Origin of the sequence: Colwellia sp. TT2012 (assembly GCF_001440345.1) — a bacterium.
Taxonomy (GTDB): domain Bacteria; phylum Pseudomonadota; class Gammaproteobacteria; order Enterobacterales; family Alteromonadaceae; genus Colwellia.
Genome location: NZ_LJYX01000014.1, coordinates 1 through 57671 on the forward strand (window position 1 = coordinate 1; position 57671 = coordinate 57671).

At 38.2% G+C, this 57671-nt stretch carries 60 protein-coding genes and 3 pseudogenes (1 of these 63 running past the window's edge); 15 read left to right on the forward strand and 48 right to left on the reverse strand.

Going from position 1 to position 57671, the window contains the following annotated elements:
- Positions 1-206 precede the first annotated feature (206 nt).
- The 12 genes and pseudogenes from ASU03_RS07970 to ASU03_RS08020 all read right to left on the reverse strand — a co-directional run bounded on the left by ASU03_RS07970 (position 207) and on the right by ASU03_RS08020 (position 10102).
- A complete protein-coding gene (locus ASU03_RS07970) occupies positions 207-668 on the reverse strand; it encodes a lysozyme inhibitor LprI family protein (RefSeq protein WP_057831342.1) in 462 nt (153 codons plus the stop codon).
- Positions 669-1529: 861 nt separating this feature from the next.
- A complete protein-coding gene (locus ASU03_RS07975; protein WP_057831430.1) occupies positions 1530-1934 on the reverse strand; it encodes a GNAT family N-acetyltransferase in 405 nt (134 codons plus the stop codon).
- Between the two features lie 827 nt (positions 1935-2761).
- Entirely contained in the window at positions 2762-3793 is a 1032-nt protein-coding gene (locus ASU03_RS07980; protein ID WP_057831343.1) for a hypothetical protein, read from the reverse strand.
- 1182 nt (positions 3794-4975) lie between these two features.
- A complete protein-coding gene (locus ASU03_RS07985; protein ID WP_057831344.1) occupies positions 4976-5413 on the reverse strand; it encodes a lysozyme inhibitor LprI family protein in 438 nt (145 codons plus the stop codon).
- Between the two features lie 114 nt (positions 5414-5527).
- Positions 5528-6070 (reverse strand): hypothetical protein, encoded by a 543-nt coding sequence (locus tag ASU03_RS07990; protein WP_057831345.1) that lies wholly within the window; start codon positions 6068-6070, stop codon positions 5528-5530.
- Positions 6071-6186: 116 nt separating this feature from the next.
- Positions 6187-6504, reverse strand: coding sequence for a DUF2834 domain-containing protein (locus ASU03_RS07995; RefSeq protein WP_057831346.1), 318 nt, complete (start codon positions 6502-6504; stop codon positions 6187-6189).
- A gap of 512 nt (positions 6505-7016) precedes the next feature.
- A complete protein-coding gene (locus tag ASU03_RS08000; RefSeq protein ID WP_157465859.1) occupies positions 7017-7298 on the reverse strand; it encodes a hypothetical protein in 282 nt (93 codons plus the stop codon).
- 349 nt (positions 7299-7647) lie between these two features.
- Positions 7648-7980: pseudogene (locus ASU03_RS20675) on the reverse strand (IS66 family transposase); the annotation flags it as partial.
- A gap of 18 nt (positions 7981-7998) precedes the next feature.
- Positions 7999-8175 carry an IS66 family insertion sequence element accessory protein TnpB gene (gene tnpB, locus ASU03_RS08005; protein ID WP_082627211.1) on the reverse strand — a complete coding sequence of 59 codons (177 nt, stop codon included), beginning with the start codon at positions 8173-8175 and terminating at the stop codon, positions 7999-8001.
- The gene (locus ASU03_RS21430) at positions 8175-8333 is read right to left on the reverse strand and encodes a hypothetical protein (protein WP_231731533.1); all 159 of its coding nucleotides are present in this window, start codon (positions 8331-8333) and stop codon (positions 8175-8177) included. The genes tnpB and ASU03_RS21430 overlap by 1 nt, the downstream gene beginning before the upstream one ends.
- Positions 8334-9029: 696 nt before the next feature.
- On the reverse strand, positions 9030-9362 hold the full coding sequence (locus ASU03_RS08015; protein WP_057831348.1) for a YggL family protein: 333 nt from the start codon (positions 9360-9362) through the stop codon (positions 9030-9032).
- Between the two features lie 509 nt (positions 9363-9871).
- The gene (locus ASU03_RS08020) at positions 9872-10102 is read right to left on the reverse strand and encodes a glutaredoxin family protein (protein WP_019025898.1); all 231 of its coding nucleotides are present in this window, start codon (positions 10100-10102) and stop codon (positions 9872-9874) included.
- Positions 10103-10656: 554 nt separating this feature from the next.
- Between ASU03_RS08020 and ASU03_RS08025 the strand changes: the two genes are divergently transcribed.
- Positions 10657-11016: a hypothetical protein gene (locus ASU03_RS08025; RefSeq protein WP_157465860.1), complete on the forward strand. Its 360-nt coding sequence runs from the start codon at positions 10657-10659 to the stop codon at positions 11014-11016.
- Positions 11017-11276: 260 nt separating this feature from the next.
- On the opposite strand, the gene ASU03_RS21900 is transcribed toward ASU03_RS08025, so the two are convergent.
- Positions 11277-11570, reverse strand: coding sequence for a hypothetical protein (locus ASU03_RS21900; RefSeq protein WP_057831350.1), 294 nt, complete (start codon positions 11568-11570; stop codon positions 11277-11279).
- A 49-nt stretch (positions 11571-11619) separates the two neighbouring features.
- Between ASU03_RS21900 and ASU03_RS08035 the strand changes: the two genes are divergently transcribed.
- A complete protein-coding gene (locus ASU03_RS08035) occupies positions 11620-12366 on the forward strand; it encodes a tRNA (adenine(22)-N(1))-methyltransferase (RefSeq protein ID WP_082627212.1) in 747 nt (248 codons plus the stop codon).
- A gap of 113 nt (positions 12367-12479) precedes the next feature.
- Here the strand turns inward: ASU03_RS08035 and ASU03_RS08040 are convergent, their stop codons facing one another.
- The gene (locus tag ASU03_RS08040; RefSeq protein ID WP_197411222.1) at positions 12480-12920 is read right to left on the reverse strand and encodes a hypothetical protein; all 441 of its coding nucleotides are present in this window, start codon (positions 12918-12920) and stop codon (positions 12480-12482) included.
- A 215-nt stretch (positions 12921-13135) separates the two neighbouring features.
- Between ASU03_RS08040 and ASU03_RS08045 the strand changes: the two genes are divergently transcribed.
- Entirely contained in the window at positions 13136-13387 is a 252-nt protein-coding gene (locus ASU03_RS08045) for an ATP-binding protein (protein ID WP_057831352.1), read from the forward strand.
- 225 nt (positions 13388-13612) lie between these two features.
- On the opposite strand, the gene ASU03_RS08050 is transcribed toward ASU03_RS08045, so the two are convergent.
- The 3 genes from ASU03_RS08050 to ASU03_RS08060 form a co-directional block, all read right to left on the reverse strand.
- The gene (locus ASU03_RS08050) at positions 13613-15547 is read right to left on the reverse strand and encodes a putative bifunctional diguanylate cyclase/phosphodiesterase (RefSeq protein ID WP_057831353.1); all 1935 of its coding nucleotides are present in this window, start codon (positions 15545-15547) and stop codon (positions 13613-13615) included.
- A 145-nt stretch (positions 15548-15692) separates the two neighbouring features.
- A complete protein-coding gene (locus tag ASU03_RS08055) occupies positions 15693-17012 on the reverse strand; it encodes a type II toxin-antitoxin system HipA family toxin (protein ID WP_057831354.1) in 1320 nt (439 codons plus the stop codon).
- Positions 17006-17359 (reverse strand): helix-turn-helix domain-containing protein, encoded by a 354-nt coding sequence (locus ASU03_RS08060; RefSeq protein ID WP_057831355.1) that lies wholly within the window; start codon positions 17357-17359, stop codon positions 17006-17008. The genes ASU03_RS08055 and ASU03_RS08060 overlap by 7 nt, the downstream gene beginning before the upstream one ends.
- A gap of 361 nt (positions 17360-17720) precedes the next feature.
- Between ASU03_RS08060 and ASU03_RS08065 the strand changes: the two genes are divergently transcribed.
- Complete coding sequence (locus ASU03_RS08065; RefSeq protein ID WP_057831356.1) at positions 17721-18776, forward strand: GGDEF domain-containing protein; 1056 nt, start codon at positions 17721-17723, stop codon at positions 18774-18776.
- 82 nt (positions 18777-18858) lie between these two features.
- Here ASU03_RS08065 and ASU03_RS08070 read toward each other — a convergent pair whose 3' ends face one another.
- The 13 genes and pseudogenes from ASU03_RS08070 to ASU03_RS08125 all read right to left on the reverse strand — a co-directional run bounded on the left by ASU03_RS08070 (position 18859) and on the right by ASU03_RS08125 (position 29993).
- On the reverse strand, positions 18859-19263 hold the full coding sequence (locus ASU03_RS08070) for a hypothetical protein (RefSeq protein WP_057831357.1): 405 nt from the start codon (positions 19261-19263) through the stop codon (positions 18859-18861).
- 309 nt (positions 19264-19572) lie between these two features.
- Positions 19573-19863, reverse strand: a complete 291-nt coding sequence (locus tag ASU03_RS08075) for a DUF3817 domain-containing protein (protein ID WP_057831358.1) — start codon at positions 19861-19863, stop codon at positions 19573-19575.
- Positions 19864-20099: 236 nt separating this feature from the next.
- Positions 20100-20492, reverse strand: coding sequence for a 2-amino-4-hydroxy-6-hydroxymethyldihydropteridine diphosphokinase (folK, locus tag ASU03_RS08080; RefSeq protein ID WP_057831359.1), 393 nt, complete (start codon positions 20490-20492; stop codon positions 20100-20102).
- Entirely contained in the window at positions 20492-20842 is a 351-nt protein-coding gene (locus tag ASU03_RS08085; protein WP_057831360.1) for a dihydroneopterin aldolase, read from the reverse strand. Before ASU03_RS08085 ends, folK begins: the two co-directional genes overlap by 1 nt.
- Positions 20815-21612 (reverse strand): SDR family NAD(P)-dependent oxidoreductase, encoded by a 798-nt coding sequence (locus tag ASU03_RS08090; protein ID WP_057831361.1) that lies wholly within the window; start codon positions 21610-21612, stop codon positions 20815-20817. Before ASU03_RS08090 ends, ASU03_RS08085 begins: the two co-directional genes overlap by 28 nt.
- Positions 21612-22154, reverse strand: a complete 543-nt coding sequence (folE, locus tag ASU03_RS08095) for a GTP cyclohydrolase I FolE (protein ID WP_057831362.1) — start codon at positions 22152-22154, stop codon at positions 21612-21614. The genes ASU03_RS08090 and folE overlap by 1 nt, the downstream gene beginning before the upstream one ends.
- A 474-nt stretch (positions 22155-22628) precedes the next feature.
- Entirely contained in the window at positions 22629-22853 is a 225-nt protein-coding gene (locus ASU03_RS08100) for a hypothetical protein (RefSeq protein ID WP_057831363.1), read from the reverse strand.
- Positions 22854-23303: 450 nt separating this feature from the next.
- Positions 23304-24368, reverse strand: a complete 1065-nt coding sequence (locus ASU03_RS08105; protein ID WP_057831364.1) for a branched-chain amino acid aminotransferase — start codon at positions 24366-24368, stop codon at positions 23304-23306.
- A gap of 54 nt (positions 24369-24422) precedes the next feature.
- Positions 24423-24545: pseudogene (locus tag ASU03_RS19830) on the reverse strand (acyl-CoA dehydrogenase family protein); the annotation flags it as partial.
- Between the two features lie 482 nt (positions 24546-25027).
- Positions 25028-25387: an STAS/SEC14 domain-containing protein gene (locus ASU03_RS08110; protein WP_057831365.1), complete on the reverse strand. Its 360-nt coding sequence runs from the start codon at positions 25385-25387 to the stop codon at positions 25028-25030.
- A 141-nt stretch (positions 25388-25528) separates the two neighbouring features.
- Entirely contained in the window at positions 25529-26350 is an 822-nt protein-coding gene (locus tag ASU03_RS08115) for a zinc-dependent peptidase (RefSeq protein ID WP_057831366.1), read from the reverse strand.
- A 472-nt stretch (positions 26351-26822) separates the two neighbouring features.
- The gene (locus ASU03_RS21760) at positions 26823-28208 is read right to left on the reverse strand and encodes a methyl-accepting chemotaxis protein (RefSeq protein ID WP_269433002.1); all 1386 of its coding nucleotides are present in this window, start codon (positions 28206-28208) and stop codon (positions 26823-26825) included.
- Positions 28209-28535: 327 nt separating this feature from the next.
- A complete protein-coding gene (locus ASU03_RS08125) occupies positions 28536-29993 on the reverse strand; it encodes an NAD-dependent succinate-semialdehyde dehydrogenase (RefSeq protein ID WP_057831367.1) in 1458 nt (485 codons plus the stop codon).
- Between the two features lie 134 nt (positions 29994-30127).
- Between ASU03_RS08125 and ASU03_RS19835 the strand changes: the two are divergent.
- A pseudogene (locus ASU03_RS19835) lies at positions 30128-30354 on the forward strand (LysR family transcriptional regulator); the annotation flags it as partial.
- Positions 30355-30504: 150 nt separating this feature from the next.
- On the opposite strand, the gene ASU03_RS08130 reads toward ASU03_RS19835, so the two are convergent.
- Both ASU03_RS08130 and ASU03_RS08135 read right to left on the reverse strand, forming a co-directional pair.
- Positions 30505-30879: a hypothetical protein gene (locus ASU03_RS08130; protein WP_197411223.1), complete on the reverse strand. Its 375-nt coding sequence runs from the start codon at positions 30877-30879 to the stop codon at positions 30505-30507.
- A gap of 300 nt (positions 30880-31179) precedes the next feature.
- Positions 31180-31392, reverse strand: coding sequence for a hypothetical protein (locus tag ASU03_RS08135; RefSeq protein ID WP_057831368.1), 213 nt, complete (start codon positions 31390-31392; stop codon positions 31180-31182).
- A 483-nt stretch (positions 31393-31875) separates the two neighbouring features.
- Between ASU03_RS08135 and asnS the strand changes: the two genes are divergently transcribed.
- Positions 31876-33306 carry an asparagine--tRNA ligase gene (gene asnS / locus ASU03_RS08145; RefSeq protein ID WP_057831370.1) on the forward strand — a complete coding sequence of 477 codons (1431 nt, stop codon included), beginning with the start codon at positions 31876-31878 and terminating at the stop codon, positions 33304-33306.
- 224 nt (positions 33307-33530) lie between these two features.
- Here asnS and ASU03_RS08150 read toward each other — a convergent pair whose 3' ends face one another.
- Entirely contained in the window at positions 33531-34127 is a 597-nt protein-coding gene (locus tag ASU03_RS08150) for a nitroreductase family protein (RefSeq protein WP_057831371.1), read from the reverse strand.
- Between the two features lie 338 nt (positions 34128-34465).
- Between ASU03_RS08150 and ASU03_RS21765 the strand changes: the two genes are divergently transcribed.
- On the forward strand, positions 34466-34597 hold the full coding sequence (locus ASU03_RS21765) for a hypothetical protein (protein ID WP_269433003.1): 132 nt from the start codon (positions 34466-34468) through the stop codon (positions 34595-34597).
- 156 nt (positions 34598-34753) lie between these two features.
- Complete coding sequence (locus ASU03_RS08155) at positions 34754-35650, forward strand: DMT family transporter (protein WP_057831372.1); 897 nt, start codon at positions 34754-34756, stop codon at positions 35648-35650.
- A gap of 120 nt (positions 35651-35770) precedes the next feature.
- Here ASU03_RS08155 and ASU03_RS08160 read toward each other — a convergent pair whose 3' ends face one another.
- Positions 35771-36469 (reverse strand): HvfX family Cu-binding RiPP maturation protein, encoded by a 699-nt coding sequence (locus ASU03_RS08160; protein WP_057831373.1) that lies wholly within the window; start codon positions 36467-36469, stop codon positions 35771-35773.
- Between the two features lie 214 nt (positions 36470-36683).
- On the opposite strand from ASU03_RS08160, the gene sppA reads away from it, so the two are divergent.
- Both sppA and ansA read left to right on the forward strand, forming a co-directional pair.
- Positions 36684-38594, forward strand: coding sequence for a signal peptide peptidase SppA (gene sppA, locus ASU03_RS08165; RefSeq protein ID WP_057831374.1), 1911 nt, complete (start codon positions 36684-36686; stop codon positions 38592-38594).
- Between the two features lie 688 nt (positions 38595-39282).
- The gene (gene ansA / locus ASU03_RS08170) at positions 39283-40296 is read left to right on the forward strand and encodes an asparaginase (RefSeq protein WP_057831375.1); all 1014 of its coding nucleotides are present in this window, start codon (positions 39283-39285) and stop codon (positions 40294-40296) included.
- A gap of 185 nt (positions 40297-40481) precedes the next feature.
- Here the strand turns inward: ansA and minE are convergent, their stop codons facing one another.
- The 6 genes from minE to ASU03_RS08200 form a co-directional block, all read right to left on the reverse strand.
- Positions 40482-40760: a cell division topological specificity factor MinE gene (gene minE / locus ASU03_RS08175; protein WP_057831376.1), complete on the reverse strand. Its 279-nt coding sequence runs from the start codon at positions 40758-40760 to the stop codon at positions 40482-40484.
- Between the two features lies 1 nt (position 40761).
- Entirely contained in the window at positions 40762-41571 is an 810-nt protein-coding gene (minD, locus tag ASU03_RS08180; RefSeq protein WP_057831377.1) for a septum site-determining protein MinD, read from the reverse strand.
- A gap of 29 nt (positions 41572-41600) precedes the next feature.
- Positions 41601-42320 (reverse strand): septum site-determining protein MinC, encoded by a 720-nt coding sequence (minC, locus tag ASU03_RS08185; RefSeq protein ID WP_057831378.1) that lies wholly within the window; start codon positions 42318-42320, stop codon positions 41601-41603.
- Positions 42321-42430: 110 nt separating this feature from the next.
- The gene (locus tag ASU03_RS08190; RefSeq protein WP_057831379.1) at positions 42431-42712 is read right to left on the reverse strand and encodes a cell division protein ZapA; all 282 of its coding nucleotides are present in this window, start codon (positions 42710-42712) and stop codon (positions 42431-42433) included.
- Between the two features lie 11 nt (positions 42713-42723).
- Positions 42724-42942: a hypothetical protein gene (locus ASU03_RS08195; RefSeq protein ID WP_057831380.1), complete on the reverse strand. Its 219-nt coding sequence runs from the start codon at positions 42940-42942 to the stop codon at positions 42724-42726.
- A 454-nt stretch (positions 42943-43396) separates the two neighbouring features.
- Positions 43397-43729, reverse strand: a complete 333-nt coding sequence (locus tag ASU03_RS08200) for a PBPRA1643 family SWIM/SEC-C metal-binding motif protein (protein WP_057831381.1) — start codon at positions 43727-43729, stop codon at positions 43397-43399.
- Between the two features lie 378 nt (positions 43730-44107).
- Here ASU03_RS08200 and ASU03_RS08205 point away from each other — a divergent pair, with 378 nt between their 5' ends.
- Positions 44108-44509: a YkgJ family cysteine cluster protein gene (locus ASU03_RS08205; protein WP_057831382.1), complete on the forward strand. Its 402-nt coding sequence runs from the start codon at positions 44108-44110 to the stop codon at positions 44507-44509.
- 56 nt (positions 44510-44565) lie between these two features.
- On the opposite strand, the gene ASU03_RS08210 is transcribed toward ASU03_RS08205, so the two are convergent.
- The 3 genes from ASU03_RS08210 to ASU03_RS08220 form a co-directional block, all read right to left on the reverse strand.
- Positions 44566-44850 (reverse strand): hypothetical protein, encoded by a 285-nt coding sequence (locus ASU03_RS08210; protein WP_057831383.1) that lies wholly within the window; start codon positions 44848-44850, stop codon positions 44566-44568.
- Positions 44851-44994: 144 nt separating this feature from the next.
- On the reverse strand, positions 44995-45399 hold the full coding sequence (locus ASU03_RS08215; RefSeq protein ID WP_057831384.1) for a hypothetical protein: 405 nt from the start codon (positions 45397-45399) through the stop codon (positions 44995-44997).
- A 132-nt stretch (positions 45400-45531) separates the two neighbouring features.
- Positions 45532-45957, reverse strand: coding sequence for a PAS domain-containing protein (locus ASU03_RS08220; RefSeq protein WP_057831385.1), 426 nt, complete (start codon positions 45955-45957; stop codon positions 45532-45534).
- Between the two features lie 1059 nt (positions 45958-47016).
- Between ASU03_RS08220 and ASU03_RS08225 the strand changes: the two genes are divergently transcribed.
- From ASU03_RS08225 to ASU03_RS08240, 4 genes are all read left to right on the forward strand, one after another.
- Complete coding sequence (locus ASU03_RS08225; protein WP_057831386.1) at positions 47017-47997, forward strand: porin; 981 nt, start codon at positions 47017-47019, stop codon at positions 47995-47997.
- Between the two features lie 62 nt (positions 47998-48059).
- Positions 48060-49100 (forward strand): ethylbenzene dehydrogenase-related protein, encoded by a 1041-nt coding sequence (locus tag ASU03_RS08230; protein ID WP_057831387.1) that lies wholly within the window; start codon positions 48060-48062, stop codon positions 49098-49100.
- 53 nt (positions 49101-49153) lie between these two features.
- Positions 49154-50935 (forward strand): ferric reductase family protein, encoded by a 1782-nt coding sequence (locus ASU03_RS08235; RefSeq protein WP_082627215.1) that lies wholly within the window; start codon positions 49154-49156, stop codon positions 50933-50935.
- 120 nt (positions 50936-51055) lie between these two features.
- On the forward strand, positions 51056-51628 hold the full coding sequence (locus ASU03_RS08240; protein WP_057831389.1) for a hypothetical protein: 573 nt from the start codon (positions 51056-51058) through the stop codon (positions 51626-51628).
- 313 nt (positions 51629-51941) lie between these two features.
- Here the strand turns inward: ASU03_RS08240 and ASU03_RS08245 are convergent, their stop codons facing one another.
- The 5 genes from ASU03_RS08245 to ASU03_RS08265 form a co-directional block, all read right to left on the reverse strand.
- Positions 51942-53288 carry an MFS transporter gene (locus tag ASU03_RS08245; RefSeq protein WP_057831390.1) on the reverse strand — a complete coding sequence of 449 codons (1347 nt, stop codon included), beginning with the start codon at positions 53286-53288 and terminating at the stop codon, positions 51942-51944.
- A 63-nt stretch (positions 53289-53351) separates the two neighbouring features.
- Positions 53352-53777, reverse strand: coding sequence for a VOC family protein (locus tag ASU03_RS08250; protein WP_057831391.1), 426 nt, complete (start codon positions 53775-53777; stop codon positions 53352-53354).
- 589 nt (positions 53778-54366) lie between these two features.
- Entirely contained in the window at positions 54367-55311 is a 945-nt protein-coding gene (rho, locus tag ASU03_RS08255; protein ID WP_082627216.1) for a transcription termination factor Rho, read from the reverse strand.
- 938 nt (positions 55312-56249) lie between these two features.
- The gene (locus tag ASU03_RS08260) at positions 56250-57275 is read right to left on the reverse strand and encodes a D-alanine--D-alanine ligase (RefSeq protein WP_057831393.1); all 1026 of its coding nucleotides are present in this window, start codon (positions 57273-57275) and stop codon (positions 56250-56252) included.
- 175 nt (positions 57276-57450) lie between these two features.
- Positions 57451-57671 carry the 3' portion of an alkaline phosphatase family protein gene (locus ASU03_RS08265; RefSeq protein WP_057831394.1) on the reverse strand. It continues 637 nt past the right edge of the window, so only the last 221 of its 858 coding nucleotides appear in the window; the start codon falls outside the window, past its right edge — the gene reads right to left on this strand; it ends in the stop codon at positions 57451-57453.

Sequence of the window (57671 nt, forward strand, 5' to 3'; positions counted from 1 at the left end):
GCAGTTTGAGCCACTAAGATGAAGCTAGGTCCTGGGCTCATTACACCCAATAATAGAAAAAGGAGTATAGGTAAAATAAAAATATATTCGTGCATAATTATGGGGACCTCTGTATTACCCTAACGCCCAATTAACGGGCTAAAAATTGTGGGTTAAACTTGAGCGAAGCGAATAGCCCGCTGTTTTTAGTCCTGTTGAATTGCTTGTTATGTGCCTGTACCACCCAACTTAATCTCTTTACATCCCCATGTTTCATGATTTAATTTCTTCAATTCGATTACCAAACTTTGTAGCCCAACAGTTTCGCATTTCCCCTCTGCTTCAGAATGCATTTGTCCACAACTAGCAGGGGAAGTAACACCAACACAGAACACTTCCATATTACATTTTGCTGATTCGTAAGCTAAAAATGACTTTTGATAAGCAATAAATGTGTTCATATATTCCTTAGATGGACAGGTTTCGTCACGTCCCGCTATCTTTCTAGCGGATTCTTCATCTTCACGTTTTTCACGAACAGATTTATTGATTTGCTCAAGATCATATTCTGCATCCATATAAGCACAATTTCTTTGCTGATATGGTTTCAAGTTGGGTTGTGAGCAATCAGTATCCGCTGATGCAAAACAGCTAGCCAGAGTACCTATAATAAATATATACATTTTCATTTTTAATCACCTTGAATATAAATTGCACACCGAATTTTTAGGGCACATAACGCTTACATAAGCGGAAAATTAAAGTTGGCTAAAATGTTTGAGGAACGAAAAACAGCCAACTGTAATTTTTCCGTTTGATGTTCTTGTTAGTTGCTTGTTGTTAAAAGCACAAAGCTAACAACAAGTTACCATATTTATGGGATGGGAGGAAGACGCCAAAAACACTTAGCACCACGACTCACCAAACAATGATTTTTGAGCCAAACAATACTGCCTGAACTAGCTAATGGCTTTACCGAAAAGTATCTTAAAAAGCGTAAAGCCTATTAGCGAATATAACCAAACTTCTCTGGCGAAAACTGAGGCGTAACCCACCAAGTTAATTTAGAAAACACCGCTCTTACACATTAATATTGGGCTGATTTCGTGGTGCCAACTAACGCCCAAATAACGGGCTAAGTAATACTTGCTAAAATGTGAAACGAAGTGGAACCGAGCAAGTGTTACGTGTCCCTGTTGATTTGCTTGTTAGTTGCAACATACTTTCACCAAGTACAACAATAACTTAAACGCACCGTAATGAAAATACCAAACCGTGAATTTGAGCCATTACACTCACTATTTAGAGCGAATAGTTACGCTAATACACCTTTCAGAAACGTGATAAAAGTGACTAACTTATTCGCGGTAAAGCACCAAACAGTGAATTGGTGAAACTGAATTATTTAGCACTTATACGATCTTTTTTATTAGCCAACTAACGCCCACTTAAGCGGACAAAAATAGTTGGTTAAAATGTGAAGCGAAGCGGAACCTAACCAACTGTTTTTGTTCCGTTTGAAGTGCTTGTTATATGCCGATTTTAATTAACTATAAAACGACTTTCATTTTAAAATAGGAGACATCAGCTTTATAAAAGCGTTCCCCATATGACTGCATGCCAAAACGTTGATAGAAACTTAAAGCTGATTCTCTAGCATCGCACCAGAAAACTGTTACATCAGTTTTTTTGAGTGAATCAAGAATAGATTTCAACATGATTGAGCCTATTCCTTGGTTTTGATAATTAGCTTTAGTCGCAAATTTACGCAAGCGAGCTTTATCTGCTTTTATATATACGGAAGCAACACAAACAAGTTCCTTATTATCAAAAGCACCAAAGTGCAAAGCATCCTCATCACCTTCGACATGGCAATATTCAGGTGATTTTGTTGGCCATAGAACAGAATGACGAAGTGGGATTGTTTGCCCCCAGGAAATACTACGAATATCCATAAAAGTTTGCAGTGCCTCCATAGGCATATAACGCTTACATAAGCGGAAAATTATAGTTGGCTAAAATTTTGAGGAACGAAAAACAGCCAACTGTAATTTTTCCGTTTGATGTTCTTGTTAGTTGCTGGTTGTTAAAAGCACAAAGCTAACAACAAGTTACCATATTTATGGGATGGGAGGAAGACGCCAAAAACACCTAGCACCACGACTCACCAAACAATGATTTTTGAGCCAAACAATACTGCCTGAACTAGCTAATGGTTTTACCGCAAAGTATCTTAAAAAGCGTAAAGCCTATTAGCGGTCATAACCAAACTTCTCTGGCGAAAACTGAGGCGTAACCCACCAAGTTAATTTAGAAAACACCGCTCTTACACATTAATATTGGGCTGATTTAGTGGTGCCAACTAACGCCCAATTAACGGGCTAAGTAATAGTTGGCCATAATTGTGAACGTAGTGAGCGCGGCCAACTGTTGCGTGTCACGTTGAATTGCTTGTTATATGCAACGCTGGTAGAACCAAACTTTGCACTAACTTAAAGGCACTGTAATACATAATTAGGCTGTGAATTTTTACGCTACTCACAACTTTTCGAATAAACTTAATAGCGTTGCCACCTTTGAAAAAGGTAAAAGAGGCAATGCTTATTAGTGATTAAACTGAACCAGATTTAGCGTAAAACTAAAAAGATTGTCTTGCTCTAACACTCAGGTTTTAACCGCATATAACGCCGTTTTAAGCGGCAAATTGCAGTTGGCTAAAATAAGTGAGGCACGAACAAAAAGCCAACTGTAATTTGTCCGACTTGAAAACCCTTGTTATGTGCTATCTAACTGGTACCAAATAAAATGCCTTGCTTTCATGATCTTCTATTACTCTTCCTTCCACTTCCATCGCAGTCAACTGGACTAGTAAACTAAAAAACTCCTGTCCATCAGTATCAGATTTACCATCAAGTAAATAGAAGTCTAAAAATGATTTGCAGCCCTTAAAGGCTTTTTTGAGATCAGGACCTTTAATTTTTGGTTTTTCAATTACCCAATCCTGTATGGAGCTTACGGTGATTATTTTTGAACAGTTATTCGCATCAATGAAGTCTCTCCCTCTCTCAATTTTATCAAGATTGAGGTTGAGATCTTTAGTCGCGATACAAGCAAAGTCAGTTACATATTTTGCATCATAATCTATTTCCCCAATATAATCATTAGGCTCGGTTTTTACTATTTCAAGGGCATAGTTTGTAAAATGAACATTCCATCCTTTATTTATCAGGTGAATTTTTATGGATTCAAAGTGCTTCTTAGTGAAACTAGGTCTAGATTTTGTGTAAAAAAGAAGCTGATTAGAATTATATTCTTTGAAGGGGGCTTTTAACTTCATTAATTCTAGTTCTTCTTTATACGTTTTTTGAAGAATATTTTCTGCGACTACAAAGTAATCTTCACGTTCAAAAACACTACTCCTCAATTCATCATCATAGCCGGAGCTAGAACCTGTTGCATATTCGAGGGTAAATTCATCAGTCCAACCTTTTATCGTCAAACTATCTGAACGTGAATCATCAAGAATTGCTAAGCAAAGAAAAGAGTGCTTTTGTATCAATTTCCACAGAGATGCAGGGGTGCTATTTAACATTTGGCTACCAATCGCTATGCAGCTGATTTCTGGGTAATCACAATTTATTGAATGAATATTCAATAAATCTTCACTCCAACCAGAAAAAGGCTTTAATATTGTCTTTGGTATTGACTCATCAGGCGCTTCACTATGCTTAAAACTATTCAGTAGTTTGGTAATGTTATTAAACATACGTTTATTGTTAACATTTATCTTTAATCGCAATGTAGTTTCAGACACGAAATGCCTCCTTAGTTATATTACCCTCCGAACAATGCACTGGCACATAACGCCCAATTAACGGGCTAAGTAATAGTTGGCCATACTTGTGAACGGAGTGAACGCGGCCAACTGTTGCGTGTCCTGTTGAATTGCTTGTTAGATGCAATACTGGTAAAACCAAGCGATACAATAACTTAAAGGCACTGTAATACATAATTAAGCTGTGAATTTTTACGCTACTCACAACTGATTGAATAAACTTAATAGCGTTGCCACCTTTGAAAAAGGTAAAAGAGGCAATGCTTATTAGTGATTAAACTGAACCTGATTTAGCGTAAAACTAAAAAGATTGTCTTGCTCTAATACTCAGGTTTTAACCGCATATAACGCCCAATTAACGGGCTAAGTAATAGTTGGCCATACTTGTGAACGGAGTGAACGCGGCCAACTGTTGCGTGTCCTGTTGAATTGCTTGTTAGATGCAATACTGGTAAAACCAAGCGATACAATAACTTAAAGGCACAGTTAAATAATCATTAGCCTCTATTTTGAGCCACATAAATAACCGATTTAGAACGAATGGTTGTGCAGTAAACGATAATTAAACCGAATGACAGTGTAAACCTATTCGTGATTAAACATAAAAACCTGATTTGGCGAAACGCAAAGGTTTTGCCCTAAAGCTAAGTTTTAAAAACATATAACGCCCAATTAACGGGCTAAGTAATAGTTGGCCATACTTGTGAACGGAGTGAACGCGGCCAACTGTTGCGTGTCCTGTTGAATTGCTTGTTAGTTGTTGGGATTAAAAGCTCTACGCTAACAACAAGTTACCATAGCATACTGCGTAAATTAATAATAAAGAATACCCGTACCGCTACAACATAAAGCCTGACTTTTGAGCCACGCAAGTACCCGTTTAGAAGCGAACGCATTAAACCTTCAATTGACAAATGAGGTTGAATTTCGCTGGTTAAAGAGCAAAAGTTAATGGCGAAAACTCACCTAAAACACAGACCAAACCTATTTATAAAACACCGCTTTTGCAATAAAACTTCACTTGTTTAGCGGTACAACTAACGCCCTATTAACAGGCAAAAAATTGTTTGCTAAAATGTTGAGGAACGAAAACAGCAAACTGTTTTTTGTCCTTGTTTAATAGCTTGTTATGTATCGCTTTCCACCACTGCTTAGGGTTACTTATTTTACACAGCCCGCACAATCAGTATCTATATAATCCAGATATTTAGAGCGATTTACACGAAGCTCGTCCATACAAATATTAAATAATTCACCATATACTTTATAAGGCTTCGAGTATGACTCAGAGGCTTTAGCCTCAAATTGACACTGTAAATTAGAAAATTCTTCCCATTTAGTTTGTGCGTTAATAAGCTCTTTTTTATCGCGAGTTAATTTGGAAAGTAAATTGTTATAACTACTATCTAATTTATTTTTTGTTAAATTTTTAAAGTGTTCTTGGCAAACACCTAACATAGGGTTGCTAGTTCCCAAGTTCCAACATTCATTAATATTTTCTGCCTTAAAATTATAAGAGCCATCAACATATACATAAGGATCTGCTTTACATAATGGTGTAAATACTAATATTAGAGATACAAAGGCTAAATTTTTCATCTTACTCCTTAAGATACATAACGCCCACTTAAGCGGACAAAAATAGTTGGTTATAATGTGTAGCGAAGCGGAACCTAACCAACTGTTTTTGTTCCGTTTTAAGTGCTTGTTAGTTTAAAAAACTGTGAATGCAAAATTGGTATTCTCAATGGGTTTCGTTTTAATACAATTAGGTCCTAATTGAACCTCATATTCATCCGCATAACTATTTACAAGGTTTTCTAAGTCTTCCTGTGGTAAAGCTTGATGTATACCCAAAGACCACATAGTTCGAATGTCGTCCTCTGAACCTTTGACTAAACTAATTTTACATGCATCTTTCATCATGCCATTAATGCAAGATGCGGCACTTTTATTTTGTTTGATTTCAATAGCTATATATTGATCTAACTTAGCACCCCTTTTACGCACTAAGAAATCAATGGCCATATATTTCTGTTTTTTTGAAGAGCGCATATCCATTGAGTATTGAAATTCACGAATCCACTCACCCACGGCTATGTGCTGTTCAAGGAACATAGCAAACTCGACTTGAAGCCAAATTTCCCAACCTGAAATATCTTTACTCTCAATTAAAGACATACGCTGAACAATGTACTCTTGAGTAAAGAACTCAGTTGCAAGCTCTACGACAAATTTAAAATCCCTTTTTATCATGAAACACCTATATTGATAATTAAACTAACGCCCAATTAACGGGCTAAGTAATAGTTGGCCATAATTGTGAACGGAGTGAGCGCGGCCAACTGTTGCGTGTCACGTTGAATTGCTTGTTATGTAACGTTATTCGCGTGTTTTTCATTGGCATACAAATATGCCGGTAACGCACACGATAACCCTACGGTACAACTTAATATAAAGAATAGAAAAGGCCTGGGAGCTGTTGGGTTTTTAGAGCGTTGAAAAATAAAAAACCAAAACGCGACAGTTGCTAATAATACATCTGCGGTAAACCCACTTGCAGCTTTACTACCAAATAATTCCATTATAAATAAAGAAAAGTTTAACCCTTCAACTTGTATAAATTGAAAATAGAAAATGTACGGAATGATTGCACCAACGATTGCTAAAAATAGATAAATCCGTTTCATTAAAACTCCATAGATGATTAAGTTACATAACGCTTACATAAGCGGAAAATTATAGTTGGCTAAAATGTTTGAGGAACGAAAAACAGCCAACTGTAATTTTTCCGTTTGATGTTCTTGTTAGTTGCTGGTTGGTAAAAGAATAAAGCTAACAACAAGTTACCATATTTATGGGATGGGAGGAAGACGCCAAAAACACCTAGCACCACGACTCGCCAAACCAAGAATTTTGAGCCAAGCAATACTGCCTGAACTAGCTAATGGCTTTACCGCAAAGTATCTTAAAAAGCGTAAAGCCTATTAGCGATCATAACCAAACTTCTCTGGCGAAAACTGAGGTGTAACCCACCAAATTAATTTAGAAAACACCGCTCTTACACATTAATATGGGGCTGATTTCGTGGTGCCAACTAACGCCCAAATAACAGGCTAAGTAATAGTTGGCTAAAATGTGCAGCGAAGCGAAACGCAGCCAACTGTTGCGTGTCCTTGTTGATTTGCCTTGTTATGTGTAATTATTGTTTAACACCACAAGATTCAGTAAAAGCCACCCATTTTTTTGCAATGGATTCGCCTGAAGCTCCAGCTATAAATGAGTAACCATGTCCACGTATTTCAGTTTTCACTAAATCGTGAATAGCTGAAACCTCATGAGTTTTATGTAACAACGCATACATTTCAGCAGCGAAAGCTAAATGCTTAGTTAAAATAGGTCGATCATTGGCATTACCATCATTAGCTAGTGCTTCTGACATTGCGCATACATATTCTGTTAATTTAACTAATGCTTCATCCATACTCATTTACACATAACAGCTTAATAGAGAGAATAATTCCGTATTTAAACACGGACTTTTTCCATCTATCATGATATTTAATTCATACTAAAATACTCTCTTTCATATTTAATATCAAAGACTTTAATAAAATTTTAACTTTTTCATTATTGCGTGCATTACGGAAATATTCCGTCTATCAAAGACACATTTACAATCCCAGCCACACTGTATATAAACACAGTCGTTAAATATTTATTTTACTATGTCCGAATCTTCATTTTTAAATAGCATCGGTGAATTTATGATCACACGTAGATTTGCTAAAAGGACTATTTCATACCTTTCATAAGCGTATGGGGATCGGCACCTAGCCGCGCTCAACGTTCCATGGTAACAACGGTTCAAGGTTGTTTGGTTGCTCAGCAACATGCTGCAAGCATCTTGAGATATAGTCATGCACGACTTGGCCATTAGCCTTAGCCGTTTCAACGAGACTATAGAGAATAGCACTCGCATGAGCGCCATTGCATGTATTTGAAAAAAGTCATGCCTTGCGCGCGATCACAAACGGTTTTATTGCCCGCTCTGCTCGATTGTTATCAATCGAGAGTCTGCCATCTTCAAGGTAGCGTTGGAATTTATCGAACTGATTTAAACTGTAGCTTATTGCTTCGCCCAATTTGCTTTTAGGCGGGATTTTATCTTTGTGCTTTATCAGTCAATACAATATTTGCAGTTTGTCTTTGGTATTATTACAAAAAACAAATAAAGCGCCCGTATAGGCATCACGGTTTAGATCATCTTCAACCAGTGCAGCGAGGCCATTTGTTGCTTTACGAAAATCAACAAAATCTCGATGAAGAAAAACCGCTGAAGGGTCAACAAATATCTTCATTAAATAAGCTCGCGTAATAACTGGCTTAAGTAGGTAACTGGAGTTGATGCAGGTAAACTGACATTTGACTTGCCCACTGTGACGGTTATGACCGCTTGCTCTTCAACGAGTTCGATCTGTTGTGTTATTTTAGCGCGAACAAAGTTACCTGACGACAAGCTGAGTTTCGTTCTGAGGGCATAAAAGCTCTAAGTTGATAATTGCTGCTGTTGGCAATAATCAATAATGGTTAAGCCGCTGGTTTGTTGATCTTCAATGATGGTTTTCAATTGTTCATGGTTACGCGAAAGTCTCATGCTTATCTCCTAAATTAAGTAGAGGAGATAATGTATATGAGAAAAAACGCTATAGGCAGGTGCCGTTCGCTATACGCTTACAGTGTTTTGGGTAGTAATAATGATTTACCTCTAAATTTTTTCATTATCTTACATCAGCTTATTGTTTAAAAAATAGGCTCAAGGTTAATTTCGAGGGGATGGGCGAAAAACCCCTATAGCAATGGGATACAGCGGATCACGGTATCATTTAAATAAACTTAAATGTACGTTAAACAGTTGATTAAACAACCAAAACACTTCAATAACTAGAAAATAGCTAGTTAAAACCCTGTTTGAAGTGCCCTACTACTATTCTTGGTTATTCAGCTGCTTTGAAACTTAAAGTATTGTTTTTCCATTTTTGAGTGTAATGTCCACAAGCAGCACAAACTTTTGCTGCTTCTAAAAGAGTTTTCTACACATATTACAATGCATAATTCTCTCGCGAAAACTAACCCCCTAATAAAGGGAAAAAAATTGTGGGCTAAAATGTTGAGGAACGAAACAGCAAACTGGTTGAGTCCCACTAACTATGGCTTATATGCCATAGTTAGCATCGACAAGTTCACCAATATTAAACTCTGAAACGGTATTTTGGTCTTTCAACCAATTAGAGATGCTTGTTATGTCTGATTCAGTGACTGAACCATAGCGCTCATGGGAAGAAATAAAGCCGGCAAAGGAAGTCAGATCACCACCACCACCAATACACAAGTTTAGGGTGTTAACATAAACAAAAAAGTCATCCATTACTGTTGCTAATTCGGATTCATCCTTACAGGTTAAATTACAATCTAATTCAACCCCCATTACAGTAAATTCATCCAAATAAAGCTTTTTTCTTAATCTACGAGATTTTTGAGAGTGCATAATTTTTCCTTGACATATAACGCTTACATAAGCTGAAAATTATAGTTAACTAAAATGTTTGAGGAATGATCTTACACCACTTTCGTAGACACTTTACTAATTTTTTAAAATTAGATGTTAGGGGCGGAAAGTACCACCGAGCAGACATTAGCTAATAAGTATCCGACACAGTTTTGGATTAGATTTTGTATCGATAGCACGTTGTTAAGCGGCCAACTGTTACGTGTCCGTTTGAGCAACTTAGAGTTTTTGGTTAGTCAAAATCTCATAGCTTGTTATTAAATTAAAAGGCTTATCTAGTTCTTTAATAAGGTCTATTTCTTTACGCAAAGCAAAATCGATTTTATCATATTTTGCCTTTGATTTTAAAGCCAAAATACATGTAAAGATATTAATTCATCACTACTATTTAAAATATCTGTATAATTAGTTGATGATAAACGCAATAGTATAGACGCTTTATAGTACTCCAGTCGCTCATTGTTTGCTAAATTAGATAATTCTGCTTCTTAATCTGCGGCATAGAGTTTCTTAAAATTTTCTAGATTCCAGCCAATCATTACTTCATTACCAATTTTAAGGGCTGGTACAGAGCGAGCCCCTATAGCGTCAAGCTCTTTTCTACCGCGCTGCATTTTCGCATTTGTTAATCTGTATTTAATGCCATTATCATCCAAGTATTTTTGAGCTTCACGGCAATGGGGGCATTTATCTGAAATATATAAAACAACGCGTTTCATCACTAACCTTTACATAACTGTTAAAGACTACTATTTTACTGAATTCTCAAACAAAAAAAAAGATGAATTAACTGAACTTTCGATTATATACAAAGAAAATTAAGATACTCTAGTAAACCAATGCGGTCAAAGCATTTGAAGTAGTCGTTTTGGCTTTGATTTAATAGTTTCAGGTTAGAGCTGCCAACGGCAGCAATGAGCTTGCAACGACCGTTAGCTATAACGATGTTGTAACTTCCGCTAAGCGCACATATTGTCCTTACATTGTTATTGGTTAGTACCGCTTTTTACAGAACCCCAAGTAAAATCATCTTTGACATTCTGGCAGACGACTAACTAAAGATAAAAGGCGGTAATGTTATTGTTCGAATCAGAGTTGAGACTGAAAAGTGTTTAAAAGGGAATTTTTAACTCGAAGCCCCTCATGAAAAACAATACCCATATCGTATCACTAGTGACAATTTCTCTCATGCTACGACAAGAGATAAATGCTAAATTGTTAGAGTTAAATGCGAAATAGAATGATTAAAGTACCAGTATTAGCATGCCTTACTATGATAATCTCCGCCTGCACCAGTCTAATGGATGATGCTCAAGATAAACCGATAACCAAACATGCTGGTTGGTTTTACGGTGAATGCTTGGTGATTAACATGCCAAACTTGCCTAAAGGTACGTTAGTGACATTAGTGGATGCGGAAGGCACGGGAAATAGGTTTCGCTCCGAGATAATTGCTCCCACTAAAAATCCCAATAAGTGTCTGCCTCTTCATGAGGAAACATCAGGTGGCAATCATTTTTACTTAATCTCTAAACCAGAAGAAGGTCAGTTTGATACTACCTTTACTTATGGAATAGCAGTAGTACTTGAAAAAATAGTCGTTCACTGTCGATATCTGCAATACTCGATTTGAATAATGATGGTCAAATTGATTCATTTTCTGTCTGCGCTGCGTCAGAAGGTATTAACTTTGATATATGGAGCTCTACTCCATACAAGAGTATAAACCTTTGGAATGGCTATTATTACTTGGGTTACGGTATTGAATCTGATTGCCCCGAGCGGTAAGGTTTATGTTAAATTCTCAGTTAACTCAATAAAACTATCGATTACTATTAATACATAATCCAAGGGGATTTATGATTATCCATTTCTGCTAATCTTTGCTCCGATCTACCGGCTAAATTGACCATGATTAAGATAATAAAGCACTTGCTTGATAACTTTATTATTTTTCATCATAAACGGATGTGTTACTGGTAAAGAGATATGATCTCTCATGCCATCAAGCTTGGTATTTTCGACCGATACCTTGCCGTCATCTGGATTCGGCAGCATAGTAGAAAGAATCAAGTTGATGCTATAGACATTTTCAGCAGAGGGAATCACCGAAAAATCAAAGTCTGTATTTTTTGCCCTACTGCTTCTTACTATTTTTAGTCTCTTTTGAAGTGCTTGTTGGTTCATCGACTTCGCTATACAATAACGACATTTTAACCGTCTAAAAGCTTTACTCTTGAAACACAGCCTAAAATTAAGTAACCGATTACAGAAAATTGAAAAAATGGTGACCTCACAGTACGACCATATTTGGGATTGTTGCTGTGATCATGGTTTGCTTGGCAGCGCTTTATTGTCACGCCAAGCTGCCACTACTATTCATTTTGTTGATATTGTGCCTGAGCTAATGGCTGAAGTAGAAAATAAGCTGCAGCGTTTTTACTCAAATAAACACTCAAATTCATCTTCAAGTTGGCGAACTCATTGTCTCGATGTGACAAGACTTCCTTTAGCGTCATTCCAAGGAAAACAGCTAATTATTATTGCCGGAGTTGGCGGTGACTTGATGATCAAGTTTATTGAGGCTATTTATCAAGCGCACAAAAACTTAACTATTGATTTTTTACTGTGCCCGGTTCATCACCAATATCCATTACGTAGCAAATTAATCGAATTAGATTTTAGTTTGAAAGACGAGAGGTTAGTGGAAGATAATCAACGTTTCTATGAAATATTATTGGTTTCATCGGCAAGTACAGCAGATAGAAAAGTAAGTCCGGTTGGTGATATAATTTGGCAGTCACAATTAACTACAGACTTATCTTTACCCTCGGATGAACACTCAATAAAATACGCACTCACTCAAGCTGAAATAGCGGATAAATACTTAAAAAAAACCCTGAATCATTACCAACGTATACAGCAAGGAAAGACTAACGACGTGCAACATATCATTGACGCTTATCGTGCTGTAGTTTTGTAATTTTGTAATTTTGGTTCGGTCGTTTTTTATTGGAAACGTTACTACTGCTATTTCTTATATAACGCTAGGACATGTGTACTTAATAAAATGTTCATCGATATAACAGCAGGTTGTTAGCTGGAAGTTGCACACAAAAGTTCTATATGTTCCGTATAACCATGCTCACTATAATTACTTGCATAGGAATTCATAAAACCATGTAAGTATTTAACGATTTCACTTTTTACATGTTTTTTTGTTGAAAGGCTAGCTTGTAATTCTACAACATCAAAATGAGGTTCACTTGCAGGAAAAAACAAATTTATTTTAAAACGTGGTTCAATTTTGGTGAAATTTCTTATTTGTGAACTGTAGTAGCAAAAAGCTTGGTTAATGAAATTATGATCCTTAATTTCAGACAGCCGCCAAACAACTGCAGCGCCAACACTAAAATCTATTAGAGTTACGGGAGGTTCAATTGACTCTATTACCTTTAATAAAATAGCAAGGTAGTTATCAAGTCCAACATTTTTAACAAAATATGAGTAGGCATCACCTTCATTATTAAAGCTCATATTTTGAAAAAGCATGTGCTACGAGTTAACAGTAACGTTTGAGCCTTTTGCTATTTATCATCGCGAGCCGCAAAAAACAATACCGTTTAGATATTACCACTGAGAAATGGTTAACCATAGTAGTTTAATTTCGGGATTTTCTCATGAAATTAGTGCACCCGCAGGCAATGCGCTTACGGCAATGACTGCTGCTGAAGATAAACTTATCGTCTTGAATGAAAAATTATCTAGCCGAAGTTAGCAAGGCGATGAAACGTTTATTAGGTTCGCATCAACTGTTCATTCAAAGTGAGAACTTAAACCTTGAAGCAAATAAAGAAATATTGTGGCAAATATTCTTTAATCTTATCGAAAATTCAATAATACATGGTTTTGAAAATATCAATGAAGGGACTATCCATATTAATATTGTTGCCGATGAGGATGAATTGATTATAAATTACCAAGATAGTGGTTGTGGCATTTAGTAGAAAAGTTCTCTAAAATATTTGAGCCCTTTTATACCTCAATACGAAGAAAAAAAGTTTAGGCTTAGGCCTTTGTATTATCAGTAATTTAATTAATCACAATCTTCAGGGGTGCATTAGGCTAATAGATCCCCCTATTGGGGTTAGGTTCGAAATTATTTTGCCTCATTATATCGACCTTAGTAGTTGATTATTTTTCTAATAAATTACAGCTATTATTTGGCTCTAAGCTGCATTAATTTGTGGCGGCCAGCGGCATGTTCCTGTTTGTGCCATATGATTCATCCCCTGTTTAAAAATTTTGTCTCCGATATAGTTAGAACGTTGCGGCCTACTAATTAGGTAACCTTGAATATGTTTCAAGCCTAAAGTTTTTAACAACTCTAGTTGCTCTTTATTTTCAATACCTTCAGCAACCAGTTTTAATTCAAGATTTAAAGCCATATCGACAATCGATTGTAATATTTTCTTGTATTTAATATTATGTGTCGCTTCGGCAATAAAGAGCTTATCAATTTTTAATACATCTACAGGTAAATGAGCTAAGACAGATAATGAACTAAAGCCAGTACCAAAATCATCGATTGCAATCATTACGCCATCGGCTCGCAGTTTCTCTAGCTCATTAATCAATTGATCTGATGCTTCAATAAAACAGCTTTCAGTAATTTCCAACATTAATGAATGTGCCGGCAAGCCCGCTTTAGCAAGACTTCCTATAACCCAATTATACAAAGGTTTATGTTTAAGTTGAATAGGTGAAACGTTCACTGAAATTCGCACATTTTTCATTCCTGCGTTATACCAAGCAGCCATTTGGCGACAAGCTTCATCGAGGATCCAATCTCCTAAATCGAGTATTAGATTAGATTTTTCTGCAATGATAATAAATTCATCGGGTCCAATAGTGCCTTCAACGGGATGCTGCCAACGTACTAAAGCTTCAAAATAACTAATACCAAAATCATCAATGTCAATTATCGGCTGAAAGGTTAAGAAGAAATTAGATGAGTCTATCGCCTTACGCATTTCATCAAGCAAATAATGATAACGGCGTAATTTAGCGCCCATTTCAGCGGTGTAAATACGGAAAACACCACGACCTTCCGTTTTAGCACGATACATAGCAACATCGGCCATTTGTATTAAAGCGTAAGGGGTAGCGGCACTATCAGGATATATAGCAATACCGATACTGGCACTAATTTTGATGGTTTTATTGCCTAAAATAAAATCTCTTTCTAATTCTTGTAGTATATCCATTGCTACACTGATGGAGTGTTCAGGGTTCTCTAACTCTTTAATAAATAAAGTGAATTCATCACCACCTAAACGGGATAAGTTGTATTCAAGGGCATTACTATCTTGCTTAAAGCTGAGGTTTTTTCGTCGTACTACAGACCTTAATCGTTCAGCTACTTGGATTAACACCTCGTCGCCAAAGGAGTGACCGTAAGAGTCATTTACCGACTTAAAGCCATCAAGATCAATAAAGAGTAAACCACTTTTTGTTCCTGTTTCATTGGTTAGTGTTAACTGCTTTTTTATATGATCTAAAAAATGATATCGATCAACAAGCTTAGTTAGTTTGTCACAGAAACTATGTTGCTCTGCCTTAAGCTGATATTCATTGCTAATTTGTTGTAAAAAATCTAAAGAATGATTTAAAGCATTTAGATCCGCTGCGCTTTGATGGCCATCGCTAGTTAAATTATAGCTTTTAATGATACGGTCAACTTTACGACAAAGCGGTGCAATTTCTTTACTGACTTTGTTTCGGTAATAATAGGCATTAATCACCACAGTGGTCAGTGCGATAATTAATAACGCAGCAAAAGGGATAGCCATATCAATGAATGAAGCTAATAAATGCTCTTCAAATGAGTGTATGTTAACTTGAGTTTGCTGTTGCCCTGAGATAATAAAAATTTCATCTCGATATAAATAGCCTTGCGGGTTTAACAGTACCGTTGTTATTAACTTATCAAAATTACTCAGGGTAACCAGTTCAGTTTTATCAACCGTTATAAAGCCCTTTTGATTCAATAAGCTAGCGCTATTTTTTGCCATTGATGCAAGTAATAAAACATAGGTTAATAATAAAAACACTGACATGAAAAGTGCATTTGACTTCCACGTACCTGTTTTAATCTGCGCCATTAGCATCCCTCATAAAAAATACAATACATATTGTAACTATTAGTAACATTTAGCAACAATATAAGTAAAAAAAGATCTTTTTACTTTTGCTACAGCCATCCCATTATTTCAATTGCAGTGGTTATCTGATAAATTCGCCCAATTCCTATAAGAAAAGCCTCAGATTTTGGCTTACTTCTTTTATCAGTGAGTCTGGTACTGCTTGCTCGCAGGCGTATTTATTCCAGTATGATACCACTTCGATGGTCTGGTTTAACACCTCATCTATCCTTCGTTTGCTAAAGATGGGGCTCAATTTTTCAAAGCTGTAGAAATCATCTCTAGTGAAGTTATCTTGTTTTCCGTTTAGTGTCATCCAATGTTTACTTACCCAATGACTATCGGGTTTGTAGCTATAGGCTAAATCGTAAGCTGGGGCTAATTGCCATTTATGTTCTTTATCTAATATAAAAGCAAAGTTCTTCGCATGATCATCGTGATTTCGAGCGATTACATTAAAGACCATGCGTTTAAATAGCTGCATGGCATCGTCTGGACTCAGCAGCAATTTTCTTGCTGTGTTAAATAGCTCCGCATAAGAGTATGAGCCTATTTGTTTGTAGCTTATGTGCTCAAGGCCGTTTAATGTTTGTACATGTATCTTGTCATTGCCGTTGCGATCAAACCTCTCGGTGATAAAATGTCTACGTTTTCCTTCATTGAGCAAATGGCATGGCATCATATCGATACCACATTCTTTAGCTAATAAATGGTAGGTATATTCCATCGCGCCATAACCCATAGGGTCGCCAAAGGTTTCTTGATTTTTGTTGTGTTCGCTAACGCCGTCAAATTTCATCAGGTAATGGCTAAAACCCTTTGGCGCATCAGTTTGACCTGAACGCACTTCGCTGAAATCGTTATTGAAGGCTAGCACCGCTTTTGGTCTAGCACCACCTGCGCTCATGCCTACCGACATAAGAGACATCATTGCTTCTTTGTTTTCTTGACCATTATTGGCTAGATTGGCGTGAAATTGTTGACGTTTGTCTAATACCTCTTGTGCGATAGTAAGGAGAGATTCAATGTGTATTGGCTGGGAAGCATTAAGATTTTTTCTTTTGGTCGCGGGTGAATAAGTTAAGGCTCCCATACCGCGCATGCCGGTATATTGTAGTCGTTGTAAAGGCGTGATATCACTTGTTGATTGACCTTGGCTAGCTATCCATGCATTCATTACGGCATTACCAAAATCGTCGGGGAGAGAATCGGCGATAAGTCCTGGTAGTCCTTTAAAAGTAGCGTGGTCTATCTGGGGAAAGGTGTAAATCTTTTTCGCTAGCGGCATTTTGATGGGTGATAGTTCAATGCCGGTTTTGATAAAACTAGGGTAGTATTCAAACGCTCCCATTTGGGTATCGCTGTTGTAGCTGACTGCGCCTACGTCGTATCCTTGGTACTTAACCTTTATTACCTCGGTTACCATGTGGCAGTGTCCTTACTTTGGCTGCTATTTTTGCTCTTGCGGTCCGTTTTGCTCGGGCTAGTTGCTCTTTTACGTTCTTTACCTTGTAGTTTAATGAGCTGAACGGGAGATATTTCTTGTTTGGGGATAAAGGAATTGAGCTGCTCTGTCATTTCAAGCGCGATGAGAATAGCTATCATGGACTCAAGTGTTGATTTTCCTTTTTCGCTATTGGTTACTGCTTTAAGAGATAAACCGGCTTTTTGAGCTAATGTTTTTTGGGTGAGGTTGGCATTGAGTCGAGCGGTTTTAATTCGCTCGCCCAGTTCGCCCGCAATGGCATACGCTGTTAATTGGTCAAAAGACATAATGTACCCTAAAAGATGTTTTATTGGAGATATACCTAAATACAACCCTTAAAGGGAGTATTACACAGCATAAAAAAATAATCAATGGTAACAACGTACAAGTCTTTAAGGGATGATTGACGCCTTATGTGCACAGTAAGCCCCCTTAAAGGATTGTTTAGAGGAGTACTTACAAACGACTTGACCACCTAACTTAACAGAAGCGTGAACTTAATGAACTTAACAGACAGCCACTCAAAATTTTCAATAAAAAAAGCATAAACAACAAAATACGATAATTGTACATGTTGGTTTGTTTGTATAGGCTAACATGGTAAATTGAGGCCATCATAGGTTTAACTCACTAGAAAGATTGATTTTATTGAATACACCACCTGAAATAGATGACCTTAAAAGCAAAAACATCACTCAACCGCATGTTGTTGCCATATTTGCTTTAGTGGGTATGTTAATTACACCGGTCATGGCTATTATTGCGTTTTATAACCATAATAACCTGCTAGCCGCCGTTTTAATTATGGCTAGCTTTATTTACTTTATCGGCTATTACATTTACAAAAAGTTCCAAAATACCGCCTTAAGTTCAGTAATAATCCTTTATTCACTGTATTTATTAATGTTTTATCTTGTCTATACTGGCGGTGTTGCCAACTCTGGGCCTTTATGGATTTTTATGGTGGCACCGGTGTCATTATTTATTCATGGCTTCAAACGAGGTCTATTGGAGATTTTCATATTCATCACTATTGTCGGTTTCATCATGTTTATGCCGACAGAAATTATCGCTCATCCTACATACAACACAGAATTTAAATTACGTTTAATCTACTCTTTTTTAACGGTAACCTTTCTATCCGCTTTATATGAATATTCACGCCAGCAGTCTTTTAAACACATTTTAGAGTTGACTAAAGAATACCGGAAACTCGCGTACTTTGACCCCCTAACACATTTATCTAATCGGCGTGATGCATTAAGAATTTTAACACGTGAACAAGCCAGAATGTTGCGTACTCAACAGCCATTGTCAGTTGTATTATGTGATATTGACCATTTTAAGAAAGTTAATGACAACTACGGCCACAATGCTGGTGACGCAGTTTTAGTAGAGCTGGCAAACATATTCTCCGATAACATAAGAAAACAAGATTGTGTTGCTCGTTGGGGAGGTGAAGAATTTTTATTTATTTTTCCACAAACATCCGCAAAAAACGCCTATATCATTACCGATAAAATTAAGCAGAAGATGCAAGATCATTTGATTCATTATCAGGGTAATAAAATCAAAGTGACTTTTAGTATGGGCATTGAAGAACTGCATAGCCATCAAAATATTGATGAGGTTATCAACCGTGCTGACAAATACCTATATCAAGCGAAAAACTCAGGAAGAAACCAAATATATCCTAAGTTTTAATTTAACTATTTATTAATGAATAAAATTTAGTGCCCCCTCCCTTTAGTCAGTTAGCGGTTAGAGAGAATTTAAAGTCACAGCACTATTGTAGGTGTATTAAACCGGTTGCAACATTTTCAAAACCATGGCAAATATATTCTTGGTTTGGCCGTTTTTTCTTGGCCATTTTGTGAAAATGCTCATAGCCCACTGAAAAGGCAAAGGGATTGGCGTTGTAATCGGCATAGGCCTGATCGCTGCCGTTCTTAGCCTCTCTAATACCAGCAGCGAAAGAACTTAAGAAATCATCACGGTTGTTGATCAAAATGGTTATGTCACCACGGCCGTCATCCACAAGCTCTAGTGCACCCAATTCAATGTACTTATCAACTACGACAGGATTGAAAGCACCACGGTATTGTTCAGTTTCCATATCATATGAAACGGAAGAATCATCTGTTGCTTCCATAAATGAGACAAATAACTCTCTTACTTTTTTTGAAATCACGCACTCTTCCTTACTTAACCCATCTTCAGGGAATTAATCAACTTAGGCTATTTTATATTAAAACTCGGACTTATAGGACTTTTACTGCTCGGTTAAACATAAAGACTTGCCAACATCGACAAAAGATTTGCTTGCCTTATTAACTATCAAACTCATAATAATAACTATAGGTTAATAAAAATCTGTGGCCAATTTTACTGACCACTGCACAGTTTATTATGTCGGCACATAACTGGCTTAAATCTAACCATAAAAAAAGCCCTTAAAGGGCTTTTAAAATTTCAACGTGTGAAGCACTTATCTTCGGCGTTATACCTCAGCTAGTTTTTTATATCCCAAAAATCTACTGAGGAATATTTCGACGCCAATAAAAGCAAAAGGAACAATTGAGGCAATAAATAACGACAATAAAATGCCAAATGACCACTGTTGCTTCTTAGCAACTATCAGAGATAAGAAGAGGTAAATCATGAATAACACACCATGAAGCATACCTAATTGAGAAACATAATCTCGGCTGACAAAACCAAGGGTAACGCTTAATAGAATTAAGAAAGATAAGCCTTCTAACATACTGATGATACGAAAACACTTGAGCATTATTATTACCGGTAAAACAAAAGCGCATTATCCTGTCCTATGAGGATGGCGTCAAACTTATAAGCAGAGCTAACCGCATGAGCTACAATTTATTACATATAGCGGCTCAACATAACCCTAGGTAGTTTAACTGTAAGCCTTTACTTATATGCTATAAAGCTTTACAGGACTGCAATATCGTCTGCCAGAACAGCGTTTTAAATTGTCCTTTATGCATAACAGTGCCATTGCAGAAATTAGCTACTTTTTCTTGCCTGATTATCTACCAGTTCGTCCACTGATTTTTTAACAAAATCGTATTGATGGTAATCGTCATCTACAATGTCGTGGTCTATTTTTACTATGTCTAAGTCAATGGTACGCGGGCCATTTTTATTGTTGCTCCGTACTCGCCCCAATTGTGCTTCTATGGCTTTTAAATGGTTTTTCATCTCAGTAACATTGAGCGAACAATAAAATGAAAAGGCAGTATTAATAAAGTCTGCCTGTTCGGTAAAGCCTACAGCTTTGGTGCATAATAATGTGGCTATATTTACCTGTGAGTCGATTTTTTTAATCTGCTCAAACGCTTGTTGAATATGTTTTTCAGCTTCAATATTTGAGCCAACCCCGACAATATAAAATGGCATTAGGCAAAACGTTCCGCCGTAACAGAGACACTTTTTGCGTAGCGTAAGGCTCCTGGCTTAGCAATTTTTATCTTGGCGTGTAAGGCGCCATCAAACGATAGAATCAACTCTAAGAGTATGCCCAGTAACCGTTCAATGGTGTTATAACTGGAATTCAACACTACCGATAAAATCTCTTTATTGACCGTGCGATAATTAACACAATCGGCTATATCATCAGACATCATCGCCTTAGATATGTCGGTATCAATCCAGTAATCAATGATGAGTTTTTGTTTATTTTCACGTTCTTCATCGGTAATGCCGAGAATGGCATAAATTTCTAGTTTTTCAACATATATGGTGGACATTGTAAGTGACTCCCTCCGTCTATTTGCAGTGTTTGTCCCGTGATAGAATGATTTTTTGATAAAAATTCAATGGCTGAAAATAAATCAGCTAACGGCACTTTTCGTTGTAAAATATTGATGTCTTTGGTCGCCAATTGAGCACTACTTTTGCTACTCAACGGACTACTAATCTGGGTACTTACCTCGGTATCAGCAACCGTTGCTTCTAAGACAAACCCCGGTGCGATAGCATTAACCCGCACATGGGGCGCACATTCTATTGCCGCCAATTCAGTTAAGGTTTCTTGGGCTTTTTTTGAAATGAAATAAGCCGCTTTACTGGTGTAAAGGTGTGACAAATTGGCATCGGAAATATTAATAATTTGGCACGGTTTGTTTTGTTTTATAGCCTGTTTTACCAAGGCCTGAATTAATAACCAGGGACTGGTAAGGTGAATATTAAGGTTGCTTTGAATTTGCGCTAAAGACGAAGTAAGTAATGAGCCTTGTTCAAACACTGAAGCATTATTTATCAATAGTTCAATATGAGGCACCTGCTTAAGAAGTTCCTCAAAGCGTTGTTCAATGGTCGCCGGCTCATTTAAATTGGCCTGCCATAAGAACACCTCAATATTAAATGCTTCTAATTGCGTTTTTAAGGCTAATGCTTCGGTTTCAGCTTGATGATAATGCAGGACAATATTCTTGCCACTTTTGGCAAACTCTTGATTGAGATAGGCGCCGATACGCTTTGCCCCGCCGGTGACTAATACCCAAGGTTTATTGTTCATCAATCTCTAATCAACTGTAAAAATTCAGCGCGAGTGTCTTTGCATTTCAAAAAGGAACCGAGCATACAGGAGGTTTTCATTTCGGAGTTTTGTTTTTCAACACCACGCATACGCATACACAAATGAGAGGCAGATATGACCACACCAACTCCCTTAGCATCAGTAACCGCCATGATCGCGTGGGCAATCTCCTGGGTTAAATTTTCCTGAATTTGCAAACGACGGGCGTACATATCAACAATACGTGCTATTTTAGATAGTCCTAATACTTTGCCGTTGGGGATATAGCCAATGTGACAGCGACCAGTAAAAGGTAACATATGGTGTTCACACAATGAATATAATTCAATGTTATTAACAACGACCATAGAATCACAATCTGAGTTGAATAAAGCACCGTTAATCACGGAGTTTAAATCTTGCTCATAGCCTTGAGTTAGAAATTTCAACGCCTTTGCGGCGCGTTTAGGTGTATCTAACAAACCTTCACGTTGTGGGTCTTCACCTATTTGCTCAATAATCGATTTAAATTCTTGTTCCACTTTTTTAATACCTATTTAATTTGTTAACTTGATAGGGCATGTTTACACATGCTGTTTGTACACATCGTTGGATTACAACTATATACCCTTCATCATTCAAAGTGCTCGATTTCAGTAGGAATTAAAAGGGCTTTAGGCAAGGGAAATAATGTAAGCATAGTCACTCTATGGTTTGATTATTTAACGCGGTATAAAGTCATTTTAAACCCATCAAAGAAGCGTTTGAGCAACATCACTTCATCGTTACTGTAACTCATAATGACGCTACATGGATGGAACTGATTAGAGAATGCAGGAGCAATTATCCTGAGTATATTCTCCTGAACAACCATTATTTCATCACAGCGCCTTGAATTGAAATTGCTCAACCACTCTGAAACATGCATTTTGAATGGTAACGGGTATATACCCACGTTCATGGGCAACCTTAGTTAGTAATATCGAGCAATAAAAAACGTCTGTATATACAAATCATTAAAAATTAGCACTCGCCCAGTGACTTAGCTCTTCAATGGGTTTAGGAAAACCTAGCGTATAGACAAAGCGATTTTCTGTATCATCAAAAACACTATTTCCTACACCAAGCAAAACGAAACCATCGACTAACAGAGCACTTGCATCTTTGGCACATTCTGTTTCAATAACCCTGGTAACTTGCAGCAATATCTCTTGTGAGCTAGTGATTTCTGAGTTGTTCATGATAACTCCTAAACTTATAACTGTTATTATGTAAACGATTTAGTCATTCCATCTACATACCTACTTATTAACTTACCCTAAAGCCCTTAAATTTCAAGTTCTTATTTTAATTAAATGGAACTGTTTAACCTGAGGATTGAATATTTTGGTAAACGCTAGGTAATTACCCCTGAAACAAATGACCGTGAGTGCTAGTATATTGAATTCTAGCGGTTATTTTTATCATCCTAAGCGAGTACACTTTAAACTGTAAAATAAACGGACATATTACAATCAGTATTGAAGGTTTCATAAATATCACAGACAGAAGACTTTACTGAAAATTTTTAATATCAGTCATTCAGACCAAAGCCAGCTATCAATCAAAGTTGAATGTTGAAGTGAAATAGCTGACTTTACTTTTACTTAGGTGTTCTTTAATTTTGTCTGTTGTAGGGCCTTGCTAATAACTTAAAGAGACTCTATCCAGCCAAACTTGTCTTCACGGGTACCATATTGAATACCGGTTAATTCATCATAAAGAGCCTTAGCCACTGGACCGGTTTGATTATCATTAATAACAAAATCTTTACCTTTAAAGCCCAGCTTACCCACGGGAGAAATTACCGCGGCGGTGCCACAACCAAAAACTTCAGTTATTTTGCCACTTTTAATATCTTGTAAAACTGTTTCAATATCTAAATACATCTCAGTTATCTCATAACCCAGTGTTGGTGCAATTTTTAAAATAGAATCACGGGTTATACCGGGTAAAATACTGCCACTTAGCTCTGGTGTATAAATATGCTTACCTTCGTAAACGAAACAGATATTCATTGCGCCTACTTCTTCAATATATTTACCTTCAATCGCATCAAGCCATAAAACTTGCGAATAGCCCTGTTTTTTAACTTCTTCAGAGGCATAAAGACTGGCAGCATAATTGCCGCCGGTTTTTGCTTCACCGACGCCACCCTTAACGGCTCTTCTAAGTTCGTCAGCAACATAAACAGAAATAGGTGTTAAGCCACCAGCAAAATAACTACCTGCAGGGCCGGTAATGATAAAGTGGCAATAACTAGCGCTTGCGCCTAAACCGAGTTTGGGCGTGGTCGCAATCATTGTTGGTCGTATATATAATGACGCGCCTTGTTCATTTGGCACCCAAGCTTGGTCTAATAGTACCAAAGATTTTATTGCGTCAAGATGAAGCGCTTCATCAACTTTAGGCATTACCATACGCTCCGCAGAGCGATTAAAGCGCTTAATATTGTCTAGTGGACGGAACAAGTTTATACCGCCATCAGGTTTACGATAGGCTTTCAGCCCTTCAAATATTTCCTGACTATAGTGAAAAACTGCTGCGGATGGATCCAAAGATAAAGCGTGATAAGGGCTGATAAGCGCATCATGCCAGCCTTTGCCTTCATCAAATTCTTGGGTGAACATGTGATCAGAAAATGTTGCGCCAAAACTGTATTCTTTTGGACAAGAATTACGTTCTGCCGGTGCCAGTGCTTTTATTTCTATAGACATAGTTTTTCCTTTACGGTATCCGTTTTTAGTATTTTAATTTTGGATAGTTAACTTTTAGATTACTTGAGCATAAATGTCTCTGACGATGATTACTCGCTGAATTTCACTCGTGCTTTCATATATTGTGGTGATTCTAACATCACGTGCTGGTCGTGCTAAAGGATATTCTTTAATATATCCAGCACCACCTTATAATTGTAATGCGATATAACCGCCACCATCCGCTTGTTATGAGGAAAATAATAGTGTTTTTGATTACCTTATTCGGGTTGAAAAATATTTTTAGCCTGCAACGTCAATGATCACGGAAATTTTTGTCATTATAATTTCCCTTAATATTTATTTTTATGCATAATAACATTTATACTGTATATAATTACAGGTACGACGTAAGTCTATACAGATAATTAAAATTAAGAGCTGTATCAAAGCTATCTTAAGGATTTTAGCGTTGGCCTACGCACCCACTTGATGCTGCTATCGGTGATCATATGAGGGAATAACCTTTATCACTGTCCGCTTGTCCGCGCCGCTTTGTGTTCACCGGCTATGCTCGTACAAGCGCTTAAAGCCAAAAGCCTTATTCAGTGATTATTACTAGTAATACTAAGCTCTTATGAGGACAAAAAACTGCTTTCATATACCGGTAATAAATCCCTTTACGTCAACCAAGCAAGCGCTTCATCACGATTACCGAACACTTCAATGTTTAATGTTTTAGAACTTGGAATGGTTGCTGAAAAATCAGCACTCATCTTGGCCATTCTATTTGGCGCAAATACGGCAATTTTATCTATAGCAGCTAAGGACCCAAATTTTATTAGTGCATCGAGTTGGCTTGAATAGGAATGGCTTTTGTTAATGAGTAATGAAAATGACTGACTAAAAAGTGACAATAAGCAATGATGAATTTCAGCTACCATGGTCATATTAATATCAACGCCACTATCAACGGTGATTTCAGCAAGGTCATCGCGCAGAACACAAATTCTGGCAAATGAGATTTGGATTATATCCATATAATAATTCTATTCCTTAATCCTAGACTTATTGCGCTCAATAAATATAGGTATAGCTAAGTGTACTGATAACATTAAAATTATGATGTATATAGTATAACTTTAATGTTATTTTTTTACAGCATAAGCATTGATAAGTGATTACCAGTGAATCGGATCAACTTTGTAGTAATTTGTTAATTGGCGATACAGCTCAGGATGTTCTTGAGAGAACTGTGTAGATTTTTCAAAAAACACTTCACTGACTACGGCAAAAAACTCTGCTGGCTCGGTAGCGCCATAATAGTCAAATATTGATGGCGTGCCTGAGGCAGCTTGCCTTTTAAGCATTTCAAATTGTTGTGAAAATATTTTAGACCAGCATTGATAACTTTGTCCTTTTCCTAAAATAGGCGCGCCATTAGCCTTACCATTCTCCTGATCCAGTTGATGGGCGAATTCATGAATGACCACATTGTGACCATCATTAGGTAATTCTGCGCCGTGTACGCTGTCTTGCCACGATAATACTATCTTGCCAAAGTCCCAAGACTCACCTGATAAGGCAACCCTTTTGGTGTATCTAGTCCCATCAGGGTTTAGTTGGCTCTGCTCTTTAATAAACGCACTTGGGTACACTAAAATGGTTTTTAATTTTGGGTAATAATCGGTTTTTCTATTGAGCAGCAATAAACAGGCTTGCGCCGCTATGGTAATTTTAATTTCATCGGTGATTTTAACGCCATTACAGCCAATGAAGGTTTTTTCTGCAATAAAAACTTGTATATGTTGCTTTAGCTGCAGCTGTAAATCCGTTGGCATTTGCCTAAAATAAGGCATTCTTTGCTGGATTATTTTTCGCCATTGCTTTTTAAACGGTAAGCTTCTGAGCTGATCGCGCTTATATTCACGCCAATACGGTTTTGCCATTAAATAACCAATGATGGCAACAGCAATGAACAAGGGTAAAAAAGTAGCTAACATAAACAGCCTTACAGAGTGAACATGAATAATAGCTTGGTACGTTTTGGGAAGATTTCAAGGCTTAAAGGTTTTAAAAATAATAATACGACTGAATACCGTGGCAGAAAACAGCGCCTTATATCTTGGTTTTTAACCAAAAATGTTGCTGAAAATCGTTGCTAATAGCAGTACTAATTTACCCGTATTGATAAATTAGCATGATTTATTTACTGAAAGGCTATAGCCACGCTACTTGAAGCTGCATTTTCAGGTGGTTTGGCTATATATTAAGCTTTAACGTCTTAACGTTAGCATTATTTACCTATTTGCTGATTATTTAAAGGTGGTACTTAAACCCTCTATTAACTCAGCACTTTTATTGACTTCAATACCACAGTTATTGACCTGCTCAGCTAAATCCGCATTGTTTTTCGAGATACCGTCTATGGTGATAATGCTCTGATTGATTTGATTAGCGACAACACTTTGCTCCTCAGTTGCCGTTGCTATTTGCTATTTGCGCGGTCATATCACTTACCATATTGACATTAGTGATAACATTTTCCATTGCTGCCGTTATTTTCATGGTGTCTTGTGAGCATTCTTCGGCATTAGCTTTACTGGCCAACATTACCTTACTCCATTGCTGTAAGGTTGTTTGTAACGCTTGTACCGACGTTTCAATTTGCACGGTAGCACCTTGGGTTCTACTTGCTAAGGTTCTTACTTCATCGGCTACCACGGCAAAACCACGGCCTTGTTCACCGGCCCTTGCTGCCTCAATAGCCGCATTTAAAGCCAGTAGATTCGTTTGGTCGGCAATACCTTGTATTTCAGACATAATGACAGAAATTTTATCGACATCCTTAACTAACTCAAGAGCACTTTCTGCGGCTATGCCAACGTCGTCTGCTAGCGTAATTATTTTAGCCTGGGTTACTTTAGTGATCTCAATATTTTGCTGACATTCATCTTGAATATGAACCATTTTATCATGAGTGTTTGTGGTATTGGTACTCACCTCATCTATGGTGGCGCTCATTTGAGTAATTGCTGTGGCAAACTGTGCCAGATGAGAGTTTTCCTCATGTATGCCTTCGAGCATATTATTAGCGGCTTGTTCAAGTTCAGTCGCTACTTTTAGCAAACCTCGGCCTGAATCTTTACTGCGCCCTAAAATGGTGTTTATTCTTGCTTTATATAACTCTGCGGGGTAATTAATGATGCTGGTTAAGCCTTTACCTGAAAATATGAATCGAGAGGGGCTATCAAGCGCTATTTTGGTCTGTGCCGCTACCTTTGGAAAAACAAACAACTCCTCGGTAAAAATGATAAAAATGGATCCAATTGTGGTCAATAAAATAGCCGTTGATATTAATGGTGCTGAATACTGCCAGTTTGCTATACAAGCAAGCAGGATGACAACGGCAGCAATGATACGTTTTAGACCCGTGTTGGCATTAAAATCTACTACGGATTTACCCTTATTAAATCCGTCATATAACTGCTGAGCTTTTTGCTTTTGACTATCGGTTGGCTTAGTTCTTACTGACTGATAACCGACAACTTTATTGTTTTCATATAACGGGGTTATATAGGCATCAACCCAGTAAAAACCACCGGTTTTGCAACGATTTTTAACCATGCCACGCCAAGAGTCACCTCGCTTTAGCTTTTGCCATAAATCAGCAAAAGCCTGCTTAGGCATACTGGTATGACGAACTATATTATGATGTTGGCCAACCAACTCAGCTAGGGAGTAACCTGAGACACGACAAAACTCATCATTAGCGTAGGTTATTCGGCCATCGAGGTCGGTGATGGAGACAAGTTGTTCGGATTCTGAAAAGGTTATTTCATTTGAGGAAGTATGGTTCATTAAGATATATCCAAAAAAGTAAGCAGATAAAGTATTTTGAAAGCTAGAGTTTAGCTTAGTAATCAAATAATTATCGTTGGAGACCAATATTAAGCGCTTTTATTTGATATAGATCAACAAAGAACACCTTAATATAGTTATTACATCAAGGTGTTCTCTGTAAAGTGGTGATAATAGAACGTTATTTTTTGTCAACTTAAGCCCATATATTTAATTCTAGCCATTAAAAAAACACAGGCTAATAATACCATACCGTGACAAGCTATAGAGAATGGTGCAATCGTCACTAACTTTTGCGCTAGTTCAACCGCTACTTCATAGGGCTGGCTAATTATTTAAGCCACCCATACACAAATATTTAATTTCTAAATAATCGTCTAAACCGTACTTTGAACCTTCACGGCCATTACCCGATTGCTTAACGCCACCAAACGGTGCTGCGGCATTAGAAATTATGCCTTCGTTGATACCAATCATACCGAACGCCAATCCTTCCGCGACCCGCCAAACTCGGCCGATATCACGTGAATAAAAATAAGCCGCTAAGCCATATTCAGTATCATTTGCCATCGCTATTACTTCGGCTTCAGTGTCAAAGGCAATAATAGGTGATACTGGGCCAAATATTTCATTGGCAGCAATGGGCATATCGTTGGTAACATTGGTTAAAATGGTTGCTTGGTAGAAGTTATCTCCAGCGGGATCTTTTTTACCACCCGTGATTAATGTCGCTCCAGCGGCAATAGACTGACTTACTAAGCTTGCCACATCACTGACCGCTTGCGCCGAAATCATCGGCCCTATGGTTACACCGTCAACTAAACCATCACCTAGGGTTAAGCCACTAACCGCTTGAGCGAATTTTTCAGTAAATTGTGCCAGCACAGCTTGTTGTACAAAAATACGGTTGGTGCAGACACACGTTTGTCCCGCATTACGGTATTTAGACGCCATAGCGCCCTGCACTGCGGCATCAATATCGGCATCATCAAAAACAATAAAGGGTGCATTGCCACCTAGTTCCATTGATACTTTTTTAACGGTAGTAGCACATTGGCTCAGTAATATTTTGCCCACTGGCGTTGAGCCAGTAAAGGTGAATTTTGCGATATCCGGGTGTTGTGTTAACACTTCGCCCATGCCGAGCGCATCTTCACCAACAACCACATTAAAGACTCCCGCTGGAATACCCGCTCTTTCAGCAAGCTCTGCCATGGCAAGCGCAGAAAGTGGCGTTTGATTTGCTGGGCGTACCACAAAAGTACAACCGGCCGCCAATGCCGCCGCCGCTTTTCGGGCAATCATGGCGTTAGGAAAATTCCATGGGGTAATTGAGGCAACAACGCCAACCGGCTGCTTAATGACTATAATGCGTTTGTCGTTTGATGGCGCAGGAATAGTATCACCATAAACACGTTTACCTTCCTCAGCAAACCACTCAATAAAAGAAGCACCATAGGCAATTTCCCCCTTAGCTTCAGCTAAAGGTTTACCTTGTTCTAAGGTGAGAATACGGCCTAAATCATCTTGATTTTCCATGATGAGATCAAACCAGTTACGCAATAAAGTCGCTCTTTGGTTAGCTGATTTTGCCGACCACATGGCTAATGCCTCTTTAGCGGCTTTAACCGCAAGTTTGGTTTCAACCACGCCGGCATTGCTGACCTTGATAATTTCTGTGCCATTAGCTGGGTTGGTCACGGAAAACTCAGTGGCACTGCTATGCCAGCTGCCATTGATATAAGAAAAGTTTTTCAATAATTGTTTATCTACTAAGCCGAACATAATGAGTCCTTAATAATTGTTTTGTCTATAACCCTATTGAAACCCATAACAAACTCAGATTAAATATAAAATATTAAATATTAAATATTAAACCTATTGTTTGAACTAGACCAAACTTATAGCGCGAGTTACTTATGAAAAATACCGCCATCATTCCCAAGCCCGTAACTGAGTATGACTTACGCTTATTGCGAATTTTTAGCTCTGTCGTTGAATGCGGTGGTTTTGCTGCGCAGAGCTGGCATTAGGCATTACCCGCTCGACTATCAGTGTGCATAGGTCTAACTTAGCAACGCGGATGAAGTTAACGCTATGTGGTCGAGGTGGTTTTTCCTTAACCGAAGATGGCCAAGCGGTGTACCTATCAGTTTAACTTGTCCTTGGTGACAAAAACATCACCACGGGAAGTTAACAAGGTGATTTATACCACTTTCATTAAATTATTACTCACTTGTGCGGGTTAAAATACGCCATGCCAGCATTGCTCTCAATTCCAATAGCCAGCTATTGCTCAATCGAGCGCCTTGCCCTGATTTATTTTTACTTTACCATTTCTTTCATACTTCAAAACGATACTCTTATCCGTACACCCTAAAATATCGATATTTATACGCTCTTCTTTAGATTGGCGTTTTATTTTTCTATCACCTATCTTGATTTCAATTTCGGGGGTAACAATAATCATTTCTGTGTTGCCCTTAAACATAATAACTTCATGTCCTTGGGTTTGAACCATAAAAGACCAAGCTTTATTATCTACGTTTGCCCATCGTTTATTGAAAGTCTCAAATTTTTGTATGGAAGATGACCAAGTTCCTTCTAATGATGGACAACAAAACCCAACACTGGGAATCATAAAAGATAAACATATTAATATTGTTTTCATATCTAAAATCGAACACCTTAATCGAATGTAATGAAGAGTAGCGAACGCCTAAATAACAGGCTAAGTAATGGTTGGTTATAATCGCGAAGCGATGGCCAACTGTTATTTGTCATTCAGATCAAGGAACACATTACACAGCAAGTTGGTTCATCTGAACGACTAGAATCACCACAAGCTGTCCGTGTTAATGCCAACGTTACGACTTATAATGTTTTCATATTCTTCTACAAATGTTTAATATATATGTATGATACAGTGCCACATGTCATTGCTCCACCGATGCTGAGTTACTTCATGTAATTAAAAGTAGTTGCTGCTGGTCGCCCTAGTTTTACACCATCTATTTTTTTTAGCTAACGCTTCTTTTGTCTTTTCGCTTATGCGATTACGTTCAAACTCGGCAAAGGCTAGTTCAATGAAGTCCATTTTATCTGTAGATAGCCCTAACCAAGAAAGACAGATACCCGAATATTTCTTACCACCCTTAGCCGCAATTGCCTTTATATTTTGCAATGTGAAGTTAATGCTCTGACTCTTTTGAAGTGATTCCAAATGGCCAAGGTATAAACCAATGCTGATGATAAGTGATGCGGTAAAATCATTATCGTCGTTGTTTTTTAGAACGATGTTAAATTTAACAAGTGCAATATCAATTCCACAATCAAAGATCTTCTGTCATTTTTTAATACCCAGTCTTGATAATCTATCGGGTGATTCCAAGACAAGTAAGGAAGCCTTTGGAATATCACCTCTTTCTGCGGATCTTATGAAGGAGCCTAACCCTGCACTTTCATCCAAATTAGCACGACTAAAACCACTAGCCGCATCTGTAAATACATCATTAGCAATGATATACTCTGGATAACTTTTTAAGAATTGCTTTGCTTGTTCAATTTGTCGCTCGATTCCCTTGCCGTTTTCGGCTTGCGTTTACGTTGAAACCCTTGAATATAAATAAGCCTTTTTCATACCTGAACCCTTTGAGAATAAAGATTAATGACAGATCTAATAACACAAAACAAGTTAAGTACTAAGCCATCAATCACTGATGTATTAGCGGGTAACTACCCTGTTAATGAAAGCATTACCGTCCACGGTTGGATTAGAACACGCCGTGACTCGAAAGCTGGTATTTCATTTTTAGCAATACATGACGGTTCATGTTTTGATGCTATTCAAGCCATAGTGCCAAGAGAACTCGACAATTATGACAGCGACATTCTTAAATTAACCACGGGCTGCTCAGTTAAAGTAACCGGTATTTTGGTTGAATCTCCTGGTAAAGGCCAAGCTTTTGAAATCCAAGCAACAGAAGTAGAAGTATTGGGTTTTGTTGAAGACCCGGATACTTACCCAATGGCAGCTAAACGTCATAGCATGGAGTTTTTACGCGAACAAGCACATTTACGGGCCCGTACTAACATTGGTGGCGCAGTAGCCCGTGTACGTAACTGTTTAGCACAAGCTATCCACAGATTTTTGCATAATAAAGGCTATTTTTGGATTAGTACGCCACTTATCACTGGCAGTGATTGTGAAGGGGCTGGCGAGATGTTCCGGGTAAGTACCTTAGATATGGAAAACTTACCCCTTACTGACGAAGGTAAAGTTGATTACAAAAAAGACTTCTTTGGTAAAGAGACATTTTTAACTGTCTCTGGTCAATTGAACGTAGAAACATATTGTAACGCTTTATCTAAAGTTTATACCTTTGGTCCTACTTTTAGAGCAGAAAACTCTAATACCAGCCGTCATTTAGCTGAGTTTTGGATGATTGAGCCGGAAATCGCTTTTGCTAATTTATCGGATGCGGCTGATTTAGCCGAAGAAATGCTTAAGTATGTCTTAAAAGCAGTATTAGACGAACGCGCTGATGATATGGCTTTCTTCCAACAACGTGTTGATAAAACAGTGATTGAGCGATTAAATTCTGTCATTAATACTGACTTTGTCCGTCTTGAGTACACTGACGCTATCACTATTTTAGAGAACTGCGGTAAGAAATTTGAAAACCCAGTCGCTTGGGGCATAGATTTAAACTCTGAACATGAACGTTACCTCGCTGAAGAGCATTTTAACGGCCCAGTGATTTTACAAAACTATCCGAAAGATATTAAATCTTTTTATATGCGTTTAAATGACGATGGTAAAACGGTTGCCGCCATGGACATTCTGGCCCCTGGTATTGGTGAAATTATTGGTGGTAGTCAACGTGAAGAACGTCTTGACGTATTAGATAGCCGCTTAGAAGAAATGGGCTTAGATATTGCTGATTACGGTTGGTATCGTGATCTTCGTCGTTACGGCACTGTGCCTCACGCAGGTTTTGGTCTAGGTTTTGAGCGTTTAGTAGCGTATGCCACAGGTATGCAAAACGTTCGTGACGTGATCCCATTCCCAAGAACACCGAATAGTGCAACGTTTTAAGGTTACCTTAAAAACAGAAAAAGGCGACTTATGTCGCCTTTTTTATTGCTAATTTTTAATTGCTTACTGTCGGTTATACCAGTTCCATTAAGTTTGTGATCTCAGGAAAAATAGATTAAAGCAAGGCGCTCGATTGACCAATAGCTGGCTATTGGCATTGAGAGCAACGCCGCCTTGGCGCATTTTAACCCGCACAAGTGGGCAATAATTTAATGAAATTGGTATTAGTTCCAATAAGTAACATTAGCTTGGAAATCTTTAGCCGGTTTACAGTGTGGCGTTTTTTCTGGCGTGCCTAGATATAAGAAACCGGTAATATCATTGCCCTCAGACAGCCCTAAACCGGTTTTCACTGTTTGATTATAAGCTAAGTCACCGGTACGCCACATAGCACCATAGCCCAACGAAAAAGCGGCCATTTGCATGGCTTGTGCACAACAACCTGCGGCAATCAATTGTTCTTGTTGAGGAACTTTATTATGCTCAACATATTGAGTTGAGATAACAATCATCATTGGCGCTCTAAAAGGCATTTTCGCTACTTTCGCTATTTTTTCATTAAAGGCATCTTCATCTATACAAGTACTCTCAAGGAGGCCTGCTTTAGTGGCTAGATCAATGGTGGTAGCTTTAACGTAAAGATCGCTTAATCGTTGTAAACCTGGTCCGCTAATAACATGGAAATGCCAAGGTTTTAAGCCCGCGTGATCGGGGACTCGCATGCCCGCAGACAATAATATTGATAAATCGGCGTCATTTGGCGCGGGATCAGTTAACATTGGTGTTGACTGGCGTTGCAATAGTAATTCAATAGCGTCCATAAAATACTTCTAACAAGAGTTATGGTAGAAGTTTATCGTTAAGCTGAGACCAAATCAATTAAGTTTATTCTCAGCTAAGACTGGTCAGCAGTTGGCAACAAATAAATGTCATCTATATTGAGGACTTTAGTGGCTGTATCGCCCTAGCATGACCCTTGGCACGCTAACCTCAATAATTTAGTGAAAATAAATTTATCCCACAAAGGCGTTATTTATACTTGACTTCATTTTGCTCTAGCGCCACTATTCGAGCTAACAGAACTGTACCTATGTAACCTAGATTCAAACTCTAGCTTAGCCATAAGATAACTTAATATAACTTACTATAAAGAAAAGCAATGCCAAGCAACTTACTCGCCATGATCAATACTCGAAACCCCAAAGCAATCGCTATTAGCAATCTGCTTGTGGTCAATCGAATGTGGCTAGTTAAACGCCAGTTAAATTGGCCAGTCACTGCGCAGCATTAAAAATTTATAGTTAATCGAGTCATTAATTAGTTCACTTTTAAAGCCGCAGAAATCATCTCTTGCGGCTTTTTTGTTTTACCCCCTTCCCGACAAAAAACCGTAATAGTCTGCTTTCGCTTTAAAACAAAAATTTTAAACGCAACAAAGGAGAGAAAAATGTCAGTGTCAATTGCCTATTTGGCGGTACTATTAATATGGTCTACCACCCCATTAGGTATAGTGTGGAGTAGCGAGTCAATTAATCCCAGTTTAGCGGTATTACTTAGAATGCTTATTGCTTTAATACTCGGTGCACTAGTGATTAAAGTGCGCAAAATCAATCTGCCTTGGCACAAACAAGCATTAAGGTTATATAGCTACTCAGCACTTGGCATCTTTGGCGGCATGATCTGTACATACTTAGCTGCACCCTATTTATCATCAGGCATTATTTCGCTAGTCTTTGGTCTGTCCCCTGTTATCTCGGCGGTATTAGCAAAGAGGATATTAGCCGAGCCCAATATCAGCGCTATTCGTAAATTTTCTATGGTTATTTCATTGCTTGGTTTAGCTGTGGTTTGCTCTGATAATTTCACTTTAGCGGACGATGGTATTTATGGAGTGATTTTTATTTTATTAGCGGTGTTCTTCTTTAGCTTAAGTGGTGTGTTGGTGAAAAGTGTCTCAATAGCTATTCATCCATTAGCAACAACTGTTGGTGCGTTAACCGTAGCGACACCTATGTTCTTATTAACCTGGTTGGTTTTGGATGGCACCTTACCGGTTGAACTGTGGCAAGCAAGGTCTATTTGGTCAACGCTATATTTAGGGGTATTTGGTTCATTGATTGGTTTCTATGCTTATTTTACCGTATTGCAAAAGTTATCAGCCAGTAGTGTTACCTTAATAACCCTAATTACTCCGGTAGTTGCCTTGAGTTTAGGTGCGATGTTAAACGGTGAAGTGATTAACGATAAACTGATGTTAGGTGCTGCTATGGTGTTATTTGGCTTGGCTATTTATCACTTTGGCCATTTAATTCCTGGCATTAAAAAGAAGCGTATCAGTAGTTAATGACAAATAAACAGTGCTGATAATATAGTGACCATGAACATAAAAAGCGGAACAGACCTTAGTTAAACTAAGGTCTGTTCCGCTTTTTTATTAGTTATTAGTGGCAAGGTGACTAACTCACTAACTCAAGTGTTTTTCGACCATTAAAAATCGCTGCGCTAGGTAATGGTCAACACTGGTATAACGGCCAGCGCCAATAAAAAACAATGCGAGTAGCATAATAAAATACGTGGTTGAAAATTCTATACCATTATTTAACACCACTATACTACCCTTTTCATACAGCCAATCAGTATTACCATGTTCAGCTAGCAGCTCACGCATTTTTTTAAGTCGTATGGCTGTTTGTTCGCTGTTCTCTAAACTCGCTTGCGCACTTTCCACTCCCAACCAAGTGGCAACTTTCGCCGGGCTAATAGCACTATTGGTCGGTGTAATAGCAAACCAGCCGTTATCAACATGAACCGTTGTTGCGGCAATTATCATGGTAAACATCAGCGGAATACTAATTAAACGCGTTAATGCGCCAATTAATAATAACCAACCACCAAAAAACTCAACTAAAATAACCAAGTTTGCTAACAGTGCTGGAAACGGTAAACCTAAGCCCCAATCACTGTTGCCAAACCAAGCAATAATATTGGGATCAGCCAAAATGGCACTAAACCCTGTAACGTTTTCATTGAGTAATTGCGTTTTACTAAAGCCAGCCATGATAAATACTGGCGCAAGATAGAGCCTTATTAATAACGCAGGTATGCCATCAAAGTGTTTAAGCTGGGTTAAAAACCTCTGGTAGTAATGTTGTAGTGTTTGCATAGTGACGGTCTTATCAAGAAATAAAGCGATTAATGATAAGAACGCTTTAGTTGCTAAAGACTTTCAACTTACTCATTAATTAATAAAAACAACCGTTTGACCCTTAGTAGCCATAAATAGTTACAATCTAGCTAAAGCCATATGTTAAGTTTTGGTAAACATTAAGGTAGTATAGAGGTGAGAATTTTTAATTTAATCAATTTAAGATATATATATGAATAATAAACCAGGCATTATAAAACGGATCTTTTCTTCGCTATGGCGCGTATTAAGCTTTACTCGCTCAATAGTGGTAAACCTAGTATTTTTTATACTGTTATTCGGCTTCATTGGCGTCATTTCAAGTGGTGATGAACAAGTACAAGTACCGGACAAAACGGCCTTAGTGTTAAACCTTGTTGGTGATGTGGTAGAGCAAAAGCGTGAAGTTGACCCGATAGAGGCTTTTTTATCAGAAGCACTGGAGCAACAAGAAGATCAACCAGAAATTTTACTTACCGATATCTTAGACGTTATTGCTAAAGCGAAAAATGATGATCGGGTAGAAATATTAGTTTTACAACTACAAGGCTTAAACAGAGCCGGTTTAACTAAGTTGCAAGATATTGCTAAAGCGCTAGAGGACTTTAAAAGTAGCGGCAAGACAATTATTGCCCTTGGTGACCAATTTTCACAAGACCAATACTATTTAGCCAGTACGGCGAATAACATTTGGTTAAACCCACAAGGCTTTATGTTACTTGACGGTTATGGTCGCTATAAAATGTACTTTAAGTCAGCATTAGATAAATTAGCCATCAATCAACACATCTTTCGTGTTGGTACCTTTAAATCAGCAGTTGAACCCTTTATTCGTGATGACATGTCTGCTGCGGCCAAAGAAGCCAATAAACTTTGGCTCACTGACTTATGGCAGCAATACAAAGAAGATGTGGCCGAGCGTCGAGGCTTTGCTATCGATAACTTTGATGAAAACATTGATACTCTAGTCGCTAAATTTAGTGCGGCTGACAGTAGTTTTGCCCAGTATGCCCTTGATAATAACTGGGTTGATCAACTCAAATCACGCGAAGAAATGCGCACCGAGCTTATTGATTTAGTGGGTAAGAACAAAAAAGGCGATAGCTACAGCCATATCGGCTACCAAGATTATATTGCCGCCACGAATTCATTGCTAGATGAAAGCGCAGTGGATGCTGATAGCGGTAGCGATAAAGTTGCTATTATTGTTGCCAAAGGAACTATTTTAGATGGCACGCAAAAGCCAGGTACTATTGGTGGTGACAGTACCGCTAAATTATTGCGTAAAGCACGATTTAATGATGATGTTAAAGCCGTAGTATTACGCGTTGATAGCCCAGGTGGTAGCGCATACGCTTCAGAAATCATTCGCCAAGAAATTGAATTGTTGAAAAAGGCGGGTAAGCCTGTCGTCGCTTCAATGGGCACCTATGCTGCCTCTGGTGGTTACTGGATTTCAGCACCTGCAGATATCATTTACGCATCGCCATCCACTATCACAGGTTCAATTGGTATTTTTGGCATGATGATGACTTTTGAAGATTCTTTAAGCAAAATGGGTATTCACACCGATGGTGTCGGTACCACCGATATAGCCGGCTTTGGCCCCACCCAAGCCCTAACACCAGGCATGGCGCAATTATTTCAATTATCGATAAACAAAGGTTACCAAGATTTTATTCAATTAGTTGCCAACAATCGTAATATGACCCTTGCTGAAGTTGATAGTATTGCGCAAGGTCGAGTGTGGTCCGGTAAAAAAGCCAAAGAGCTTGGCTTAGTTGATGAACTAGGTAGCTTAACCGACGCGGTTGTTGCGGCAGCAAACCTAGCTAAACTTGAACACTATGACACCCTGCTCATTGAAAAAGAGCAATCTTCGCGCAGTAAAATAATGCAACAAATACTGGGTAAGTCATCAGCTGTGATCAGCTTTTTTGTAACCAGCCAAGAGCATAGCTCAATTGATTTAACCAGCAATGCGGTCAATAATAAACCTTTATCACAATTCATTAAGATGATAAAAGCTGAGTTAACACAAATGAACCAGTTTAATGACCCACAAGGTCGCTATACTTTATGTATCGCTTGTAGTGCCAACTAAGCGCGACAGTAACAGTTTTTAATGCATAGAGGTAGTTATGAAAATAACTACCTCTTTTTTTATTAACTAACCTGAACTCTGGATAATGAGTGCTTGATGGTTAAGTAAAAACAACGACTTACGGTTGTTAAGAACAAAATATACAAGATTAAGTAGCAATATACACTATCAATGTTTCAATTTATTCGATTATCAAGGCAAAACGTTTATGAATAACGGGTTATTTATCGACGTGTTAACGCTGAGAATCGGATAAAGGGAATATTGAGCAAGTGCTGCTTATCCAGAGTTCAGGTTAACTACCTCCCAAAGTCTACTTATACCATTTTCATTAAGTTTGTGATCTTGTTGTGCTCAGGAAAAACATTTCAGGACAAGGCGTTCGATTGAGCAATAGCTGGCTATTGGGATTGACATCAACGTAGTCTTGGGGTGTTTTAACCAGCACAAGTGGGCAATAACTTACTGAAATTGGTATTAAACAACCCGGGTATCACCTATCCGCTAAAGAATTGTCGTCGAGACTGAAATCATTCAGCAAGTGCTATAGCAAGTATCCTGCATGCTAAGATATAATACCAAGTCTATTAATTAATTTGCCACTCATTGCCACTCAGCGATAATTATCAGGCTTAGAGGTAAGGTATAATTACTCGTTTATAAAATCTACAACATAGCATTAAGAATTATGATAAAAAAAAGAATTTATGTTGCCTACACCGGCGGTACTATTGGTATGAAGCAAAGCACCCAAGGCTTTGTACCGGCTAAAGGCCATCTGAGTGAATCAATCAAGGCTCTGCCTGAATTTCATCGCAGTGAAATGCCAGATTTTACCATCAGTGAATATCAGCCGTTAATTGATTCCTCCAATATGACGCCAAGAGATTGGCAACGTATCGCCGATGATATTAAAGCCAACTATGATGATTATGATGGTTTTGTTGTGTTACATGGTACCGATACCATGGCTTATACCAGCTCAGCTTTGTCTTTTATGTTTGAGAATTTAAGCAAACCCGTCATTGTTACCGGCTCACAAATACCCTTTAGTCAACTGCGCTCTGATGGCCAAGTTAATGTGTTAAATGCCTTATACATAGCGGCTAATTACCCCATTAGTGAAGTTGGTTTGTTTTTCAATAACAAACTCTACCGTGGTAATCGGTGTATAAAAGCCTATGCCGATGGCTTTAACGCCTTCGATTCCCCAAATATGCCAGTATTACTTGAAGCAGGTATCAATATTCAATTAGTGGCGGGAAAGATAGCGCCAAGCATTGAAAAAGTGCCGCCACTACAACTGGCAAAAATCACTCCGCAGCCCATCGGTGTAGTGCACTTATACCCAGGTATAAGCAGTGCCGTCATTGAAAATACCATAAAACAACCGGTCAAAGCCCTTATTTTACGCAGCTACGGTGTTGGTAATGCGCCACAAGATAAAGCCTTACTCGCTTGTTTAAGCAAAGCGAAAGAGCAAGGTATCGTGGTGGTTAACTGTAGCCAATGTATCAAAGGCACGGTCAATATGTCTGGCTATGCCACAGGCAATGCCTTGAGCGAGGTCGGTGTCATCAGTGGTCATGATATGACCCTAGAGGCAACATTAACTAAATTACATTACTTATTAAGTAAAAACTTAAGCTATGACGAAATGTGCCAACAAATGCAATTAAGTTTACGTGGTGAACTTACTTAAGCATTTAATTAATCAAGTAAAAACTTAAGCTATGACGAAATGTGCCAACAAATGCAATTAAGTTTACGTGGTGAACTTACCTAAGCATTTAATTACTCGAGTAAAATGATAAAACACCATTACTCAGCCGGTAGTCCTTGCTGAAAGTTGGTGTTTTTCGATATATTGAGGCAAGGTTAATAAACTTAACTGCTACCCTGCTCATCATGTAATTCAATATTGAGCTCTAACACGTTTAAATCGCCATCTTTATTATCAAGCTTGATCGAAAAACTTTCATCCGATACTTTGATGTACTTACGCAATACCACTAGAATATCTGCGGTAAGTTGTGGTAAATAATCGGGCTGCTTATTGCGGCTATTACGTTCATGAGCAACGATGATTTGCAGACGCTCTTTCGCCCTGGACGCTGTGGTTACCTGCTTTTCTTTTTTGCGTAAAAAATAATCCAGTAATGCCATGTTATCCTCCAAACATCCGACTAAAGATGCCTTTTTTCTCAGCGAGTAAAAACCTAAACTCAATCGTTTCACCTAACAGGCGATCAATGACATCTTGGTAAGCTTGACCGGCATCACTGTCGGTATCTAAAATAACTGGCTCGCCCGCATTTGATGCCTTAAGCACGGATTGTGACTCAGGAATAACACCTAACAGCGGTATCGACAGAATATCTTCTACATCCTCGACACTCAGCATTTCACCTTCAGCTACACGTTTCGGGCAATAACGTGTTAATAATAAATGCTCTTTTATCGGCTCTAAGCCAAGTTCAGCTCTACGTGAACGACTTGCTAACATGCCTAAGATTCTATCAGAGTCACGTACCGATGATACTTCAGGATTGGTGGTTACTATAGCCTCATCGGCATAATAAAGCGCCATCATGGCCCCAGCCTCAATACCTGCAGGAGAATCACAAATGATAAAGTCATAAAGTTTACCAAGGTCATCCAGCACCTTACCAACATTTTCTTTATTCAAGGCATCTTTATCACGTGTTTGTGAGGCGGGTAATATAGATAAACTACTGACACGTTTATCTTTAATTAAAGCCTGATTTAAGGTGGCTTCACCATTAATTACATTGACAAAATCGTATACCACACGACGTTCACAGCCCATGATCAGATCTAGATTTCGTAAGCCTATATCAAAATCAATTAATACTACTTTATGTCCTTTTAACGCTAAACCAAGACCAATTGCAGCACTAGATGTCGTTTTGCCAACACCGCCCTTTCCTGATGTAACTACTATTATTCGTGCCATAGACAGAATATCCCTTTATAAGTTAAAAATTAAATGAGTTTTGATGACGTTAGCTCGTTGTCGGTCAAATGAATATATACCGGTGAGTCCCAGTGTTGCTCCATGGACTCACTTAGCCAATAGTTACCATTAATAGAAACCAACTCAGCCTGAAGATTTTGACAATATATTTGCGCGCTATGATGGCCTGTTGCGCCGGCAATGGCGCGACCACGTAAAGAGCCATAGACGTGAATATTACCATCGGCAATAACTTCAGCGCCCGCTGAAACTGAGCCGATAATGACTAAATTTTGCTCTTTAGCATACACTTGCTGACCCGAGCGAACCGGGCCTCGGTGTATTTTATCCGTGTATAAATGACGTTGCGTTGTCACCGCTACGCTTTCAGTCTTGGCAACTACCGCCTCTTTGCTCATCTTGGCTTTTGTCGCGGTATTGGCTTTCGCTGTATTAACAAATGAATATCCAAGATCACGAATTAACTGACGTTGCGCTTTAGCGATAACGCCGGTAAAACCGACAAAGGTAAAATCAAATTCTTCAATTAATGTTTTTATCCCTTGATAATTAATCGAGTCGTTGATTTTTTCAACATTTACCACGACGGGAACTCGGTAAAAAAAATCAGGCGCTTGCGCGACTTTATGGGTTAGATCAGCACGAATATCCGCTAATACTGACGTTTTCAAATGTAAAACAGACAGGGTAAAACTTGACCCTTTAAATTCAATGCTGGCATCAGCCATAAAGAAGGCTTCCCTAAATAAGACAAGTGACGGTATCTCGCTAATCATCAACTCACTAATATTAGCGCCACAATAACAAGCAGATAATAATATTGAAAATGTAAAAGTATTTATAAAACGCTTTTTAAGGTGGAAATCAAAGCATCTTGTCCAAGTTGATACTTTTTAATTTTATTATTCGCCATTAATAATGAATAACTTAAATTAATGGCCGCCACCAATAAAGCACGCTCACGGCTACCAATACCCGTTTGTTGCTTGATATCCTTACACATATCAGCGAGGCTGTTAGCGGCTTGATTTAAATCCTCTGCTTGCTCAGCTGAGCAAGTAAACTGATGTAGCTTGCCCAAAATTTCAATGCTGATGCCTGTAGAGTCTTCAGTAATCATTAATTAAGCTCTTATGCACTTTGTAATTTACCTAGTAGGTTTGTTAAAACGTCATTGGTCTGTTTTTGTTTTTCTTCACCTTCAATGGCTTCAAGTTGCAAGGTTTCATTTTCATCAATAAGCACGGTTTTTTGCTGCTCTAGTTCAGCCACTTGATTTTTTAGCTGGTTATTTTTTTCAATGATGTCTTCAATCAGTTGTTCGAGTTGAGGGAGAGTATTTTCTAACATAAGGCGCTCTTATTAACTGTAGTAAATTTAAGGCTGCAAATTTAATCTAAAGTGAGGCAAAATGCTACCTTTTAGCGCGATTATCGGCTTAATTTATGTAACAAATTTTAATGTTTGGTGGGATTAGCTAATTACGCTCAAAAAATACACTTTCAGGGTAAAAAACAAGCGGTGAATCTTTATTACCGCTAAGGGCTTTCATGCTACTTTATTGACCATTCGCTAGACAATGCTGGGTCAATAGCCATGGGGTATAAAGCCAAGGGTAGTAAATTTTTCTCAAATTCTAACCGTGGGAACTAATAGACTGTTTCGCCAGCAAGTAAACGATGTCATGGCGGATTATATTGATGGCAATTATTTAAGCTAAGACTAGTCAAAAGTTACTTACAGATTGTTAGCAAACAATTACGTAGCAGTCACTTAAATAAAGGCATGGATAATAAGAATTTTGTTAGCCGCAACACTTTTTATATTTTTTGCCACTGCCACATGAACAAGGATCATTACGCTTCGGTGTTTGGTCGAATCGAGTCGTGGTGGGTTTGTTGAGTATGGCGTTAAGTTCAATGATATTTTCATCGCTGGCGCTGTCTACAGTAATATCAGCAAAAAGTTCATTATCGGCAACTAAGCTCGATACTTCGAGTTTTCTTTCATCACTACTAACCACTAGCGTTAATGGTTTTTTTTCAGTACCAAGTTTTACAGCACGTTTATTGTTATAACCTGTGGTGACATGGTTATGTCTGGTGTGGATACGTCCTTTGTAATAAAGATCGTGCATGATTTTCTCCGCTAATTTAAATGCTTGCTTTAAGCGCGGCAGTATAACGTAACGTGGTAAATAGTCGACCGTTGAATGGACTCTCTGGCTTTTATTTTATCATTTACCCCAAAGCTCAGATATATAATGTCCCTATATAGCCATATTATACCAATTTCACTAAGTTATGGCCCACTTGTGGGGGTAAAATAGCCCAAAACTACAATCCCAATAGGCCACTATTGGTCAATCGAGCGCCTTGTCCTGAAATATTTTTGCTGAGCACAATAAGATCACAAACTTAATGAAAATAGTATTACTAATAAAAATTCATGTTTAGAGTGCTTGAGTAACATCAATGATACAATAAGGCTTGGTATACCTACTCACTAGTGAACTATGAAAGATTGTAATCAATGCGGGAAATGTTGTATCAAATACGGCGGCGGTGATCTGGCAGCAAGCAAAGAAGAGATTGACCTATGGGAAATATTTAACCCTGAAATCTTCGCATTTGTTAAAAATAATGAGTTATGGTTCGACCCTAAATCTGGTTTACGACTACAAAGTTGCCCTTTTCTAGCAATAGCGGAAAAAAAAGACCCGCTCGCGCCTGATCTGTATACCTGCAGCATTTATTTAGATAGACCGGAAGACTGTCGTCATTATCCTAGCCTGATTGCTGAAATGATCAGAGATGAATGTGAGATGATTGAAGTAATAGACTTAGACAATCACAAAAAAGCGCAAATTAAATTAGATGTATTGATGCAAGATAGCCGCCCGCCAAGCTACTCCTAGGGTAATCCATCTTGGCAGACAAGCTAGATTAATCGGCTACTGCTGGTTTGCTAACCTTATTGAATAATTGCAACACCGCTAACTTCTAACACTGATTTTGCGTCTGCCCGCTCAATAACCTTCCATAATGTCGTTTGAATAGTTTCATCGGTTCTAACATCACCCTGACAGGAAAACTTCTGCTCTTGTATCTCAGCACCTTCTTCTGAGGTGTAAGCAACAACAACTTGTGTTGCACAAGTTGTCGATTCACCAAAATAAGCCAGTGATATTTGTGGGTAACCTTGAAAGCCTTTTTTAACTCGTTTTGCTATACGTTTTGTTGATTTATCTAAATTCATAATAGATATCCAGAAGTAATGTAGCGCCCTACTATAGGACTTTTACTTAGTTTGCTAAAATGTTTCACACATTGCAAGTCATTGTCAGCTTGTAAGATTTAATCCCTTAGTGAAGCGTTTGATTTATGAAAGGATATAATCGTTTTAGTTGCTGGTATATATGCTCAATATTGGAAATTTAAACACGCCAAAGGACACGGTAATGGACTGGGTTTCTTTGCCTTTGAAGTTTAATTTATACTCTAGTGGCTTGTTACGACTGCCATCAGCAAATAGCGCCATTAAATGATCTTGATCTAACTCGCGGTTACCCGAGGATAAATTCGTTAGTGTTATAACCCCCCAACGTTCACCTATGTCATTACTCATTAGTACATAGTTTACTATTTCAAAGTCACCCGCTTTGGGCTTAACATTATTATCATTAGGGAAAGACAAAATAATTGTGTTTGTTACCGAACGATCGATGTTCAATACCTCGGTATCTTCGGCTTGACTAGCCGACACAAAAGATAATAAAGCTAACAATATAAATAAAGATTTTCTCACTGTAACTGCTCCAGAAATTAAACACCCCTTTATTTAACGGGCTGATACTAGTGTACAAAAATGAGTAGCGCTTGTGACACAGCAAACATAGCACTCATCAATACACCGTGGTGATATAGGTTCAAGTAAAGCTTAATTATCAAGACGCTTATTATCGGTTAACAGCTTGTCAGCAGATCCTGAAAAATCAAAATGTTTAAAAAAAACATCATAAATCGTTTTCAAAACCTCTGTACCATAACAACGTGTATGTTTAAACTCGCCATTTTCTTCATAAACACTCGAGTTGTAGATAATATATTTCAGTTCCTCTTTCCCTTGTACCTTTGCCGGGTAATTTTTCAGTTTTTCCATACGACCTAACCGTGCCATCATGTCAGATAAACAATGCTTATCACGTTGGAATTCTGAAACATGATGACCTATATACTCATCCTTGGTATACCCTAACACCTCCAGTTCACATTCGTTGGCATAAACAATAATACCTTCTGCAGAAACAACATGGATGCCTATTGATGAGTTATAAATAAAATCTTCTGGTTGCTCAGTAAACATAAATCATCTTTCCTACTGGTTAATGGGCAAAGCTTAGATAATTAGATAAAATTATAGCTGAACGAAACACAGTCAACTGAATTTTGTTCATTACTATAGCGGCACGCCATCGTATGGGTTTATTTTTAAAGATTCAAGCGACTTTGTTAGCTTTCCCACGAGGATTGCCAATTTATGGTCATGGGGATCTAATCGGTAGCTTAATTAACGTGTCTAAGCTTTGATGGCGTTTCCCCGGTCCACTTTTTATATGCGGCGCTGTAGCTTAAATCTTTAGCAATTTCGTCTAACTTGTGCCCTGCTCTGATAACTTTCGGCTAACGTTCTTGAGGTTCAATATCGGTAGCCCTTTAATAGTATTAGCTAATAAGTACATTTTTAGCTAAGACTATTAAGGGCGGTTGACCTTGCAAACTAACGCTGCCATTTGCCTTTATTTACAGCGATTTTAGCCCTTGTTGTTTGTGTATACAAACATGATGATACGAACAAAGTCGCGGTAAATCCCATTAATATCCCCTGAAAGAGTAACAACGCCTAGTTGCTGTGTTTTACCACGCTGGATCATTCTCAAGGATAATTATGGTACGTAATTACTAACATAGGAAAGAAAATCGGTCGGCTAAAGCTAAAACTTAATAATTGCCATAACATGAACCTATTTCCCCTTGTTAACTGTGCTTAAATAATGCGCCATAAACGATGTATTTTAATAGATTTTACCCCTTAATAATTAAGTTTTTGTCCGGCCTGAACTCATTTTTACCCGTTTAGTTTGAAATATACTCACTTAGTGAACTCAGTTTTCGCCTTAAACAGATAAAAACATAATTTTTTTTAAATAAATAGCCTATAGATTAAAGGTAAATAACTCACCCAGACAACTCTCCTACAGGGCTTATTTTTAAAGAGGTAAACCAGTTAAACTAAATACACACTTTGTCACAAATCCAGTCATTGCCATAAAAGATAATAGGAATCTAAATGATAATTATTATTGTATACAATATAATTTACCTTTAGACTGTGCCACTTCTTGAATTTAGAAGTATAAGAATAATGCAAAAAAACAGATATAAACTCGGCCTTTTATTAACCTGTACTTGCAGCATTTTGCCCGTACAAGCTAATGAAAATGATTTGTTCGGTGTTGATATTTACGGGAGATTGAGTCTTTCATACCAACTACAAAATAATAAGCAAACTGGGGAAGTGTGGAAATTAGCCAACAATGCCTCTCGCCTAGGCTTTAAAGGCGGCAGTGTTTTTTCAAAGAATATGTCAATAATATACCAAATAGAATTTGGCGTTGAAGCGGATGACGGTGATAAAAAGGGTCGAACGTTATCACAACGAGACACCTTTTTAGGGGTGCAATCTGACTGGGGCCGGTTTATTGCCGGCAGAATTACCATTCCTTTTAAAGAGGCTAAAGGTAACTTTGACTACTTTAATGATTTACAAGGCGAATTAGGCAAGATAATTGATGGCGAAGAACGTTTAGACAATGTTTTGCAATACGACAGTCAAAAAATATTAGGCCCAATAAAAACAACGATAGCGATTGTTCCTGGGGAAAACACCCATGATAGTAGTCAAGATGGTCCTGCCGATGGCATATCATCCGCTATTGAATATAAAAACAATGATCTGTTTTTTAGCGCGGCGATAAACTCCAATATTAAGCAATTAGATCAATTACGTTTAGTGGCTACCTGGCCAGTAGGCTCACTGCGATTTGGGCTTTTATTCCAACATACTAAAACCAGTAAAAAAACGCTGCTACTGGCTGACGGCAGTAATAGTGCTAACGCCTATGGGGTAAGTTCATCTTATTCTTTCAATAAAAATAGGATTAATGCCCAATTCATCCAGAGTGATAGCTCAATGAAATTATCTGACGCTACCCAATTCTCTATTTCCTGGGAGCATAGCTTTAATTCGCGGACAACATTTTTTACTTATTTTGCTGATCGCGATGCCGAGCAAACCGATAAAAGCGAAAGCTACTATGCCTTAGGTCTTAAATACAATTTTTAAGGTCAGATGTAATTACAGTACCTCAAATCACCTCCAAAATATTTACTTTAGGTAATAATACAATGAAAAATAAATTATTGTTCACACTGCTCTTTTTACTACTAAGTGAGCAGACCTTTGCTGCTCGTATGATTATTGAAGCCAAATTTATCCCGAGTGCAATTACCATAGATGGAAAAAAAGATGAACAGTGGGATTTAGTTACCCCGCTAACCGTACAGCTCAATGAACTGCCTTATAAACCTGATAATGGCTACCGAGGCCTTAAAGAAACTTCTATAGAAATTAGTAGCTTATACGACAATGAGTACATCTACTTTCTTTTTCGTTGGTATGACCCGACTATCAGTTTAGCGCGTTTCCCTTGGGAAAAAACACAAGATGGCTCCTGGATAAAGCTTGCAAATTTAGATCATACCTTACATGAAAATACCTACTATGAAGATAAATTAGCCATTTATTGGGATATTAACGAGCGCGGTTTTATTAAAAAAGGCTGTGATAAATCCTGTCACATGCAAGAAGAAGGCTTGCTGGCAGGTATCAAAGACACTTCCTCTGGTCGTCACTATACTAAAAATGACGGCGAAACAATCGATGAATGGCATTGGAAAGCTACTCGTACCAACTCATTAAAGCAAATGGATGATGGTTACGTAAATAATGAACATGAGACAAATAATAAGTGGGGTCGGCATATAGATAATCCTCACTCAGGAGGATATTACGCCAATAAAAACAAAACAAATGTCCCTGCTTGGATGAATGGTCCACAGGTAAAACCAAGTCCTGACTGGATTTTAGACAGTGGTAAGGTACCATTTATCGATACTTTTAAAGCGGGAGATCGAATTGCTGGCATCGTCATTGCCCCCTTTAAACAAGCACGTGCAGATGTTACTGCCCGAGGTATTTGGATCGATGACCATTGGCAGTTGGAGATCAGGCGTAAACTTACCACTCACCACCAAGATAGTGCTACCCAAGATGTGCAGTTTGATAACTTAAATAAAGCCTATTACTTTGGTGTAACGGTTTTTGATAATAGCCAAATCAACCACCTCTATCATAAAAAATCAATCAAACTTACTTTTAAGCAGTAGCGGTGTTCGGTCTTTTTAAACCAGCCTTTTAACCATTCGAGCCAGTAATAGCAATGAAATCAATACTAACAACAATTGCGCAACCTTCTAACCTTACTAAGAGGGTTGTTTTTTATTACTGGCTCAAAAAATATTCGAGTACTTGGCTAGCGATGCCATGGTTATTATTAGTATTAACAACCTTAGCTGTTCAATTTTGCCTCGGGTTTCAATATAACTCTAATGATACCACTACCATTTATCTGCAAGTAGCAAGAGCATGTGCTTATGCTCTTTTATTGATTCTAAGCTTACTCTGGTTACCCGTCATGCGTCATGGCTTGGCCGCACTAAGACGTTCTCGGTGGACAAGTTGGTTACCCTTAACACACGCAAAAAATATACACCGTTGGTTAGGCCATGTTTTGCTCATCGCCTCGCTTATTCATGGTAGCTGTTACCTGCTATATTTTAACAGTTTAGAAGCGCCCTTCATGGCAACCTTGTTAGGTGAGGAAGCTGATTTGGTTCGTTCCATGAAAACCACCATGTATGAATTTGTCAGCGAAGATGAAAGTATTGATGATGTCATAGATTGGATCGCGTTAGGTATGCCGGAATCTATGTATCACGATAAAATACGCCCTATTATGCAAGAAGATTGCACTAAATGTCACAGCACTTCTTCCACCATGACTTACGCCATTCCGTCTTTGTCCCTTAGTCATTATAATGACGTTATGTCTTTGAGTGAAAGTGGTATCTGGTCACGTCAATTTCGTATTAATTTCTGTGGCATTGTGATGTTATTATTGGTGATTGCTCTTTGGATCACTTCCCTTGATGTCGTGAGAAAAAATTATCATCATATTTTTCAACATGTACATAAATTTGGCTATTTAATGATCCTATTAGCCTTACTGCATATCCCGCGTTACAACTGGTTGATATTGCCTTGTATCATCTTAGTTATTGAATATATTTTTTCGCACTATGTTCGTATTTATTATGATCAAGACGCAACCTTAAGCAAAGTTAATGACTCAATCATGACGCTAACATTACCCCGTCCCGCTAAGTTCAAAATTCAGTCTGGCCATTATTTACAATTACGTATTCCGGGACTTAAACGTTTTGAGTGGCACGATTTTTCTTTAACTGGGCAACGAAGTGATGAAGACGTAATCAGATTAAAAATTAAGGTTCAAGGCGATTGGACGCAAAAGTTATATGACAGGTTCCGCAGTATAAAGGTAAACCAACAAGCCCTCAGTTATTTAGAACACAATGAAGAATTCCAGGAGGAAAGTCTGGAGAAAGATCAGACGGTACTCAAGGTTGATATCAGAGGACCATTTGCCAGCCCTGCAGCCCATATGCCTAAAAATGATCAATGGGTTATGATAGCAGGAGGTATTGGCATAACACCATTTCTTGGTTTTATGCATGCCTTTTTAAGTAACAAGCAGCAAGTGAAACAATTTCATTTAATATGGCTATTAAGAGATAGTAGCTTACTTACTTGGTTAAAACCCTTTATTACCTCCCCTATTCTAGGAGGACATATACATATTTACCTGACTAAATCTGGAAATTCACCTCTGCCTGATTGGTTGAAATTACATAGCCAAAGCAACCTTTTGATTAAGCAACAACGGCCAGATCTATCTCATGTTTTCCACCATTTAGATGAGTTTTACCATAGTAAACAAAGTATAAAAAATAATAATAACAAAGAATATTCACTAAAACTTTCCAAACCCCACTGTTTTGTTTGTGGCCCCTTAGGTCTGACTAAAACAGTGACTAAACTTTGCCAGAGCATGGGATGGTCGGTCAGTGTTGAGCAGTTCTAAACTATTTGATATCGCATCATGTGAGCCAATGAAGAATTAAATTCTGGAAAAACTTCATTTACTTCTATAATTACCATTCTTCACCTTAATTTTAATTTAATTAGCACAAGGATGTACAATATGAATGTTTTATCCGGGTCAACCTCTGCTCGTCCAGATTTAGACTGGAGCCAATTAAAAGAAACTATTGTTATGCTCAACTTGGCAGTGACTCAAATTGATCAATCGATGAATGAGGGTAACTCCTCTGTTTCAACTTTATCTAAATCATTTACTGGGCTTGCGACCAATTTAAGTGATATTCAGAGCTCAATTGCCCAATTAAGTCAAAAAGATGAAAGTAGTGAAAAAATGAAGTTAATCATTGAAGGCTCTACGTCAACTGCCTTGGATAAAGTACATTCAGCTATAATCGCCTTTCAGTTTTACGATAAGCTCAGCCAAAGGTTAGATCATGTCAGTCAAAGTCTCAGTGCTTTAACCGCACTGATTAGTAACCCAACAGATTTATATTCGCCTAATGCTTGGCAAGCATTACAAGAAACAATTCGCAGTAAATATACTATGGAAGAAGAACGTCAAATGTTTGATAAGGTTATTTCTGGCGTGCCCATTGAAGAAGCTTTAATTGAATTTAACCTTGATATGGCAAATAAAACTGCTTCTGAAGAAGATGAAATAGAGTTATTCTAGCTTGAATGTTTTACTGTAAATCTAGTTCGCCTTTACCAAGTGCTATGTTAATTTATAGCTAAAACCGTACTTATTAGCACCTAGCTAATAAGTACGGTTTTCGTTAGCAACGGGAAAACTTTTCCACTCTGCGGCCTTAATTAATGAATTCCAGTTTCATTAATTTTATGATCTTGTTGTGCATAGGAAAAATATATCTGGGCAAGGCGATCGATTGAGCAATAGCCGGCTATTGGGATTGAGAGCAACGCTGATATGGTGTATTTTAACCAGCACAAGTGAGCCATAATTTAATGAAATTGGTATAATGCCATTATTCAAGTGGCTGCTTTGCCGCTCTATATTCCGCGTGCATAAAGGCCCATACTGACAGTATGCCAACGGCAGAAATCAAGATGAGCATATTCATAAAGCTAGACCAGCCACCGGCGCTATCTGCCAGTCTGCCGCCAATGAAAGCAAAAGTTGCACTGGCAGCAAAACCAAAGGCATCAATTAAACACACCAAAGTCGCACTATGGGGACCGCCGTATTCAATAGAGAATATCGACATAGGTAAGTAATAGGCAGGGGAAATTGAAAAAGCGAACAAAAATATTGCACCCAGCGCCACCGAGTAGTTCATTTGTGCACTCAAATTAAACCAGGGTAAATACTGCAAAGTAAGCACGCTCAATAAACTAAGTATCAGCGCTATGGTTAATACTGTCCTAATGCCTCGCTTTGAAAAACGGTCATAAAACGCGATTGCGGCCAACAGACCAGTCAAAGAGCCAATGGGAAAGACGGTCGAGGCCATTGCGGCTTTAGAGGGGGTCAGTTGGTAGCTTTCCATCAGATAAACCGCAACAAAGTCCAAAAAGGCCATCATGCAAGTAAGCACCATCAACATGATCACCACCAGCCAAACTCTGGGGCTTTTTGCAAAGGCCACCAGTCCAGCAATCGTGTCGGTGTCTTTAAGTGGGTGATTATATTTGTTATCCAGCGCCTGTTTTTCTGCCCTAGCCTGCACTGAATTTACCGCTTTTTTATTGCCTTTGTTATCGGTATGGTTTTCATTTTCTTTGAAAAATTCTGGATTATCTGGCTTCTCTTTCAGGTAAATATAGCAGCCGATAAAAATTATCAACGCTAAAGTAGCTGCGATGAAGGCCACGGTTCGCCAAGGCATAAAGCTCAACAGCCAACCAAAGAAAAAAGTGGCTAACACCACACTAAACCTCGAACTGGTAGCCAGAATACTCCACACTCGTCCATAATGTTGCGGGTGGTACCACTGTCCTATCAATTTAGTCATACCGGGCCAGCCAGAGGATTTTGTGCAGTAAAGCAGAAATGAACAGCCAGTAAAGGCCATGACATTGGCTGAAAGTCCAAAGGCAATGATAAATAGCGCGGTAAGAACAATTCCCATTAAAATAGTAATTCTACCGCCAATCTTGTCGGCAAGGGGTCCCCAAATAAGTTTACCAATCAGGGCTCCTAAGGTGCCATAAGCAGCAAAATCACCAAGGTTTGTTTTGGTTAACGCCAAAGTCTCATCAGCAAGTAAGGCAGGACTTAGAATGGTGACCATTTGACGACAAATCATCATGGCGGCATAACCTAGATACATGGCAACGATAATATTGATTTTCTGTGGGGCTCGGTTAGACATAATCACTCCCTGAACGGTCGTCAGTATAGCCGATGACTCGCTTAGCGTTAATTATTAAGCATGTTAAGCGCTTTCAACTTTGAACAAAACTTTAGGGTTGACCATGGTTTTTATTTCAAGAACATTTCCGTTCGGATCGGCAATAAAAAAGGTTTCTTGTTCATATTCACTGTCGATAAAACGACGATAAGGCTGGTCTAAATAGACCAGACCAGCCGCTTCAATACGTGCTTTTAAGGCTTGAAACTCCCGCTCAGGTAAATGTATACCAAAGTGGGGAACAAGTACCGCACCCATGTCCACATCATGCCGTACTTTGGGTAAACTTTCCTCACTTTGGTGTAGCGTCAATTCATTACCCCAAAAATCAATGTCAAGCCAACGTTGCTTTTCGCTATTGCCACTCTTACAACCAAGTACATTGCAATAAAAGTTTTTAGCCAAATTTAAATCTCCTGCAGGAATGGCAAGATGAAAACAGTTGGACATAAATTCCCCCTTATTTTTTATGTTAAACCTGTGAACTATATATACCCGTGACCATTCAATATGCCTATTTCAGAGTGCTTGAGCAATTTCAATTCAAGGCGCTGTGATGAAATAATGGTTGTTCAGGAGAATATGCTCAGGATAATTGCTCCTGCATTATCTAATAAGGGACTCCTGTACCGTCTGCATTCTCTAATAAGCTCCATCCATGTCGCGTCATTATAAGTTACAGCAACAATGAAGTGCTGTTGCTCAAACGCTTCTTTGATGGGTAACGGGTATAGCTACTCTATTTTATAGAACACCTATCCAGAGAATTCTATATTTTATGCATTTTTTGATGTTATTAGTTGGCTAATGAGCAATAAATTAGTTCATTGGTCTAAGATATGACCGAAAGTGCCACGACATAAATATTAAAGATTTAAGCTTGGGCAAGACTTGCTAGGAATAATACTGGGTTAATTTAATCATGGGGTGCTGGAGGAAGACCGGATTGCCCACCAATAAAACGCAGGCATTATAGCTAAGCTTACCAGAGCGACAAAGGATAGAATTCATTGCCTTAGCGCTCTGTTAATTTTTGTTACTACCGGTTCAGCAGCTCAGCATTGGTTGGGTATTTCTCCAGTAACTCAACCAGTTTACTTGCCCCTTCCGCAGGTTTAAGACTGGTAAGTGCCCTACGCAACATTCTTATATTGTCGAGTTCCTTCGAATTAAGCAGTAACTCCTCACGACGGGTGCTACTTTTAGCAATATCCAGCGCAGGAAAGATGCGTTGATTTGCCGCTTCTCGTGATAAAACGATTTCCATATTCCCCGTGCCTTTGAACTCCTCAAATATCACCTGGTCCATTCGGCTACCCGTATCAACAAGTATGGTCGCTATAATGGTAAGTGAGCCACCATGCTCAATTTTTCTCGCAGCGCCAAACAGTTTTCGTGGTATTTCCATCGCTCTAGCATCAAGCCCACCCGACATGGTACGACCGCTACTCTTTTGACTAGCATTATGTACTCGTGTCAGCCGAGTGAGCGAATCAATGACAATCATGACATCGTGACCTTCGCCTGCTTGCTGGCGCGCGATTTTAAGTAGGTCATTGGCTACACGGACGTGTTGTTCATAAGTTTCATCTGTGGATGAGGCGTATACTGTTGCTGGTACACTGCGCTTAAAATCGGTCACTTCTTCTGGACGCTCATCGATGAGTAACGCATACAGTTTTATTTTGGGATAAGCTGCCCCCACCGCCTGACATATATGTTTTAACAGGGTAGTTTTGCCAGAGCCTGGCGGAGCTACAATCAAACCTCGCTGACCCATGCCAATTGGCGTGAACAAATCTATCGCTCGGGTGGAGAGTTGCTGAGAACCTAATTCTAGGCGAATACATTGATGAGGGTTGATCGCTACGCCATTAGAAAAACGCTTTTGTGGATCAATATAAGGTACTTCCTTAGGTACTTCTTTGACGGGGGTGGCGACTATTTTTCTTTTCAGATTCAACGTTAATATTTTTCTTGTCATGATATCGTTTTAGAGAATTATGTGTTTTTTGCAAGAGTTACCTTAATATACCCGTTAAAGTTCGAGGTACAAGGTGACAAACTTAATGGAAGAGATATAATAACGTATTAGAAAAACTATTGATAAAATATTTTCGCTAATGTCCACTTTGTCCACACCTGTCTGCCTTAGCTCAAAGCCATGCTTATATCCCTTAACCAAAGCAAGCGCGTACTGTCTACAAGGTCGCGAGTACGTTTAGCCTAGTTGCTAAGTTAACGGCAGCAGGAACATAGGGTCAGCAGAGAGGTTTTATCAAAGGAGCGGCTTATTCAGTGTGTTTATAGAGGGCCGAGTGGTTGTGGAAAAGTTTTTCAAATAAGAAAAGATAAGGTAAGCAGAAAAGCAATTGACAAAGTGTAGTACATATTTCTTTTTTATCCAGTAAAGATTAAATTATTCAATGAATAAGTCACTGGTTGCATCTTTTTTACTCACTTACAGCTTACTGGTTGCACAGTGGCTTACCGAAGGTTCGCCACATTATTGTGGATAACTCTGTGAATAACGATTAAACAGTGCCTACCCCTTTGAAGTATTCTATGCTATTGAATATGCCATCAATATAGCCAATTTAAAAGTGTTACTTGCTCAGGGCGTCAGCTTTATTTTACATGCCTATGTAGTTTACTCAGGAACTCTTTGTAAACGTCATCTTCGAAGTTTCTAATCGAAGATCCATTGCTCTTTATACACTGGATCCCCGATTAAAACACCACGGGGATGACGATCCTAAGCCAAGTGCATAGGCATGTTATTTTATTGCTTTGGTCTAAGGCTTGGGGTGGGTATCACAGGTTTTGTTAATTACCCCAGACCTTATTCAATTCATTACGGCTGAGCTACTTTTATCTGGCAATAGTTCAATAATTTATCGCCATTCTAGCTGATATTATCAACTAAAAGCCTGAGACCTGCTCTGCCATTATTTGCGGTGTTATTAACTGGCTTACCGTGGGGAATACCTGAGCTCGATAAAGCGCATTATCTAACATTAATTGGATTACTTTATCATAGCTTAAGCCAAATTCTATTTCACATGATTTTGGAAAATAACTAGAATCTGGAGTCAAGCCTGGAACAAGATTAGCCTCCATAAAAAAACACTCACCATTTTTGTTTGATTTAATGTCTATTCGTGCAAAATCTCTTATGCCAAGGTTAATAAAAGAATTAAGAGCAAGTTGCTTCACTTTATTTAACATTTGATTATTATCAATTTTTTTCAATGCTTCGCTATTATCATTTTTCACTTTATGCCCTAAAATTCTCAGGCCATTTTTTGATTCAGGTGGAATAATTTCAATGGGAGCAACAATGAATTCGCCATTAGATTTACTTATTATGGCCACTGTAAATTCTCGACCGTCCAAATATTCTTCAACCAGTATAGGCTGAGAAAATAACGTATATAGTGATAAAACCTTAGCTTCAAATTCTGAAAAATTTACCACCCATGATGAATCGTCAATACCATTACCATTGGCTGCATCTATGGGTTTCAAGAACAAAGGAAATTTAATCGGTAATTCATTTTCACTACGGTACTTACCCGGTACCGTAGTAAAATATTTGGCGGTAACAATGCCTTTATTTTGTAAAATGGTTTTAGCTAGCACTTTATTTGAGTCAAATTCCAATATATTCCTTAATGAACCAGTAAAATTAACTTTATGCCTCATAAAATATTCAGATAACCAAATATCACCATCATTATCGATAGGAATATATTTAACGGCCAGCACGACTAAATCTGGACTTCTGTCGATGACATTATCTAAATCAGCCATTGTTTTACAGACTGTTAGTTGTACAGTATGGCCCATTTTTCGTATGGCTGACAACACGCCCTCGCAAGCATTAATACTGCCAAAACCAGTTTCTTTTAATTTTTGATTTGGTGTGGTAATTATCTCTATTTTCATTATTATTTCCTGCAACAAATAAATAATCCGTCTAAATTTTAATTGACTAAAATAAACATGTTGCTGTTTTAATTTTACCCAGAAAGTCTAAGTACGGACCCTGGGTAAAATAGTGAGGTAAAAGTAAATAATACTAAGGTAATAGTACGTCTTAGCCTTTTTTAGCAAGGAAACCTTAGCAAACAGCCCTAATGATTGTTTGTTCTAATCGGTGATAGCCTTCATTTAGCAATAAATTTTCAGTCACCGATTTATTATGATCGAGGATGCCCAAAAGTTCACAAATGACACCACAAATATCGGTTTGTTTTGGTGTGCAACCTGCTTGGTGAGAGAAACGGTCGCCAATAACATATAAGGGAATATCTCGTTCTTCGGCTAAAGATCCGCCATGGC

Bases quoted from the DNA above. Each gene is read 5' to 3' on its own strand.
- ASU03_RS07975 (WP_057831430.1), bottom strand. From the start codon at position 1,934: ATGGATATTCGTAGTATTTCCTGGGGGCAAACAATCCCACTTCGTCAT.
- ASU03_RS08100 (WP_057831363.1), bottom strand. From the start codon at position 22,853: ATGAACAACTCAGAAATCACTAGCTCACAAGAGATATTGCTGCAAGTT.
- ansA (WP_057831375.1), top strand. From the start codon at position 39,283: ATGATAAAAAAAAGAATTTATGTTGCCTACACCGGCGGTACTATTGGT.
- ASU03_RS08085 (WP_057831360.1), bottom strand. From the start codon at position 20,842: ATGTCCACCATATATGTTGAAAAACTAGAAATTTATGCCATTCTCGGC.
- ASU03_RS08220 (WP_057831385.1), bottom strand. From the start codon at position 45,957: ATGTTTACTGAGCAACCAGAAGATTTTATTTATAACTCATCAATAGGC.
- ASU03_RS21900 (WP_057831350.1), bottom strand. From the start codon at position 11,570: ATGAACCAACAAGCACTTCAAAAGAGACTAAAAATAGTAAGAAGCAGT.
- minC (WP_057831378.1), bottom strand. From the start codon at position 42,320: ATGGCTGATGCCAGCATTGAATTTAAAGGGTCAAGTTTTACCCTGTCT.
- ASU03_RS08155 (WP_057831372.1), top strand. From the start codon at position 34,754: ATGTCAGTGTCAATTGCCTATTTGGCGGTACTATTAATATGGTCTACC.
- rho (WP_082627216.1), bottom strand. From the start codon at position 55,311: ATGACAAGAAAAATATTAACGTTGAATCTGAAAAGAAAAATAGTCGCC.
- ASU03_RS08130 (WP_197411223.1), bottom strand. From the start codon at position 30,879: ATGAAAACAATATTAATATGTTTATCTTTTATGATTCCCAGTGTTGGG.
- ASU03_RS08190 (WP_057831379.1), bottom strand. From the start codon at position 42,712: ATGATTACTGAAGACTCTACAGGCATCAGCATTGAAATTTTGGGCAAG.
- ASU03_RS21765 (WP_269433003.1), top strand. From the start codon at position 34,466: ATGCCAAGCAACTTACTCGCCATGATCAATACTCGAAACCCCAAAGCA.
- ASU03_RS08150 (WP_057831371.1), bottom strand. From the start codon at position 34,127: ATGGACGCTATTGAATTACTATTGCAACGCCAGTCAACACCAATGTTA.
- ASU03_RS07995 (WP_057831346.1), bottom strand. From the start codon at position 6,504: ATGAAACGGATTTATCTATTTTTAGCAATCGTTGGTGCAATCATTCCG.
- ASU03_RS08225 (WP_057831386.1), top strand. From the start codon at position 47,017: ATGCAAAAAAACAGATATAAACTCGGCCTTTTATTAACCTGTACTTGC.
- ASU03_RS08045 (WP_057831352.1), top strand. From the start codon at position 13,136: ATGAAAAATTATCTAGCCGAAGTTAGCAAGGCGATGAAACGTTTATTA.
- ASU03_RS08000 (WP_157465859.1), bottom strand. From the start codon at position 7,298: ATGGATGAAGCATTAGTTAAATTAACAGAATATGTATGCGCAATGTCA.
- ASU03_RS08055 (WP_057831354.1), bottom strand. From the start codon at position 17,012: ATGGTAACCGAGGTAATAAAGGTTAAGTACCAAGGATACGACGTAGGC.
- ASU03_RS08075 (WP_057831358.1), bottom strand. From the start codon at position 19,863: ATGCTCAAGTGTTTTCGTATCATCAGTATGTTAGAAGGCTTATCTTTC.
- ASU03_RS07985 (WP_057831344.1), bottom strand. From the start codon at position 5,413: ATGAAAAATTTAGCCTTTGTATCTCTAATATTAGTATTTACACCATTA.
- ASU03_RS07970 (WP_057831342.1), bottom strand. From the start codon at position 668: ATGAAAATGTATATATTTATTATAGGTACTCTGGCTAGCTGTTTTGCA.
- ASU03_RS08110 (WP_057831365.1), bottom strand. From the start codon at position 25,387: ATGGATATAATCCAAATCTCATTTGCCAGAATTTGTGTTCTGCGCGAT.
- ASU03_RS08205 (WP_057831382.1), top strand. From the start codon at position 44,108: ATGAAAGATTGTAATCAATGCGGGAAATGTTGTATCAAATACGGCGGC.
- ASU03_RS08230 (WP_057831387.1), top strand. From the start codon at position 48,060: ATGAAAAATAAATTATTGTTCACACTGCTCTTTTTACTACTAAGTGAG.
- ASU03_RS08160 (WP_057831373.1), bottom strand. From the start codon at position 36,469: ATGCAAACACTACAACATTACTACCAGAGGTTTTTAACCCAGCTTAAA.
- ASU03_RS08025 (WP_157465860.1), top strand. From the start codon at position 10,657: ATGATAATCTCCGCCTGCACCAGTCTAATGGATGATGCTCAAGATAAA.
- folK (WP_057831359.1), bottom strand. From the start codon at position 20,492: ATGCCATTTTATATTGTCGGGGTTGGCTCAAATATTGAAGCTGAAAAA.
- ASU03_RS08040 (WP_197411222.1), bottom strand. From the start codon at position 12,920: ATGAGCTTTAATAATGAAGGTGATGCCTACTCATATTTTGTTAAAAAT.
- minE (WP_057831376.1), bottom strand. From the start codon at position 40,760: ATGGCATTACTGGATTATTTTTTACGCAAAAAAGAAAAGCAGGTAACC.
- ASU03_RS21760 (WP_269433002.1), bottom strand. From the start codon at position 28,208: ATGAACCATACTTCCTCAAATGAAATAACCTTTTCAGAATCCGAACAA.
- ASU03_RS08260 (WP_057831393.1), bottom strand. From the start codon at position 57,275: ATGAAAATAGAGATAATTACCACACCAAATCAAAAATTAAAAGAAACT.
- ASU03_RS08090 (WP_057831361.1), bottom strand. From the start codon at position 21,612: ATGAACAATAAACCTTGGGTATTAGTCACCGGCGGGGCAAAGCGTATC.
- ASU03_RS08015 (WP_057831348.1), bottom strand. From the start codon at position 9,362: ATGCACTCTCAAAAATCTCGTAGATTAAGAAAAAAGCTTTATTTGGAT.
- ASU03_RS08125 (WP_057831367.1), bottom strand. From the start codon at position 29,993: ATGTTCGGCTTAGTAGATAAACAATTATTGAAAAACTTTTCTTATATC.
- ASU03_RS08245 (WP_057831390.1), bottom strand. From the start codon at position 53,288: ATGTCTAACCGAGCCCCACAGAAAATCAATATTATCGTTGCCATGTAT.
- ASU03_RS08060 (WP_057831355.1), bottom strand. From the start codon at position 17,359: ATGTCTTTTGACCAATTAACAGCGTATGCCATTGCGGGCGAACTGGGC.
- ASU03_RS08105 (WP_057831364.1), bottom strand. From the start codon at position 24,368: ATGTCTATAGAAATAAAAGCACTGGCACCGGCAGAACGTAATTCTTGT.
- asnS (WP_057831370.1), top strand. From the start codon at position 31,876: ATGACAGATCTAATAACACAAAACAAGTTAAGTACTAAGCCATCAATC.
- ASU03_RS08115 (WP_057831366.1), bottom strand. From the start codon at position 26,350: ATGTTAGCTACTTTTTTACCCTTGTTCATTGCTGTTGCCATCATTGGT.
- ASU03_RS08235 (WP_082627215.1), top strand. From the start codon at position 49,154: ATGAAATCAATACTAACAACAATTGCGCAACCTTCTAACCTTACTAAG.
- ASU03_RS08195 (WP_057831380.1), bottom strand. From the start codon at position 42,942: ATGTTAGAAAATACTCTCCCTCAACTCGAACAACTGATTGAAGACATC.
- ASU03_RS07990 (WP_057831345.1), bottom strand. From the start codon at position 6,070: ATGATAAAAAGGGATTTTAAATTTGTCGTAGAGCTTGCAACTGAGTTC.
- ASU03_RS08250 (WP_057831391.1), bottom strand. From the start codon at position 53,777: ATGTCCAACTGTTTTCATCTTGCCATTCCTGCAGGAGATTTAAATTTG.
- ASU03_RS08200 (WP_057831381.1), bottom strand. From the start codon at position 43,729: ATGCACGATCTTTATTACAAAGGACGTATCCACACCAGACATAACCAT.
- ASU03_RS08050 (WP_057831353.1), bottom strand. From the start codon at position 15,547: ATGGCGCAGATTAAAACAGGTACGTGGAAGTCAAATGCACTTTTCATG.
- ASU03_RS08020 (WP_019025898.1), bottom strand. From the start codon at position 10,102: ATGAAACGCGTTGTTTTATATATTTCAGATAAATGCCCCCATTGCCGT.
- minD (WP_057831377.1), bottom strand. From the start codon at position 41,571: ATGGCACGAATAATAGTAGTTACATCAGGAAAGGGCGGTGTTGGCAAA.
- tnpB (WP_082627211.1), bottom strand. From the start codon at position 8,175: ATGAAGATATTTGTTGACCCTTCAGCGGTTTTTCTTCATCGAGATTTT.
- ASU03_RS08240 (WP_057831389.1), top strand. From the start codon at position 51,056: ATGAATGTTTTATCCGGGTCAACCTCTGCTCGTCCAGATTTAGACTGG.
- ASU03_RS08210 (WP_057831383.1), bottom strand. From the start codon at position 44,850: ATGAATTTAGATAAATCAACAAAACGTATAGCAAAACGAGTTAAAAAA.
- sppA (WP_057831374.1), top strand. From the start codon at position 36,684: ATGAATAATAAACCAGGCATTATAAAACGGATCTTTTCTTCGCTATGG.